Annotated in this window: 49 protein-coding genes and 2 pseudogenes (1 of these 51 only partly in view); 28 read left to right on the top strand and 23 right to left on the bottom strand. The window is 69.7% G+C overall.

Going from position 1 to position 57,528, the window contains the following annotated elements; genetic code table 11:
- Positions 1-258: 258 nt before the first annotated feature.
- From ACTOQ2_RS32130 to ACTOQ2_RS32140, 3 genes are all read right to left on the bottom strand, one after another.
- Positions 259-660 carry a PIN domain nuclease gene (locus ACTOQ2_RS32130; RefSeq protein ID WP_440104580.1) on the bottom strand — a complete coding sequence of 134 codons (402 nt, stop codon included), beginning with the start codon at positions 658-660 and terminating at the stop codon, positions 259-261.
- A complete protein-coding gene (locus ACTOQ2_RS32135) occupies positions 657-881 on the bottom strand; it encodes a type II toxin-antitoxin system VapB family antitoxin (protein ID WP_329087211.1) in 225 nt (74 codons plus the stop codon). The genes ACTOQ2_RS32130 and ACTOQ2_RS32135 overlap by 4 nt, the downstream gene beginning before the upstream one ends.
- Before the next feature lie 358 nt (positions 882-1,239).
- The gene (locus ACTOQ2_RS32140) at positions 1,240-1,977 is read right to left on the bottom strand and encodes an HAD family hydrolase (RefSeq protein ID WP_440104581.1); all 738 of its coding nucleotides are present in this window, start codon (positions 1,975-1,977) and stop codon (positions 1,240-1,242) included.
- 698 nt (positions 1,978-2,675) lie between these two features.
- On the opposite strand from ACTOQ2_RS32140, the gene ACTOQ2_RS32145 reads away from it, so the two are divergent.
- Both ACTOQ2_RS32145 and ACTOQ2_RS32150 read left to right on the top strand, forming a co-directional pair.
- The gene (locus ACTOQ2_RS32145) at positions 2,676-3,596 is read left to right on the top strand and encodes a serine/threonine-protein kinase (protein ID WP_440104582.1); all 921 of its coding nucleotides are present in this window, start codon (positions 2,676-2,678) and stop codon (positions 3,594-3,596) included.
- A 10-nt stretch (positions 3,597-3,606) separates the two neighbouring features.
- Positions 3,607-4,899 carry a hypothetical protein gene (locus tag ACTOQ2_RS32150; RefSeq protein ID WP_440104583.1) on the top strand — a complete coding sequence of 431 codons (1,293 nt, stop codon included), beginning with the start codon at positions 3,607-3,609 and terminating at the stop codon, positions 4,897-4,899.
- A 101-nt stretch (positions 4,900-5,000) separates the two neighbouring features.
- On the opposite strand, the pseudogene ACTOQ2_RS32155 reads toward ACTOQ2_RS32150, so the two are convergent.
- Together ACTOQ2_RS32155 and ACTOQ2_RS32160 are read right to left on the bottom strand one after the other, a co-directional pair.
- A pseudogene (locus ACTOQ2_RS32155) lies at positions 5,001-5,240 on the bottom strand (transposase); the annotation flags it as partial.
- Positions 5,241-5,647: 407 nt separating this feature from the next.
- Entirely contained in the window at positions 5,648-6,550 is a 903-nt protein-coding gene (locus tag ACTOQ2_RS32160; protein WP_440104584.1) for a LysR family transcriptional regulator, read from the bottom strand.
- Between the two features lie 69 nt (positions 6,551-6,619).
- Between ACTOQ2_RS32160 and ACTOQ2_RS32165 the strand changes: the two genes are divergently transcribed.
- Together ACTOQ2_RS32165 and ACTOQ2_RS32170 are read left to right on the top strand one after the other, a co-directional pair.
- On the top strand, positions 6,620-7,375 hold the full coding sequence (locus ACTOQ2_RS32165) for an SDR family oxidoreductase (protein ID WP_440104585.1): 756 nt from the start codon (positions 6,620-6,622) through the stop codon (positions 7,373-7,375).
- Between the two features lie 58 nt (positions 7,376-7,433).
- Positions 7,434-7,850 (top strand): hypothetical protein, encoded by a 417-nt coding sequence (locus tag ACTOQ2_RS32170; protein WP_440104586.1) that lies wholly within the window; start codon positions 7,434-7,436, stop codon positions 7,848-7,850.
- A 953-nt stretch (positions 7,851-8,803) separates the two neighbouring features.
- Here ACTOQ2_RS32170 and ACTOQ2_RS32175 read toward each other — a convergent pair.
- Positions 8,804-9,109: pseudogene (locus ACTOQ2_RS32175) on the bottom strand (helix-turn-helix domain-containing protein); the annotation flags it as partial.
- 371 nt (positions 9,110-9,480) lie between these two features.
- Positions 9,481-10,494, bottom strand: coding sequence for a helix-turn-helix domain-containing protein (locus tag ACTOQ2_RS32180; protein WP_440104587.1), 1,014 nt, complete (start codon positions 10,492-10,494; stop codon positions 9,481-9,483).
- A 295-nt stretch (positions 10,495-10,789) separates the two neighbouring features.
- Between ACTOQ2_RS32180 and ACTOQ2_RS32185 the strand changes: the two genes are divergently transcribed.
- From ACTOQ2_RS32185 to ACTOQ2_RS32225, 9 genes are all read left to right on the top strand, one after another.
- A complete protein-coding gene (locus ACTOQ2_RS32185) occupies positions 10,790-11,221 on the top strand; it encodes a hypothetical protein (RefSeq protein ID WP_440104588.1) in 432 nt (143 codons plus the stop codon).
- Between the two features lie 706 nt (positions 11,222-11,927).
- Positions 11,928-12,737, top strand: a complete 810-nt coding sequence (locus ACTOQ2_RS32190; protein ID WP_440104589.1) for a hypothetical protein — start codon at positions 11,928-11,930, stop codon at positions 12,735-12,737.
- Entirely contained in the window at positions 12,737-13,114 is a 378-nt protein-coding gene (locus ACTOQ2_RS32195; protein WP_440074261.1) for a GntR family transcriptional regulator, read from the top strand. Before ACTOQ2_RS32190 ends, ACTOQ2_RS32195 begins: the two co-directional genes overlap by 1 nt.
- A gap of 188 nt (positions 13,115-13,302) precedes the next feature.
- On the top strand, positions 13,303-14,685 hold the full coding sequence (locus ACTOQ2_RS32200; RefSeq protein WP_440104590.1) for an acyltransferase family protein: 1,383 nt from the start codon (positions 13,303-13,305) through the stop codon (positions 14,683-14,685).
- Positions 14,686-14,988: 303 nt separating this feature from the next.
- Positions 14,989-15,906, top strand: coding sequence for an ABC transporter ATP-binding protein (locus ACTOQ2_RS32205; RefSeq protein WP_440104591.1), 918 nt, complete (start codon positions 14,989-14,991; stop codon positions 15,904-15,906).
- A gap of 51 nt (positions 15,907-15,957) precedes the next feature.
- Entirely contained in the window at positions 15,958-16,743 is a 786-nt protein-coding gene (locus tag ACTOQ2_RS32210) for an ABC transporter permease (RefSeq protein WP_440104592.1), read from the top strand.
- A 39-nt stretch (positions 16,744-16,782) separates the two neighbouring features.
- On the top strand, positions 16,783-18,099 hold the full coding sequence (locus ACTOQ2_RS32215; protein WP_440104593.1) for a sensor histidine kinase: 1,317 nt from the start codon (positions 16,783-16,785) through the stop codon (positions 18,097-18,099).
- Positions 18,096-18,773 (top strand): response regulator, encoded by a 678-nt coding sequence (locus ACTOQ2_RS32220; RefSeq protein WP_440104594.1) that lies wholly within the window; start codon positions 18,096-18,098, stop codon positions 18,771-18,773. The genes ACTOQ2_RS32215 and ACTOQ2_RS32220 overlap by 4 nt, the downstream gene beginning before the upstream one ends.
- A 183-nt stretch (positions 18,774-18,956) precedes the next feature.
- Entirely contained in the window at positions 18,957-20,573 is a 1,617-nt protein-coding gene (locus tag ACTOQ2_RS32225) for a tannase/feruloyl esterase family alpha/beta hydrolase (RefSeq protein ID WP_440104595.1), read from the top strand.
- Positions 20,574-20,741: 168 nt separating this feature from the next.
- On the opposite strand, the gene ACTOQ2_RS32230 is transcribed toward ACTOQ2_RS32225, so the two are convergent.
- Positions 20,742-21,188 carry a VOC family protein gene (locus ACTOQ2_RS32230; protein ID WP_440104596.1) on the bottom strand — a complete coding sequence of 149 codons (447 nt, stop codon included), beginning with the start codon at positions 21,186-21,188 and terminating at the stop codon, positions 20,742-20,744.
- Between the two features lie 110 nt (positions 21,189-21,298).
- On the bottom strand, positions 21,299-24,022 hold the full coding sequence (locus tag ACTOQ2_RS32235) for a helix-turn-helix transcriptional regulator (RefSeq protein WP_440104597.1): 2,724 nt from the start codon (positions 24,020-24,022) through the stop codon (positions 21,299-21,301).
- Between the two features lie 314 nt (positions 24,023-24,336).
- Here ACTOQ2_RS32235 and ACTOQ2_RS32240 point away from each other — a divergent pair, with 314 nt between their 5' ends.
- From ACTOQ2_RS32240 to ACTOQ2_RS32250, 3 genes are all read left to right on the top strand, one after another.
- Positions 24,337-24,882, top strand: a complete 546-nt coding sequence (locus ACTOQ2_RS32240) for a DUF308 domain-containing protein (protein ID WP_440104598.1) — start codon at positions 24,337-24,339, stop codon at positions 24,880-24,882.
- Between the two features lie 549 nt (positions 24,883-25,431).
- The gene (locus tag ACTOQ2_RS32245) at positions 25,432-27,012 is read left to right on the top strand and encodes an MDR family MFS transporter (RefSeq protein ID WP_440104599.1); all 1,581 of its coding nucleotides are present in this window, start codon (positions 25,432-25,434) and stop codon (positions 27,010-27,012) included.
- A gap of 363 nt (positions 27,013-27,375) precedes the next feature.
- Positions 27,376-27,840, top strand: a complete 465-nt coding sequence (locus tag ACTOQ2_RS32250) for a hypothetical protein (protein ID WP_440104600.1) — start codon at positions 27,376-27,378, stop codon at positions 27,838-27,840.
- A 79-nt stretch (positions 27,841-27,919) separates the two neighbouring features.
- Here the strand turns inward: ACTOQ2_RS32250 and ACTOQ2_RS32255 are convergent, their stop codons facing one another.
- Both ACTOQ2_RS32255 and ACTOQ2_RS32260 read right to left on the bottom strand, forming a co-directional pair.
- On the bottom strand, positions 27,920-28,762 hold the full coding sequence (locus tag ACTOQ2_RS32255) for an ABC transporter permease (protein WP_440104601.1): 843 nt from the start codon (positions 28,760-28,762) through the stop codon (positions 27,920-27,922).
- Positions 28,759-29,472 carry an ABC transporter ATP-binding protein gene (locus tag ACTOQ2_RS32260; protein ID WP_440104602.1) on the bottom strand — a complete coding sequence of 238 codons (714 nt, stop codon included), beginning with the start codon at positions 29,470-29,472 and terminating at the stop codon, positions 28,759-28,761. The genes ACTOQ2_RS32255 and ACTOQ2_RS32260 overlap by 4 nt, the downstream gene beginning before the upstream one ends.
- 162 nt (positions 29,473-29,634) lie before the next feature.
- Between ACTOQ2_RS32260 and ACTOQ2_RS32265 the strand changes: the two genes are divergently transcribed.
- Positions 29,635-30,792, top strand: a complete 1,158-nt coding sequence (locus ACTOQ2_RS32265; protein WP_440104603.1) for a sensor histidine kinase — start codon at positions 29,635-29,637, stop codon at positions 30,790-30,792.
- A 4-nt stretch (positions 30,793-30,796) separates the two neighbouring features.
- On the top strand, positions 30,797-31,444 hold the full coding sequence (locus ACTOQ2_RS32270) for a response regulator (protein ID WP_440104604.1): 648 nt from the start codon (positions 30,797-30,799) through the stop codon (positions 31,442-31,444).
- 212 nt (positions 31,445-31,656) lie between these two features.
- Here ACTOQ2_RS32270 and ACTOQ2_RS32275 read toward each other — a convergent pair whose 3' ends face one another.
- The 3 genes from ACTOQ2_RS32275 to ACTOQ2_RS32285 all read right to left on the bottom strand — a co-directional run bounded on the left by ACTOQ2_RS32275 (position 31,657) and on the right by ACTOQ2_RS32285 (position 35,491).
- Positions 31,657-32,124 carry a hypothetical protein gene (locus ACTOQ2_RS32275; protein WP_440072040.1) on the bottom strand — a complete coding sequence of 156 codons (468 nt, stop codon included), beginning with the start codon at positions 32,122-32,124 and terminating at the stop codon, positions 31,657-31,659.
- 210 nt (positions 32,125-32,334) lie between these two features.
- A complete protein-coding gene (locus tag ACTOQ2_RS32280) occupies positions 32,335-34,221 on the bottom strand; it encodes a ricin-type beta-trefoil lectin domain protein (RefSeq protein ID WP_440104605.1) in 1,887 nt (628 codons plus the stop codon).
- 244 nt (positions 34,222-34,465) lie between these two features.
- Complete coding sequence (locus ACTOQ2_RS32285; RefSeq protein ID WP_440104606.1) at positions 34,466-35,491, bottom strand: LacI family DNA-binding transcriptional regulator; 1,026 nt, start codon at positions 35,489-35,491, stop codon at positions 34,466-34,468.
- A 1,206-nt stretch (positions 35,492-36,697) separates the two neighbouring features.
- Here ACTOQ2_RS32285 and recD2 point away from each other — a divergent pair.
- The 7 genes from recD2 (at position 36,698) to ACTOQ2_RS32320 (ending at position 45,371) form a co-directional block, all read left to right on the top strand.
- A complete protein-coding gene (gene recD2 / locus ACTOQ2_RS32290) occupies positions 36,698-38,863 on the top strand; it encodes an SF1B family DNA helicase RecD2 (protein ID WP_440104607.1) in 2,166 nt (721 codons plus the stop codon).
- Between the two features lie 216 nt (positions 38,864-39,079).
- Entirely contained in the window at positions 39,080-40,381 is a 1,302-nt protein-coding gene (locus tag ACTOQ2_RS32295; RefSeq protein ID WP_440104608.1) for a ThuA domain-containing protein, read from the top strand.
- Between the two features lie 259 nt (positions 40,382-40,640).
- On the top strand, positions 40,641-41,621 hold the full coding sequence (locus tag ACTOQ2_RS32300; RefSeq protein WP_440104609.1) for an SMP-30/gluconolactonase/LRE family protein: 981 nt from the start codon (positions 40,641-40,643) through the stop codon (positions 41,619-41,621).
- A gap of 283 nt (positions 41,622-41,904) precedes the next feature.
- Positions 41,905-42,312, top strand: coding sequence for a TOBE domain-containing protein (locus ACTOQ2_RS32305; protein WP_440072045.1), 408 nt, complete (start codon positions 41,905-41,907; stop codon positions 42,310-42,312).
- A gap of 208 nt (positions 42,313-42,520) precedes the next feature.
- Positions 42,521-43,255, top strand: a complete 735-nt coding sequence (locus ACTOQ2_RS32310) for an ABC transporter permease (protein WP_440072105.1) — start codon at positions 42,521-42,523, stop codon at positions 43,253-43,255.
- Positions 43,252-44,283: an ABC transporter ATP-binding protein gene (locus tag ACTOQ2_RS32315; RefSeq protein WP_440104610.1), complete on the top strand. Its 1,032-nt coding sequence runs from the start codon at positions 43,252-43,254 to the stop codon at positions 44,281-44,283. The genes ACTOQ2_RS32310 and ACTOQ2_RS32315 overlap by 4 nt, the downstream gene beginning before the upstream one ends.
- Before the next feature lie 230 nt (positions 44,284-44,513).
- Positions 44,514-45,371, top strand: coding sequence for an NAD(P)-dependent oxidoreductase (locus ACTOQ2_RS32320; protein WP_440104611.1), 858 nt, complete (start codon positions 44,514-44,516; stop codon positions 45,369-45,371).
- A gap of 21 nt (positions 45,372-45,392) precedes the next feature.
- Here the strand turns inward: ACTOQ2_RS32320 and ACTOQ2_RS32325 are convergent, their stop codons facing one another.
- From ACTOQ2_RS32325 to ACTOQ2_RS32340, 4 genes are all read right to left on the bottom strand, one after another.
- A complete protein-coding gene (locus tag ACTOQ2_RS32325) occupies positions 45,393-46,535 on the bottom strand; it encodes a serine hydrolase domain-containing protein (RefSeq protein WP_440104612.1) in 1,143 nt (380 codons plus the stop codon).
- 118 nt (positions 46,536-46,653) lie between these two features.
- Entirely contained in the window at positions 46,654-48,171 is a 1,518-nt protein-coding gene (locus ACTOQ2_RS32330; protein WP_440104613.1) for a sensor histidine kinase, read from the bottom strand.
- Positions 48,168-48,854 (bottom strand): response regulator transcription factor, encoded by a 687-nt coding sequence (locus ACTOQ2_RS32335; RefSeq protein ID WP_440104614.1) that lies wholly within the window; start codon positions 48,852-48,854, stop codon positions 48,168-48,170. Before ACTOQ2_RS32335 ends, ACTOQ2_RS32330 begins: the two co-directional genes overlap by 4 nt.
- Before the next feature lie 54 nt (positions 48,855-48,908).
- The gene (locus ACTOQ2_RS32340) at positions 48,909-49,421 is read right to left on the bottom strand and encodes an anthrone oxygenase family protein (RefSeq protein WP_440104615.1); all 513 of its coding nucleotides are present in this window, start codon (positions 49,419-49,421) and stop codon (positions 48,909-48,911) included.
- A 221-nt stretch (positions 49,422-49,642) separates the two neighbouring features.
- Here ACTOQ2_RS32340 and ACTOQ2_RS32345 point away from each other — a divergent pair, with 221 nt between their 5' ends.
- Complete coding sequence (locus ACTOQ2_RS32345; protein ID WP_440104616.1) at positions 49,643-50,626, top strand: AraC family transcriptional regulator; 984 nt, start codon at positions 49,643-49,645, stop codon at positions 50,624-50,626.
- Positions 50,627-50,839: 213 nt separating this feature from the next.
- On the opposite strand, the gene ACTOQ2_RS32350 is transcribed toward ACTOQ2_RS32345, so the two are convergent.
- Positions 50,840-51,784 (bottom strand): hypothetical protein, encoded by a 945-nt coding sequence (locus tag ACTOQ2_RS32350; RefSeq protein ID WP_440104617.1) that lies wholly within the window; start codon positions 51,782-51,784, stop codon positions 50,840-50,842.
- Positions 51,785-52,199: 415 nt separating this feature from the next.
- Here ACTOQ2_RS32350 and ACTOQ2_RS32355 point away from each other — a divergent pair, with 415 nt between their 5' ends.
- Entirely contained in the window at positions 52,200-54,101 is a 1,902-nt protein-coding gene (locus ACTOQ2_RS32355) for a glycoside hydrolase family 15 protein (protein WP_440104618.1), read from the top strand.
- 541 nt (positions 54,102-54,642) lie between these two features.
- Here ACTOQ2_RS32355 and ACTOQ2_RS32360 read toward each other — a convergent pair.
- From ACTOQ2_RS32360 to ACTOQ2_RS32375, 4 genes are all read right to left on the bottom strand, one after another.
- On the bottom strand, positions 54,643-54,918 hold the full coding sequence (locus ACTOQ2_RS32360; RefSeq protein WP_440072055.1) for a hypothetical protein: 276 nt from the start codon (positions 54,916-54,918) through the stop codon (positions 54,643-54,645).
- Between the two features lie 290 nt (positions 54,919-55,208).
- Complete coding sequence (locus tag ACTOQ2_RS32365; RefSeq protein ID WP_440104619.1) at positions 55,209-55,874, bottom strand: phosphatase PAP2 family protein; 666 nt, start codon at positions 55,872-55,874, stop codon at positions 55,209-55,211.
- 40 nt (positions 55,875-55,914) lie between these two features.
- Positions 55,915-56,619: a phosphatase PAP2 family protein gene (locus ACTOQ2_RS32370; RefSeq protein ID WP_440104620.1), complete on the bottom strand. Its 705-nt coding sequence runs from the start codon at positions 56,617-56,619 to the stop codon at positions 55,915-55,917.
- A 261-nt stretch (positions 56,620-56,880) separates the two neighbouring features.
- Complete coding sequence (locus ACTOQ2_RS32375) at positions 56,881-57,264, bottom strand: hypothetical protein (protein ID WP_440104621.1); 384 nt, start codon at positions 57,262-57,264, stop codon at positions 56,881-56,883.
- Positions 57,265-57,449: 185 nt separating this feature from the next.
- On the opposite strand from ACTOQ2_RS32375, the gene ACTOQ2_RS32380 reads away from it, so the two are divergent.
- On the top strand, positions 57,450-57,528 hold the start of the coding sequence (locus tag ACTOQ2_RS32380) for a GAF domain-containing protein (protein ID WP_440104622.1). 392 nt of this gene lie beyond the right edge of the window; only the first 79 of its 471 coding nucleotides appear in the window; it begins with the start codon at positions 57,450-57,452; the stop codon falls past the right edge of the window.

Consider the following 57,528-nt stretch of genomic DNA (forward strand, 5'->3'; position numbering starts at 1 on the left):
GAGAAGAGACACGCCTCATCGGCCCTGCTGGGGACCGCTGTGGCATAAACCGTCTCCACGATTTCAGGGGATTGACAGACGAACCCGCGAACGTCGAAATCCTGGGTCGCCTTCCCTCGCAGCGGATGCGTACTACCTCGGCGGGTCGAAGCGCCATCGCCGGAGGAATCCGCTCGGCCTGGAGGCGCTCCGGATGCTCGATCCGGCCCGGTTGGACAAGACGTGCTCAATAACCTTTGAAGATCTTCTGCCGGCGCGTCAGCTGATCCAGCGCGCCGGTTGTCCGGTCAGGCGGGAAATGGTGTCGAAGTCGGCGTCGGCATGCAGCACGGTGAGCTTGTGATGCCGAGCCGTCACCGCCATGAGGAGATCGATCGGAGAGGCGCTCTGGTGCCACCCCTTGTCGGCGAGATCGCGCTGCAACCCGCTCGTCTCGTCCCAGGCCGATTCGGGGATGGCATAGTACGGGAAGGTTTCCTGGAGCAGATTGCTGGCTTCGTAGAAGGCTGGTCGGCCGCCGACGGCTCGGAGGTACTCCTGCCTGACCGGCTCGCAGATACCTACGAGCCCGGCAGAGACTGTCTGGTCCCATTCTGTCCCGACCTGGCTGCGGTAGAAGCGGACCAGGGCGCTGGTATCTATGAGATAGAGCTCTGTCACGCCACGGCCTGGTGTGCGCTGTCACCCTTGTCGATGGCTGAGAAGTCGATCTCACCTTCAGCCACCATCTCGCGCATGCGAGCCACGGCCGCGGCCCGCTTGCGTCGATCAATGATCTCTCGCAGAGCGGCGTTGACCGTGTCTTTCTTGGACGAGGTGCCGAGCAACTTCGCGGCCTCCGCTAGAGCCTCGTCATCGAGGTCGATCAGGGTCTTGGTCATGATGCCCCCACCTGTATATACAAATTGAGATTAGTATATCAACGATGTTGATCTGGAGACGCTGTTCGCAACCTTGAACGCGCGAAAAGGAGGATCAGGTTCTTGTCGTGAGGTCGGGGCCGTCGCTTGCCGAGGGGTTGCGTCCACGGAGGTGGTGCACAGCAACACCGCCTTAGGCGATCACACTTCACCAGCGTCCGTATCTACCGCCTGATCGGGTCGGGACATCGCTGACGAGGTATCTGCCCCCACTCGTGATGAAGTGATGCCGTCGTGTTGAGGCGTTCGTTCGGTGGTCCCGTACAGGTGATCTCGTACGGGTAGGTCGCTCCTCATGGTGACGCTGGAGGCGGTTACGTTACGTGGGGGATGTGATGCCCCCACTGATGGGGACTATGGCGAGGGCGTCGGCCAGGTGGGGCAGGGATGGGACGACGACCGAGCCGTTGATGCCGGCCATGTGTTTGCGGCTTTCGCGCAGGCCGGCGACGCCGATCGCCTGGGTGCCGAGGTCCGCCGCGATCATCATCGCCTGGACAGAGGCGCCGACCACGGTGCATTCGGCGGGTTTCATGGCCAGCGCCGTTCTCGCCTGGCGTACGAGGGCATTCCCCATCGGCCTGCTCGACGGACGGTGGTGCCGGTAGCCGATGATCGGTCCCACCAGCTGCCGTAGGTCGTGCCGGTTCAGGTAGGACTCGATGGTGGCGGAGTAGCGGCTGCCCGCCACGGCGACGCTCCTGCCGCTGAGCTGACAGGCCAGCAGAGCCTCGCGTACCCCGGGCGTGGGAACGGCCGTCGTGACCGCGGCCGTCTCGGCCGCGCGCAGGATGTTCTCCGCCTCGTCGCCGTGGGCGGCACTGACCTCGTGGGCGTAGGCCACCATCCACAACGGACTGGTCGCCATGAGGAAGGCGATGCTGTCCAGCAGCGGCGCACGATATGGAGCCGGGAGGCGCGCGCGGATGTCATCGGTGATCGCCGACGTGTCCACACCGGCGAACAGGTCGCAGATCACGCTGTCGAAAACGAACACCATGGCGCGGGTGCGTTCCAGCACTCGCGCGACATGGGGACGTACTCGCGTGCCAGACAAGCGGAAATCTCCTGACCATGATGTCGCAGCCGTCCTGGTGCGGCGCCGTACGAACCAGATTTTCTTCCTGGTGGTGGAAGGTACCAATACGAAGCTGGATGCCTGCCATGCACGTCACGCTTCAGATTGTCGCCGTCGCGGCTGTTCTCTGGAGGGAACATGCCAAGCGGTGATCACGATCGAGGTGACAGCGGCTCTGACAGCAACCTTGATGACGGTTCGCGGGTGCTCCGACAACTCCTTGCCTTCGGCGTCTCGCCGCGCGTCGGGCGGTCGCTGGCCGCGCTGCGGCTCTTTGGCCGGTCGCGACCAGCGCCGCCCACGCGCCTTGGGCGGTCGAAGCTCATCACCAGATCACCTCGCAGGCATCGACCCAGGATCAGACAGGATCCGAGATTCAAGGCACGGTGCCGACCACTCGGGGAGCTGACACACTGAACGTCGTGGCCGGCTGCCCGTCCAATGCCCGATACTCGGCAGGCGCTTGGTTATCGCTTAGGCAACCGTCAGGACCCAACTCCGCGCGTCTTCGCCAAGCTCGACGTGGTGACCGTACCCACGCGGTCGTGATCGCGATGGAATGCGGCCTGTCCCGATGCTTTCTCGCCCGAAAAGGGCGTCCGATTTGCCACATCCATGTCGGAGACCACACAAATGTCTGACATTCCCCTGCTGAGAGAGATCCTTACATCTTCCCTGTGAACCAGCATGTGCTTATCCTTGCTGAAGTAAGACCCAAGGTGATCCTTTCATGGGAGGTCGAGTTGGGATCTGTGCGCGATTCGCTTGAACTGCTATTTCGGTACGAGGGGTTTTCGGATGACCCGATCGGTGGTGGCGGATTTGGCCAGATCTGGAAAGCTCATGATCGCCTTTTCGATCAGCCTGTCGCGATCAAGACGATAAACGAGGCGTTGCCCTGGCGGATGAGTGCTGGCGCGAAGCGTACCTTCATTAAGGAGGCGCAGGCCGGCGCCCGGTTGGGTAGGAAATCGCGGAACATCGTCAAGGTACTAGACATGGGGATGGTCGGCGACATGCCCTATTTCGCCATGGAATGGATCGCGCCGCGCGCCAGCTACCACGGCATAGACATCTCGCAGGATATGGGGTGCTGCACGATGGTGCGGGCAAAGAGCATCATTTTCGATGTCCTGGACGCCCTAGCTACCGCGCACAACAACAAGGTGGTGCATAGCGACATCGCCCCTTGGAATATCGTGTACGACCCGGCGGACCAGGTCTACAAGCTGTCCGATTTCGGCTTGCTAAAGATCATGCAGGGGGCCATCGTCAGCCAGGGAAGCGGCAGTCTCCTAGTGGGTGGGCGGGCGGACTTCTTCCCACGCGACGTGCGCAGCGGCGTGGAAGAGATCTCCTATGCCTCTGACGTCTACGCGCTGGCGGTCACCCTCCGCATCCTCGTGGAGGGGCCAGGATGCCTGACCGCGAACGCGGGCACGGTACTGCCTACGCCTGGAGCGATCCGGGTCCGGCACGAGGGCGGGCGGGACGCTCCGCCGCAGCTCACCAATCTGCTGCTCCGATTCATTGATAGCCACACGCCGAAAGACACGGTGCAGGAGTTCCGGGACATGTTGCAGCGGGTGCCAGGTTAGGACGCGGATCATGACCGTCAAGAGATCGATTTGCTTCATCCCGTCGGGTGAGATGCTGCGGCTGCATCCCGTCGACCATTGGCTACGGCGGTTCGCCGAGTTCACCCAGCGGAACGCGACCGAGATCGTGCTGCCCGCAGTCGGGCTCTCCGGCCCACTCTTCAGCTCGGCCGTCAGTCCTGTCCCCAAGACCTACGACCGATCAAACCTTTTACCGCAATGGATCCAGGCTTCCCGGGAGGTTATGGGCGACGGCGCCGTAATCTGGGGCAACATCATCGTGGAGCTCGGCTTCATGCAGAACGAGGCGCTCTGGCTGATCGATCAGTTCGGGGATCCGCTGTCACAGGTCTGCATGGTGAACCCCGCGGTGCAGGGAATAATTGGTGACCTGGTCACCGAGATGCTCGACTACGGCGTGGACGGGGTCGTGCTCGACATCACTGATGCTTACCCGAATTCCTCCGCGGAGGGTCGGGTGGGGTTCATCATGCACTGCTATTGCGACTACTGCATGGACTCGCTCCGCAATAGAGGTTTCCGAGAGCCGCGAGAGGTATTTTTCACCGAGCCGCTGCTCGGCCAGCTCGTTCTCAACAAGACCGACTCCGGAGTCGGCCATATCGATCCGCCGCAGGAATGGCTGGACAGCCGGGACACTACCAATCTAATGGCACTCGCGGTGGCCCGACAGTTTGTCAACGAAGAAGCCGATGGCCTGCAGGCCGCAGCCTTGCGTCTGCTGTCATACATGCGTGCGCGCGTTGCCGTTACCGCCGACGCCGTGCGTGCGGTACTCTCCCCGGCGCGGGCGGCGAGCAAGAGGACTGCGGTCGTCTTGGGCGACTACAAGGCGGATCTCAGCCAACTGGTGACACTGCCCGCCCTGAATTCGGCCAAAAGTGCCGACGAGTACTGGCTGCCGTTCGTACCTGACCGAAGCAAGGTCCCTGGCGACTGGCGGGCTATCCAGTTCCTCGCGGGCCGGTCGACTTACTACTTCAACGCCTTCTTCGAGGTGGTCGAGGGGGCATCGCTGCGGATGGTCCTGCGGGGACCACAGGATTTCTTGGGCGATCTCCTGCGCACCTCCAAAGCGCTGATGAACAACTATCTCGGAGCGGGCGCCGTCTTTGCGACGGGCAAGTTCGAGCATTTCGAGGGATTCGCTGGCGTGCCGCTTAACCAGGACGACCATATCGAGCTGGTCGATGAGCTGACCAGGACCATCACCGGCGATGTGCTGCCGCCGGAGTTGCTTGAGCGGTTCCGGATCGAAACGGCCGACCGCCCCGGGGACTGAAGCTGTTGCCGACCTCCGTGAGCCCATTGCGGTGATCTCGTGCGCCCAGGAGAGCAGGAGCTGAGGCCATGACATTTGTGTAGATCTCGTAAGAACGTGACTCATTTGGTGAGTCTGCGGTAGCAGATGGGGGCCGCTGCGAGAGCGACGAAGGATGCGAAGTGATCGGCGCGGCGCTCGTAGCGGCGATGCAGTCGGCGGTATCCGTTCAGCCAGGCGATGGTGCGCTCAATGACCCACCGATGCCGGCCCAGGCGCCGACTGGATTCCACACTGCGGCGAGCGATGCGCGGGGTGATGCCGCGCTCGCGCAGGAGACGCCGCACTCCAGGGTAGTCATAGTGTCCCGACGCCTGATCCTGGACACCGGCGTACTGATCGCCGCGACGGCGGCCGCCACCGCCAGAATCGTGATCACTATGGATTCGTCTGCCGCGTTCGACGACCTGCCCGGGGTCCGGGCGCAGGTCGTTCCCCGCTGAACACCGACGGCGATCTTGACGGTAACGTTTACCATGGTCAACCGAACCGCGCCGGGTTTCGTGGAGACCACCATCGACTCCACCGAACTCGGGGTACATCGATCCCGGCGCGGTTCACGTTGGGTCCCGTCGGGCATCCCGGCAGGCTGATGAGCATGTGGTTCCTCCTGCGGCCGGCGGAGACCAGCCGAAAACACGTTCACACGCCGGCCACCGTCGACACTTTCAGGTCTCGGCTGCCGCCGCTTCAAGCCGGGGCGAGATTTCTACGTTGCGAGGGGAAACCCATACCCGGGGTGGGCGGCGTTCGGTTGGTTGCCGGAGGTCGGCCGGCGTGCCGCGGTGATCGCGGCATGGACGAATGCGGCGAGTTTCGGTGATCGGCTGCCCGCCGGCCAGGCGAGCATCAACGTGGCGGTGGGGGCGTCGGGGACCGGTATGCACACCAGGCCGCGGGGCAGGTGGTCACGAACGGATTCGGGTAGCAGCGCCACGACGTGGCCCCAGGTGATGAGCTGGGCGAGTTGACCGGTGTCGCGTATCCGCGGGCCGGCTGTGTCGGCGGGCTGCGCGCCGGGCCAGACGGGCATCGTCTCGCTGGACAGGTCGGCCATGGACAGGCGGTCTCGCCCGGCCAGGCGGTGATGCCGGGGCAGTACCGCGACCTGGTGCTCGACGAGTAGGTCCACGGTGTCGAGTCCGGCGAAGTCCTGCTGCGGGCTGTGCATGAACGCCACGTCGGCGCGGCCGTCGCGCAGTAGGCTCGCCTGTTCTCCGGAGCCGCAGATGTGCACATCGACGTGGACGTCAGCGTGCTGGGCGCGATACGTGGCGAGCAGGTCGGGCAGGAGGCCGCCATCGCCGGCCGCCTTCATCGCCATGACCAGCCGAGGTTCCGGCTCGCAGGCCCGTTGCGCTGACCGCGCGGCACGCGCCATCGCGGCGAGCGCCGTTCGGCCCTCGCTCAGCAGGGTCTCACCGGCCGTTGTGAGCCGGACCGAGCGGCTGCTGCGTTCCAGCAGCGTGACGCCGAGGCGGCGTTCGATCCGTTGGATCGCGCGAGACAACGGCGGTTGGGCGATGCCGATGCGCTCGGCCGCACGGCCGAAGTGAAGCTCTTCGGCCACGGCGATGAAGTAGCGCAGCTCGCGGACTTCCAGCAGATCCATACCGGCAGGGTATCGGTTGAGGTGGAGTTGGTATTGGCCTGATCGCGACCGGATTGGTGAGATCGAGCCATGACCAATGAGATCAGCCGCCATAGCGAGGTCGCCCTGGTGACAGGTGCGAACAAGGGCATCGGGCTGGAGATCGCCCGGCAGCTCGCGGCGGTCGGGATGACGGTGCTTGTGGGGGCGAGGGATCCGCGCCGACGTGACGAGGCCGTCGCCGCCCTGCGACTGGCCGGTGGCGACGTCTGGCCGGTCACGCTGGACGTCACCGACGCTCCATCGGTGGACGCGGCTGCCGCGCACATCGACGACCGGTTCGGCCGCCTCGATATCCTGATCAACAACGCCGGGATCAGCGGCGGAGCAGATCAGGCCCCCGCCGGCACTGACGTGGACGCCGTCCGTGCGGTGTTCGACACCAATGTGCTGGGGGTGATCCGGGTAACCGAGGCAATGTTGCCGTTGCTGGCCCGCTCACCCGCGGCGCGGATCGTCAACCTCTCCAGCAGCGTCGGATCGCTCGCCCTCATGAGCGACCCGGACGGCCCGTTCGCCCAGGTGCCGGCGTTCCTGGGATACGGGCCGTCGAAGACCGCCGTGAACGCGTTGACCGTGCAATACGCCAAAGCCCTGCGCGACACCAAGGTTCTCGTCAACGCCGCGGATCCAGGTCGTTGCGACACCGATCTGACAGGGCAAAGCGGTTTCACCTCCGATCGCACCGCCGCGCACGGGGCCGTGATCGCGGTACGGCTTGCCACGCTCGGACCTGACGGACCCACCGGCGGCCTGTTCAACGACCACGGCCGGGTGCCGTGGTGATCGCTATGGCGCCGCCGACGCGCCCAGGACACCAGACACGATCCCGGGAGGAGATCGCATGACACCGCACTACCGACGGCCGGACTGGCTGCTCGTCCATGTGATCAATCCGCTCGTCCGATGGCTGGGAGCGGCCAGCACCCTGCACGTTCCGAGGCGCACCACGGGCGCCCTCCAACGGGTGCCCGTGAACGTCGTCGAACTCGCTGACGCCCGCTACCTGGTATCGGTGCGGGGTCAAACAGAATGGGTGCGCAACCTTCGTGTCGCCGGCCACTGCACCATCAGCCGGCGCGGCTACCGAGACCGATACCGGGCCGTGGAACTGGCCGGCGGTCCACGCGAAGAGGTTGTCGCCGCCTACCGGGCTCGCTGGGGCACCGGACAGGTGCGCCGCCTCCTCGACCACTTTCCCGACCCCGACGACCACCCCGTCTTCCGCTTGGCCCCTCTCGACCGGGCGTCCCCCGGCTGACCGCCGGAGCGCGTACTACCAGCGCTCAGGTGAGCGCCGGGCTCGGTTGGGGATAGCTCATGGGTGCGGCAACGCCTCGCCACCGCGTCCGATCTCGCCACCGCGAGTTCTAACGCCGTCTCTGAGCTGAAAAGCGGAAGGTCGGCGGTTCGACCCCGCCCCTGACCACATCAGCTGAGCAGCACAAACGCCCCGAGCCACTTATGGCCGGGGCGCTTTTTTGTTGTGCTTGACGACACGTGCTTATCGGTGAGGATTCGTACGTATTGAGCAAGAAAACTGGGGTTATGTCGGGTCGGAGGTCATGAGTCCTGTCTCGGAGATGAAGCCGTTGAGCAGGTCGGGCCGGTACTGCAGGGGTTCGAGCCGGTTCTTGATCAGGGCGGTGAGGTCGTCGATGCTGTGGACGGTGAAGTTGAACAGCTTGGTGCGCAGGTTGGATCACACGCCCTCGGCCGGGTTCAGCTCCGGGACGTAGGCCGGGAGCCGGTAGACCAGCAACCAGTCCTGCCGGGCGGCGATCCACGCGCGCATCTGGGCGCTGAGATGCTCGGGCAGGCTCCCATACCAGCGAGATCGGGCCGTCCAGCTGGGTGTGCGCGGCCTGGAGCAGCGTCTGGAAGTCGGCCACCGTGAAGCCTTTTGGCTCGTTCTTGCGGTGGTGGCAGGTGCGGGTGCGGTAGATCAGCCGCGTCCGCATCCCGGGTTTGACGCAGATCAGTGCGGCGATCGAGACCCGCCCATGGCCGCGGTAGGCCACCGGCAACACCGGGGTCCTGCCCTTGCGGGCCCAGGTCCTGCCCGTGGGCGGCTTCAGGTTCTGGCCGGACTCGTCGGCGAAGACGAGCCAGGAGCCCCAGGCCGCCCAGGTGCTTTAAAGCGGGCACCACCCGCCGCCTCCAACTGGCGATCTGTTCATCGTCGCGCCGGGCCGCCCGGTGCGCCGGCACCTGAGACGACCACCCCAGCCGCTCCATCAGGTAGGCCACCCCGCGTGGGGTGTAGCGGACGTGGAACCTTTCGGCGATCAAAGCGGCGATGTGCGCGCTCGTCCAGCGTTGATCGTCGCACTGCCTTCGTCCAGGAACACCTCCAGCCGTGCCAGCTGCGCCTTGGTGAGCTTGCAGTCGGTTCCGGCGACGCCTTTGGAGAGTTCTGGCGGCGCCTTTGGAGACCAGCGCGGCCTTATCGCCCTTGAGCCAGGCTCGATGCCACTCACAGGCGGATTTGCGGGTTACGCCCAGCAGGGGGCCACCCATGGTGGGGAGATTCCTCCGGAGAACATGTCCGCTGCTTGAAGCCGCAGCGCCTCACGCCGTTCGCGCTCCGTGCCGGCCAGTCCTCCGCTTCTGTCTGAGTACCTCATACCTCCAGGCTGTCACTTGGGCAAACAGCGCTGGTGAGCACCCCGCATCTGATCCGGTGAAAAAGCTGACACGCTCTCCAAGGCGTCATGGAAGGTACGCATTCGGCTGGATGACCAGCTGTTAGAAGTGGACGCCGAGGTTGGTCGAGGAGACGGCGAGGCTGGGTTGGTAGCGATCGGGATCCACCGAGGAAGTCCTCCGATCACGGGAGAGACCGTTCTCCGTTGCCTTTGTGGACAGGTGCTTTCGTTGCCGGCGGCATACTACGACGGCCGGCCGTTGCGGAGGTGGCGCCGGTAACTTGCCGGCGGAACTCCGTAAGCGCTGCGGAACAGCCGGCTGAAGTGGGCTTCGCTGGTGAAGCCCCAGCGGGCGGCGATGAGGTTGACGGGCAGGGTGTCGAGTACGGGATCGGCCAGAGCGCGATGGCAGCGTTCGAGGCGCCGCCGCTGGATCCAGCCGCGGACGGTGTCGCCGTCCTGGGCGAAGAGGCGTTGCATGTGACGCAGGGAGATGTGGTGGGTGGCGGCGATATCAGCCAGTGACAGGTCCAACTCGTCCAGATGATGATCGATGTACGCCCGGATACGAAGGAGTAGCAGGGCGCTAGGATCCGCCACGCTCGGTGCCGGGTCGGCCTCGATCTCGTGTGCCAGTACGGCTGTGAGGAGATCGACTGTTACGCCCGAGAGCCGGTTCACGTCGGCTGGTGACAGGTACTCGGTATGAGTCACGCTATGGAGCAGGTCGCGGAGCAGCGAGCCGAGGCCGTCCCGTCCCGAGATTCTTCTCGCCAGCAGATGACGTAGTTGCCTGTGGGGCAGTGCCAGCATGTCGCGGGGAACGTGCAGGATCAGCCCGTCGGCCATGTCAGCGCCCGAAGAGGGCAGGCCGACAGGTGAATTCCATGCGTCGAAGGGGAGTGAGGCGTCGTAGAGGGTCAGGTCCGTCGGCGCCAGTGTCGTCTCGCGCTCTTCCTGGCAGATGGCCGACTGGCCGTTGATTGTGATCGACAGTTGGTAGGCCTCTAAGTTAGAGCGCCGTATTCTGCTCGCGGTTCTGCGTGCGTGGAATCCGTGGCATTTGACTCTGGACAGCTGCAACCGGCCCAAGTCGATAGTGCGCATCTCCGCCCAGTAGTCTTCGGCGCGGTCGCTGGAAGCGTCCACCGAAACCACGGATTCGGCGACCGCCTGCCACCAGAAATCAAATCTTTCCTTCACAGGCACCGTGTCGAGCCGAATCACCGTCGCATGCGTCTGCCGCTTCGCCGACATCACTGCTCCCTACCACGAAACGGTGCCCACCGCTGCGTCACGAGACAAGTGTCACCATGCATGACGCTCATGGTCAAGCAGGTTGTCGCACGAAGTCAAGGCTGATTACTTTCACCGTGCCATACTCCTGGCTGTATGAAGGAGTAGTGGGGCACCGCTTTGATGTGGTCGATGACCATAGGGGTGATGGTGTTTCGGCCTTCGGATCTGAAGCGAAAGGAGCGGGGAGAGTCGCAGGCATTACGCCCATTCGAGCGGTGTCGAAGGGCGCTCAAAAGTCAACGGGGAGTACTGCATGAGATCAGCGATCCAATGGATCAAGGCGCCCATCGCCTTGGCGCTGGGAATGATCACGTTTTTTGTTATGAGCGGAACAGCGTATGCAGCGAGCGCATCGGTCAGCCGTACGGGGGTCAACGCCTCCGCATCATGGAACTGGAACGGACGGTCGACGATCGACGGCATCAGCTTCAGGGTGGCCGACACCGGCTGTGACAATAATGACGTGTATGTGCGTTTGCGTGTCTACCTCACCTCTCGTCCGAACGGGGTCGACACGACGAAGCACTACGACTCAAACGGTTGCAACAATGGTACGGTATCTGTCTCTGGCCTTCCTCTCAAATACACGGTCGATGTCACCGGAGTTCGGGTTATCGGCTGCGTCGACGATGCCGGATCCGACTCCTGCGTCAACTCCGGTTTCGTTGACAACCCCAATACTTAAATGCTCGTAAGTTGGCAGGTCGGCTAAGGGGAAAAGACTTTCCTAGGTCCGTCGGCCAGCTGGCCCCTGGCAGTGCGTTACAGGAAAGGCCCGTTCCGCGAAATCCAGGACGGGCCTTTCGCGCTGTCCGGCGAGCAATGATCGAAACCTATGGATCTGACGGGAAGGGGTGTACCTTTCCGGGCTCTGGCCCACTTTCGGTGGTGACGGAACGTGATGGTTCGTGTTGGTCCATGGCTATCTCGAGGTGCTGTATCAGCGTGACGCTGGTGTGACGTAAAAGATCTTGCAGGGTTGGTCTTCCCGCACCTGACCGGCCTGGTCGTGGTCACGTCCACCGAAAGTGGGCCAGAGCCGAAGACCGTACAGTCCCGGTCATGGTGAACTCGATGTCGGAGTGTCCGACGATCTCCTTGACGATGTGGGAGGCATGCCCAGGTCGAGGAGCAGGCTGACGCAGATGTGCCGGAGGTCGTGAAGCCGTACGGCTCCAAGTCCGGTCTCCGCCCACCTCCGTCGCAGGTTGTCCGGCTCCATGGGCGTACCGCGGCGAGGGGGGAAGGCGAGCCCGTGGTCCTTCCACGGCGACGGCCGCCGCTGAGCCGGGACTCGCACCACCGGGACGACGAGAGCCCCCCGGGGCGTTGACTTTGTCGCAACCCATGACGCACTATATTGCTACAAAGATTGCGACAAAGGAGGCGCCATGACCCGTGAACCGTCACCGGACACCGGCCCGCCGGCGAGTGCGGCCGATCTGCGACTGGCGAGCGCGTGGCTGGCCCGGCACGGCATGGCCGACGCCCGCCCGACCCCGCTGCTGGCCAGCCGGCTGGAGGTCCGGGAACGCGCCCGCCTGGCCACTTACGTCATCCTGGCCGCGCTGATCGTCGTGAGCGCCCTCGCCGCCACTTCCGCTTTCGGCGGCTTCCCGCCGTATCGCCCGCTGCCGCTGCTGGCCCTGACCGCGTCGGTGGCCGGGCTGCTGCTGGCACAGTCGCTGCTCGCCCGGTGGGTGCGACGTGTCGACCAGCGGGCGGGCGCGACGCTGTCGCGCAGGGCAGCCCATCCGATCCAGCCCGGCTGGCGGACCGTGCTCGGCCAGCCCTACGCCGCCTTCGCGGTCGCCACGTTCGCCGGCGCGATAGTGCTGGCCGCAAGCGCCCTGGCCGTTCCCGACCCCACCGTGCGGCAGCTGGCCGTCGTCGTGCTGATCGGCCTGCTCGGCGCGACGGCCATCACCGCCATACAGCTGCGCCACCTGCTCAGGTTCCCGGTCGTGGCGCAGGACGAGGAGTCGCTGACCGCCGACGTCATCATGCGCGTCGAAGACGCCCGCGAACTCACCACGCCGAGCGTGCAGTGGTCGCTGCCGGTGGTGCTGTTCGGCGCCGCGCCCGGCTGGTGGGGCGCCGCCGCGGTCGCCTACATGGTCCTGGGCCTGGCCGCGTGCGTCGCGCTCCATGCCAGAACGCCGTCGTGCGCGACGGTGGCCCGGCGGGTCATGATGGTCTGATGATCGTCATCGATGCGGCCTCGCCGGTCCCGCCGTTCGAGCAGCTGCGCTCCCAGCTCGCCCGGCAGATCCAGGACCGCACGCTGGCCGTGGGCGCCCGGCTGCCGACCATCCGCCACCTCGCGGCCGACCTCGCCCTGGCCGTCAACACGGTCGGCCGGGCCTACCGGGAGCTGGAGGAGGCGGGGCTGATCGAGACGCGCGGGCGGGCGGGCTCGTTCGTGGCGGCCGCCGGCGAGGAGGGCCGGGAGCGGGCCCGCCGGGCCGCCGCCGACTACGCGGCCGTGATCGCCAGCGTCGGCATCGACACGGGCGAGGCGATCCGCATCGTGCAGGCGGCTCTGACCTCCGGCGCGGCAGCACCGGCCTCGTCATGACCGCGCCCCGGCCGCTAAGTCCGCGATCATGTCTGACGGTGTTCATCGCCGCGGTGACGGTGGCCACCGTGGCGGCAGGCGCGCCCACGCAGGGCCTCGCCCGTGGACTGCCGTGCGCCGGTGGATCGCATCGATCCTCACGGACGAGAAACCGCTTGATATGACGTAGATGGAGGAACGTTCTCATCATGTCGAGCGTCGGTGACCTGGCAGCGCACCTTGTCCGGGTCGTTCAGCGGATGATGCGGCAGGTGCGGCAACTGGCCGAGCGAACACCGCCGCAGCGGGAGCGCCACGTCGACCTGCTGCGCGCCGTCGCGATCACGGCGGTCGTCGTCGGGCACTGGCTGGCGATCTATGTGACCCGCGACGGCGAGGGCTTCCAGGGCGCGAGCATCCTCCAGGTCGCCTCGTGGACCCATCCGCTGACGTGGCTGTTCCAGGTGATGCCCCTGTTCTTCCTGGTGGGCGGCTTCGCGAACGCCACGTCCTTCACCTCCCATCTCGGGCGGGGTGGCAATGCCATGGGCTGGGTGCTGGGCCGGACCGCTCGGCTCCTGCGCCCGACGACGATGCTGCTGGGCGGGCTGGCGGTGGCCGCTCTGACGGCCGGGGTTCTGGGTGCCGAGCCCGACCTGATCGGCGTGGCGGTCTGGCTGGCCTCGATCCCGTTGTGGTTCCTGGTCGCCTACATCGCCGTGATGGTCCTCACCCCGCCGATGTACGCCTTGCACCGGCGTGCGGGTCTGGCCGTGCCGATCATCCTGGCGGTCCTGGTCGGCGGGGGCGACCTGGCCCGTCTGGCGCTGACCGTTCCCTACGTGGGCCAGGCGAATTTCCTGCTCGCCTGGCTGGCCGTGCATCAGCTCGGCTTCGCCTGGCAGGACGGGCACCTGCCGTCCCGGCGGAGCGTGGCTCTACCGATGGCGGCGGGCGGGTTCATCGCCCTCGTGCTGCTCACGGTGGTCGGCCCCTATCCGGTCAGCATGGTGGGGTTCGGGGGGGAGGAGATCCGGAACACCTCTCCACCTACGCTGGCCCTCCTGGCTCTGGCCGTCACGCAGACGGGAATCGCCCTGTGGACGCGTGACAAGGGGAACCGGTGGCTGCGGCGGCAGGGTCCGTGGACCGTCGTCGTGGCGATCAACTTAGTGATCATGACGCTTTTCCTCTGGCACATGACCGCCGTCGTGATCGGCGTCCTGGTGCTCTACGGAACGGCGGTGATGCCCGACGCCACGCCCGGGTCGGCACTCTGGTTGCTCCTGCGCGTTCCCTGGCTCGCCTGTCTGGCGCTGGTTCTCGCCCTTCTCGTCGCGGTGTTCGGGCGTTTCGAGCAGCGTACGGGACCGCGGGCCGATCCCGTGGGGACGGTGAAAGGCGTGTGGCCCACCGCACTGACGATCGCCGGGGTCGGTGCCGTGCTCGCCGGGCTTCTGGCCCTCGCGCTGGCCGGCCTGGGCTACCACGGACCGGTGGGCCTGCCCGTGAGGGTGCTGGTCGCCTACTTCGGCGGTGTCGCCCTCCTGGGTCTCGTCCGCTGGCGGTACGCGCATCCGGCGCAGGAGTGATCAGGGCGGGGCACCCTGGAGCTGCCTGCGGCACGGACTCTGCGCCGTGCGGGTTCGCCGTCGTGAGGTACGCGCACGCGCACCCCGGGCCGCTCTTGGGAAGACCGGTCCCGCCGGTCTCCCCGTTCCGCTCGTCCGGGTCGCGATCCACCGATCGGTGGATCGCGACCACCACCCGGTTGGGCCGATCCCCCCGCCGAACGGCAGCCAGGTCCCGTCCACCGGTCAATGTCGGAACGAGCGCCGCCGTAGAAGGGTGGACATAGCCAGTCGCCACAGGGCCGAGCCCGAGAGGACACGCGCATGCCACCGGTTATCGAGGTACGCAATCTCCACAAGCGCTACGGGAACAATGTCGCGGTCGACGATGTGTCGCTCACCGTTCAGGAGGGCGAGATCCTCGGGATCCTCGGCCCGAACGGCGCCGGCAAGACGACGACCGTGGAGTGCATCGAGGGCCTCCGCGTGCCGGACCGGGGCGAGATCAAGGTGCTCGGGCTCGATCCCCAACGGGATCGCGCCGAGCTGACCCGGCGGCTCGGTGTGCAGTTGCAGGCGGGGCAGATCCAGGAGCGGCTGGAGGTCGCCGAGGCCCTGGAGCTCTACAGCTCCTTCTATCCCAAGCCTGCCGACTGGCGCGGGCTGATGGACGGCCTCGGCCTGGCGGGCAAGGCGAAGACCAGGTACGCCAAGCTGTCCGGTGGCCAGAAGCAGCGGCTTTCCATCGCGCTGGCGCTCGTCGGCAGCCCTCAGGTGGCGATACTCGACGAGCTCACCACCGGCCTCGACCCGCAGGCACGGCGCGACACCTGGGACCTGATCGAGGGCGTGCGCTCCCGCGGGGTGACGATCGTGCTGGTCACCCATTTCATGGAGGAGGCCGAGCGGCTGTGTGACCGGTTGGCCCTGATCGACGCGGGCCGCGTCGTCCTGGTGGACACCCCGGCCGGTGTGGCCGAGCGGGCCCGTATCGAGCAGCGGATCCAGTTCCGCCCGTCCCGGCAGATGGACGACGAGCTGCTGAGGAGCCTGCCCGACGTCTCCAGCGTCACCCGCCGGGGCGAGCTGGTCATCGTCAAGGGCAACAGCGACGCGCTCAACGCCGTCACCGCCGTACTGGCCCGCAATCGGATAGTGGCCGAACGGCTGCGCGTCGAGCAGGCGAGCCTGGAGGACGCGTTCGTCAAGCTGACCGGGAAACGCCCCGATGCCACCTCGTGATCCGCACGATCCGAACCGATACAGCCCGTCCACGGAGAGGAATCCATACTCATGTCAGCCCTGAACACGGCCGCGCCCTTCACCGCCAAGCGCGGTTCCGCAACGTGGAGGCTCACCAAAGCCGAGATCAAACTCTGTGTCCGGGAAAAGACAGGTCCCCTCTGGGGGGTCGGCTTCCCGCTGATCCTGTTGGTCATCCTCGGCAACGTCCCCATCCTGCGGGAGCCCATGGAGGCCGGGGGAGGCCTGACGTACTTCGACCTCTACGTGCCGGTCATCATCTTGTTCAACCTTGCCATCCTGGCACTGACCGCGCTGCCGACGATACTCGCGGGATACCGCGAGAACGGCGTGCTACGGCGCATGCGGACCACGCCGATCGGCCCGGCCCGCGTGCTCGCCGCCCAGCTCGTGGCCAACCTCTCCATCGCGGTCGTCGCGGTGACCCTGTTCCTCACCGTGGCCGGGCTCGGCTTCGGCGTCCGCCTGCCGCAGAATCTCGCCGGCTTCGCTGTCGGCTGGCTGCTCGCGGCCGCCGCGCTGCTCTCGATCGGCCTGCTGATCACCGCGCTGGCGCCCGGGCGTGGCCCGGCCACGGCGATCGGCACGGTGTTGTTCTTCCCGATGATGTTCTTCGCCGGGCTCTGGGTGCCGATCGCGCAGATGCCCCCGCTGCTGCGGAGCATCAGCCACTACACCCCGCTCGGTGCGGGCATGCAGGCGTTCCAGGAGGCTTCTTTCCAGGGCCATTTCCCGTCCGCCCAGCCCTTGGTGACCTTGGCGGGCTACGCGGTCGTGTGCGCGGTCATCGCGGTCCGCTGGTTCCGCTGGGAATAGAGCGGTTCGCTGGTTTCGCCGGGAATAGACTCGGGACGGATGGAGAGGGATGTGAGCGGGCAGATGCCGGAGTCCTGTGACGCGGAGCAGGGACGGCCCCCCTTTCTGCTGGTGACCGTGGTGCCGTACACGTTGCTGGCCGCCCTCGTCATCTTCAAGGTGGTCGTGGAGTGGTCGGCGGGCGACGACTCCCTGCTCATCGATCTCGGCCTGTGCGGGCTGGCCGCGGGGTGGATGCTCGGCATGTTCACCCTGCGTCCCGCCTGGTGGGAGCGCCCACTGATCATGGGGGTGTTCTTCACCGGCCTGGTGGTGATCACCGCGATCCTGGTGGCGCGAGACCCCGTGTTCGGGTTGTTCACCCCCGCCCCCTACATCTACGCCTTCACCATCCTTCGCTGGCCGTGGCGGCTGCTGGGCGTGGCCGTCGTGGCGGTCGTGGCCGGCGTCGCACAGGCATCCGACGTGCCCAAGACGACCGCTCTCGGCCTGACGATCTTCGTGATCATCGTTGTCGTCAACATCGTCATGATGTGCGTCACCGCCTGGTTCCTCCAGATCGCCGAGCAGGAGAGAGAGCAGCGCCTCCAGGCCCTCGCCGAGCTGAGCCGGACGAACCGGTTGCTGGAGGCGACGCTCGCCGAGAACGCCGGCCTGCACACCCAGCTGCTCGCCCAGGCCAGGGAGGCGGGAGTCCTCGACGAGCGCCAGCGGATGGCTCGCGAGATCCATGACACCCTGGCGCAGGGACTCACCGGGATCATCACGCAACTCCAGGCCGCCGAGCAGATGCACGACGTCCCGGAGCGGTGGCACCGCCCCTTCGAGGCGGTGAAGACGCTGGCGAGGGAGAGCCTGGCAGAGGCCCGGCGTTCGGTTGACGCGCTGCGGCCCGAGCCACTGGAAACCGCGCGCCTGAGCGACGCGCTCACCGACGTCGCCGACCGGTGGTCGAGGTTGCACGGGCTCGCCGTCCAGGTCACGACGACCGGCACGGTACGGCCGATGACACCGGAGACCGAGTTCGCGCTGCTGCGCACGGCACAGGAGGCGTTGGCCAACGTGGCCAAGCACGCGCGCGCGACCAGGGTCGGAGTGACGCTGTCCTACCTGGAACACGAGGTGGCGTTGGACGTGCGTGACGACGGCAGGGGCTTCGAACCCGCGGGTCTCGAAGCGGGAACGGTCGGGAACGGCGCGTCGCAGCCGCCGCACCGCGGCGGCGGGTTCGGCCTGACCATCATGCGACAGCGCGTCGAAGGGCTGTCCGGGAGTCTGCGGATCGAGTCCGAGCCCGGCGCCGGCACCGGGATCTCGGCCTGCATCCCCATCCTGCCGGCCGGGAGCCACACATGACCGATCGCACGGCCGAGCCGGCGGCCGAGACCCCGATCCGGCTGCTGATCGCGGACGACCATCCCATCGTCAGGGACGGGCTGAGCAGCATGTTCGCCTCCGCGCCCGGATTCGAGGTGCTGGGCGAGGCCGCGGACGGCGCCGCGGTCGTGCGGCTCGCCCAGGAGCTCCAGCCCGACGTGATCCTGATGGACCTGCGCATGCCGGGCATGGACGGGCTGACCGCGATCACCGAGCTGACCAGGCTCGGCGTCACCGCGCGCGTGCTGGTTCTGACCACCTACGACACCGACACCCACGTACTGCCGGCGATCGAGGCGGGCGCGACCGGCTACCTGCTCAAGGACTCTCCCCGGGAGGACCTGCTGCGCGGTGCGCGGGCCGCCGCCGAGGGCGAGAGCGTCCTCTCTCCCTCGGTGGCCGCCCGGTTGATGAACCGGGTCAGGACACCCGCCCCGCAACTGCTCAGCCGGCGGGAACTCGAGGTCCTCGAACTCGTGGCGGCCGGGAACACCAACCGTGAGGCGGCCGCCCGGCTGTTCATCACCGAGGCCACGGTCAAAAGTCACCTGCTGAACATCTACGCCAAGCTCGGCGTGGGGGACCGCGCCGCCGCCGTCACCGAGGCGTTCAACCGGCGGCTGCTCACCCCAGAAACGCGGGAGCCGCTCTGATTGCTCGCCGCCTCCTTGGCCACGCTCAGCATCCTCGACGCCCATCCGGTGACCGCGGCGCCCAAGAGGGAACGCGTCTCCGGTTGCTACGACGACGGCCGGTTGGTGAACGTCCCGGCCAGGGGGCGCCCCAGGGTGTTTCCCTGGGGCGAGGCCCGCGGGTCTCACGTGAGGGTGTCGGGCATGAAACGACGCTTGATCGTCCTGATGGCGGCGGCGGTATCGGCGGTGGCGGTGGCGGCGCCGGCGCCGACGGCTGCCGACGCCGTCTCCCGCGACAGCGGCCCCGTGGCCGCGACCTGTGCCGCCGTTCCCGTCTCCGCGCCCTCCGGCACCAAGGTGGAGTCGGTGAAGGCGGTCGCCAATACCGGCGGAACCGTCACGTTCCCCGCCGCTCCTCCGCTGCACCCCCAGGAGGAGACGCTCACCGACGTGCCGGCCTGGTGTGACGTCACCGTCACGGTGAGCCACCCGGGCGCGAACGACCACGTCAACATCAAGATCTCGCTGCCCCAGGACAGGGAGAACTGGACCGGAAGGTTCCAGGCGCTCGGCGGCAGCGCCTACCTCGCCGGTGACTTCGGCGGCTCCTCGCTGGTCGGCGCGGTGAAGGCCGGGTACGTCGCCGCGGCCACCGACGCCGGTGTCGGCGCGAACCCGCTCGACGTCAGCGGCTGGGCGCTCACCCCGGCCGGAAAGGTCGACACCCCGCTGCTGGAGAACTTCGCCTCCCGCTCGCTGCACGACATGGCCGTCATCGGCAAGGACGTGGCGAAGAGGTTCTACGACCGGCCCGTGAGCTACGCGTACTGGAACGGCTGCTCGACCGGTGGCCGCCAGGGGTACGCGGAGGCCCAGGACCACCCGACGGACTTCGACGGGATCCTGGCCAAGGCGCCGGCGATCAACTGGGACCGGTTCGCGGTCGCCACGCTCTGGTCGCAGGCCGTCTTCAACGAGGAGAAGGTCGCGCCCACCCCGTGTGAGCTGACGGCGTTCAACACCGCCGCGGTCAAGGCCTGCGACACCCTCGACGGGGTCAAGGACGGCATCATCGACGACCCGCGGAAGTGCCACTGGGACGCCCGGCGGCTGGCCGGCACCAAGATCGACTGTGGTGACAAGAAGATCACGATCTCCCGCGCCACCGCCGACGCGGTGCGCAAGATCTGGGCCGGACCGGTCTCCTCCTCCGGCCGGAAGCTCTGGTACGGGCCGAACAAGGGCGCGAGCCTCGACGCCCTGGCCACTCCCGGCACGCCGTTCACCGTCGCCGACAGCTGGGTCAAGTACTTCGTGAAGCGGAACCCGTCGTTCGACACGACGAAGCTCACCTACACGTCGTTCGCGCAGATCTTCCGCGCGTCGCAGCTGCGGTTCAACGACGTCATCGGCACCGACGGCCCGAACCTGTCGGCGTTCGCGAAGGCCGGCGGCAAGCTGCTGAGCTGGCACGGCCAGAACGACGAGCTGGTCCCCACCCAGGGCACGATCGCCTACCGCGAGCGGGTCAACCGGGTCCTGGGCGGCAACAAGCGGGTCGACGACTTCTACCGCCTGTTCCTGCTGCCCGGCGTGAACCACTGCGCAGGCGGCCCCGGCCCGTACCCGACCGACGACCTGGGCGCGCTGGTCGACTGGGTGGAGAAGGGCCAGGCTCCGGCCACCCTCGCCGCCTCGGCCTCCGGTCCCGGCGGCGAGACCGTCACGCGCGACGTCTGCCGCTACCCGATGGTGGCCCGCTACACCGGCCACGGCGACACGGCCTCGGCCGCGAACTACCGCTGCGTCACCGCCTGACCTCGTCCGAACGACGCGGCGGCCCCGGCACTCTCGCCGGGGCCGCCGCCCCATGCCCGCCCGCCGGACTCGCCCCCGCCCGCGGCGACGCCGCCCGGCCCGGCATGCGAGGGCCCGGCGCGTCGCCTGCCGCCGCCGTCGCCCGGCCGGCGCGCCCATGGCCCGGCCTCAGCGGCCGGGGAAGCGCTCGGTGACCTCCTGCAGCAGGAAGCCGTTGCCGTCGGGATCGCTGAACGAGGCGAACGAGCCGTACGAGGGGCGGCCGGGGTAGAAGCCGGGAACCCGCTTCTCGGTGCCCGCGTGGTGGAAGACGCCGCCCTTGTCGTGGAAGATCTCGCTGACCTCGACACCGCGGCTGACCAGGTCGGCCCGGGCCTCCTCGATGTCACGCACGATCAGGTGAACGTTCTCCGCCGACCCGGGCGCGGCGGTACCGATGCCCTTGCCCACGATGATCGAGCAGTGGGAGCCCGGCGGGGTGAAGTGCACGACCCGGAAGTCCTGATCGGCGACGTAGTCGAGATCCTCGCGGAAACCGATCCGCCTGTAGAACTCCTTGGCCCGGTCGACGTCGGCCACCGGCAGCACGATCACCTCAAGCATGTAGTCCACCATTGTCCCCACTCCTCCACGATCCCGGCGGTGCCGTTCGGCATCCGGCCTTCACAATCATGCGCGGAGCAGGGCGTTCGCCCCAGGGTGACACCCTGGTGGCGGCCCTGGGATCACCTGTCGCGCAGGGCGGAGGCCAGCTCGCGGCGGGAGCCGATGTCGAGCTTGGTGAAGACTTTGCGCAGGTGCCATTCGACGGTACGCGGACTGAGGAACAGCACGGCGCCGATCTCCGGATTGGTACGCCCCGCCACGGCCAGACGCGCGATCTGCGCCTCCTGGGGGGTGAGCTCCTCCCGTGCGCCCGGGGTCCGCTTGCGCACCGTCTCGCCGGTGGCGGCCAGTTCCCGGCCGACCCGCTCGGCGAAACCGTCCGCACCGATCGTGGTGAACGCCTCGTAGGCGATCCGTAGCTGCGTCCGGGCGTCGGCCCGCCGGTTCTCCCTTCGCAGCCACTCACCGTAGAGCAGCCGGGCCCGGGCGGTCTGCAGGCCGAGCCGAGTCGCGGCGAACCGCTCGATCGCCTCTCGGTAGTGCTTCTCGACCGGCCCGGCCGGGCCCGCGAGCGCGTCCGCGAGAGCCTGGGCGCCGCGCGCCCAGTTCGTGTCGACGACACGCGTCCGGGCGACGAGGCGGTCGCGTGCCTCGGCCGCGACGGTGCCCGCCCCGGCGCGTGCGGCGGCTTCGACCAGCTCGCCGAGCGTCCACTGCAGGACGGCGGGGTCCTCGTGCCGAGCCGCGTCGAGGGCCGCCTTCAGCGCCGCCGGGTACCGGCCGAGCCCGTTGAACAGCACCGCCCTGCTGTATCCGGCGACGGCGAGCAACCACCCCAGGCCGCCCGCCTCGGCGTTCCCGACCAGAGCCTCGTTGAGTTCCAGCGCCGGCTCCTCGCGTCCGCGATGCGCGGCCAGGATGACCGCGGTGGCCGGATGCGGGGACGAGCCGGTGGCGTTCCCGAGGGCCTCGGCCTCGTCGACCAGGTTCGACGCGTCGGCGAAGCGGCCGGCGTAGATCAGCGCGGTGGCGCGGAAGGTCAGCGCGCTCGGCAGGAGGGACAGCGCGCCGGTCTCGCGGGCGTGGCGGACGGTCTGCTCGGTCCTGGTGAGAAACGCCACGTCGTCCCACACCTCGTGCATGACCATCCCGTTCAGCCAGACCAGGTCCAGGTCGTTGTCCGGGGGAACCGCGGCCAGGGCGCGGGTGAACAGCGGCACCGCCGCCGCGTGCCCCTCCAGGATCCACGCCGTCAGCCCCGCGAGGAGCAGACCGGCCGGCTCCTCGCCCGCGGGAACGCCGCGGGCGGCCTCGGCCGCCCGGCGCAGGTCGCCGCCGCCGAGCCACCCCGCGTTCACGGCCGCGCCGATCGCCGCCAGGTAGGTCTCCCGGGCCGCGGCGGGATCCAGCGCCTCCAGGCGGCGTGCGGCCGAGAGCAGCGGCGGCACGGCCGCCCGCCCGGCGTTGAGCGCGAACGCGACCTTGGCGCGCAGCCGCTCCACTCCGGCCCGCTGCACCGGGTCCAGCGGACCGAGCTCGGCGGCGGCCAGCAGGTCCGGCACCTCGGCGAGGGCTCCGGCGGTGAACCGGGCCGTCGCGGCGGACAGGATGCGCCCGGCGCGCTTCGCCGGATCGAGGGTGAGCTCCGCCGCGCGCTCCAGGAAGGCCGCGGCCGCCGCCCGGCCGCCACGGGTCATCGCCCGGCCGGCCGATCGCTCCAGTTCGCCGGCGACCTCCTCGTCCGGCCCCGGCGCGGCGTGCGCCCGGTGCCAGGCACGGCGGTCGGGCTCCTGCTCGGGGTCGGTCACCTCGGCGAGCGCCCGGTGCACCGCGCGCAGCCCGGCGGGCTCGGCGGAGCGCCGGCTGGCCGAGCGGACCAGCGGATGCCGGAACCGGACCCGGGTCCCGATCTCGACCAGGCCCGCGGCCGTCGCGGGTGCCGCGGCATCCGTCCCGACATCCAGCCGTTCGAGCGCGCGCCACAGCAGCGGCACGTCGCCGACCGGTTCGACGGCGGCGGTGAGCAGCAGCGTGCGGGTCTCCGGAGGCAACGCGGCGATGCGCCGCTGGAAGCCCTCCTCGACCCGGCTCACCAGCGGCGTCGCGCTGTGTCCGCCGAACCCGAACGCCAGCTCCGCCGGCGTGAGATCGCGCGGCAGCTCGAGCAGGGCCAGCGGGTTGCCGCGGGTCTCGGCGACGATCCGGTCGCGTACGCGGGCGTCGACCGGGCCGGGCAGTACGGAGTCCAGCAGCGCCCGCGCGTCCGCGTCGGGAAGACCCTCGACGCGCAGTTCCGGCAGTCCTCCGAGGATCCGCTCGTCGCCGGGGCTGCGCGCCGCGAAGACGAGGGCGACCGACTCGGAGTCCAGCCGGCGGGCGACGAAGGTGAGGATCACCTCCGACATCCGGTCCATCCACTGCACGTCGTCCACGGCGCAGACCAGCGGCCGCTCCGACGCGGCCTCGGCGAACAGCCCGAGCACGGCGAGCCCGACGAGCAACGTGTCCGGCGGATCACCGGCACTGAGGCCGAATCCGGTGGCGAGCGCGTCCCGCTGCGGCTCGGGCAGCCGGTCGAGATGGCCCAGCAGCGGCGCGCAGAGTTGCTGGAGCGCCGAGTAGGCGATCTCGGTCTCCGGCTCCACCCCTGCCGCGCGGGCCACCTGGCAGGCGGACGCGGCCTCGGCAAGGTAGTCCAGCAGGGCGGTCTTGCCCACTCCGGCCTCACCGCGCAGCACCAGCACCCGGCTCTGCCCGGCGCGGACGTCACGCAGCAGCCGGTCGAGTGCCTCCTGCTCGCGTCGTCGCCCCCGCAGCACGGAAGTCCTGGTGTTGATCGGCACGTAACCCCCCTGCCGGGGAGGTTACAACACTCCTGATTCCCCAACGGACAAGCGTCACCAAACTTCGTGACGTGCCGAAACGCCGGACAGCGTGCCGGAAGACCATGATGATCGCCCTCGCCGACGACGGCCGTCGTCGCTGCCCGAAGCGGCGGACCGGCACCCTGTCGCCCGGGGGTGCCCGGTGAGCCTTGCGACCGGGGACCAGTGTCCCGCCCAGGGTCTCTCCCCGGGGCGACCGGCCGGTACGGGCGGTCAGAGTGACTCCCGTACCCCGGAACGCCGGAAAGCCGGAAAGAAAGCGGAAACCCCCGATGTCGTCACTCCTTCGCATCTACCTCATCCGTGGCCTCATCGCGATCGCCTGGTCGATCGGCTTCGCCGCCGTCCACGACTCGTTGACGGCCACCTCGGTGATCCTGCTCATCGCGTACCCGGTCGTCGACGTCGTCGCCTCGCTGTTCGACGTCCGTGAGGATCCCGGGACTCCGGCCCGCAGGCTGCAGGTGTTCAACACGGCGCTCAGCGCCCTGACCGCCGTCGGTCTCGGCCTCGCCGCCATCGGCGGTGTCGGCGCGGTGCTGTTCGTGTTCGGCCTCTGGGCCATCGTCTCCGGCGCCGCCCAGCTGACCGTGGCCATCCGCCGCCGCGGCCCCGAGCTCGGCCGTCAGTGGCCGATGCTCGTCGCCGGCGCCCTGTCGGTCATCGCCGGTCTCACCTATCTTCCCGCCGCCGTCGGCGACGACCCCGACCTGACCGCGCTGATCATGTACACCGCGGCCGGGGGTGCCTTCTTCGTCATCCAGGCCGCGACCCTGGCCTGGAAGCGGCGCCGCCGGACGCGGGTCACCCAGGCCTGATCGGCACCCTGACGCGGTGGTGGCGGGATCACCCGCCACCACCGCGTCTTCGTTCACACCTCGTCCGGCCGGAACAGGACGCCGGTCTGCTCTCATGGGCGCGAGAGGGCTTCCGCCAGGTGGGGGTGCGCTTCCAGGAGGCTCGGACAGTGACGCGGCGTCTCGGCGATCATGTAGGCGGCGTGCCGAGTCCTGCCGCCGCTCCGCCGAGACGTACGAACCGGGCCGGAACGAGGCGGTCACCCGGGATCGACGACCTTTCCCGATCCGTGGCGCTCGTCACAGTGGTGCCCGGCCCCCGGGGCGGGGTCGCGAGGTGTTCGCCCAGGTCATGGGGGATTTGGAGGTTCCCGTGCGCGATCTGGGGATCATCGTTCGCCGGTGAAAATCGGATGACTTTTCACATCATCTGCAGGAATGCTGAGGACGGGCGATGAGTTTTGTCGGTGGTACAGGTCATTCTTTGCAGACCACGACTTCTCGTGAGACCCAAGGCTGGGACGCCAGCGATGACCACGTGTCATGTCCGACAACCCCGATTGAGGTTCCGTGCACAGCCCACAGCTCGACTCACCCGCCAAGCCCGCGACAGCCGCCCCAGGTCGCACCCCGGCTGTGATCCGGCTGCTGGTGCTCGCCACATTCGTGGTCATCCTCAACGAGACGATCCTGATCAACGGGATCCCGCAGGTGATGAGCGCGCTGCACATCACCGAGCAGACCGCGCAGTGGCTCTCGACCGCCTTCCTGCTGACCATGGCCGTTGTCATCCCGATCACCGGGTGGTTCCTGCAGCGGGTCTCCACCCGCGGCGCTTACACCACCGCGATGGGCCTGTTCCTGCTCGGTACGTTGCTGGCCGCCGTCGCGCCGTCGTTCGGGGTGCTGCTGGGCGCTCGCATCATCCAGGCGGCCGGGACGGCCGTGATGATGCCGCTGCTGATGACCACGCTGATGCAGGTGGTGCCCGAGGGCGACCGAGGGCGGGTGATGGGCAGCGTCTCCCTGGCCATCTCGGTCGCGCCCGCCATGGGCCCGACGGTCTCGGGGGTGATCCTCCAGTTCGGGTCCTGGCGAATGCTGTTCGCCGTGGTGCTCCCCATCGCCGCCCTGATCACCTGGGGCGGCCTGAAGCAGCTCAAGAACGTCGGAGAGCCGCGGTTCAGCACCGTCGACTGGCTGAGCGTGGTGACCGCGGGCGGCGGCTTCGGCGGCCTGGTCTACGGGCTGAGCCGGTTCGAGAGCGGTGACGCCCGCGTCGCCGTCGCGATCGTGGTGGCCGGCCTGGTCGCCATCGCCGTCTTCGTCTTCCGCCAGCTGTCGCTGCAGAAGCGCGGCGTGCCGCTGCTGGATCTGCGCACCCTGCGCTACCGCACCTACACGGTCGCGCTGATCCTGATGGCGGTGGCCTTCATGTCGATGTTCGGCTCGATGATCCTGCTGCCGCTGTACCTGCAGAACGTCCGCGGGCTCAGCGCCCTGCAGACCGGGCTCCTCGTGATGCCGGGCGGCCTCGCGATGGGGCTGCTCAGTCCGACCGTCGGCCGCCTGTTCGACCGGTTCGGTGGCAGGGTTCTGGTCATCCCCGGCTCGATCGGGATCACGCTCGCGCTCGTCGGCTTCACCCAGGTCACGATGACCATGCCGTTCTGGCAGCTTCTCGGTCTGCACGCGTTGCTGATGGTGGGGCTGGCCGCGGTCTTCACCCCGGTGTTCACCCTCGGGCTCGGAGCGGTCCCGCCGCCGCTCTACTCCCACGCCAGCTCGATCCTGAGCACGCTGCAACAGGTCGCCGGGGCCGTCGGTATCGCTCTCGTGATCACCGTGATGAGCGCGCGAACCGACAACCTGAGAGCCGCGGGGGTCACGGAGACGCTCGCCAACCTCGACGGCATGCGGCTGGCCTTCATCATCGGCGCGGTGCTGTCCCTGGCCGTGGTCGTCGCCGCCCTGCTCCTGCCCGCCCGGGCGGACAACGCCGGCGAGACCGAGGAGACCGGCGAGACCGACAAGGTCGAGGAGACCGACAAGGTCGGCGAGACCGGCAAGGTCGGCGAGACCGAAGAGGTCGGTGAGACCAGCGAGACCGGCAAGACCGAGGAGACCCGGCCGGTGGAACAGCCGGCCTGACGACGGTGGGACGACGGGACGCCGTGACCTCCCTCGCCGGGGTGGCGGTCGCCGGATAGCTCTTCGACGCCGCGACCCCGCCGGCGCGCGACCCCGCCCACCTGGCCTTCACCGCGCCCGGCCACCGGTTCTGGGGGTGGTGCGCCGGATGGTGTCCGGTTGTGGCGAGGTGCCCGATCCAGCGGAAAAAACGGGGTTTTGTGTGCCGTAGTGCACGCCCGGCGCTATGTGTGCGTTTGTACGCAGAACGGGACTTTTCTTCTGCCTAATGTCAGTGCTGTCCGGAGCGCGGCACCGAAAAGGCGCACCGGGCGCAGGTCACACGGGTTGTTCCCGAACACCCTCGATCAAAGGAAGTCCCTCATGCGTAAGCTTCGCAGCGTCCTTGCCGGCACGGCCCTGGCCGGCGCCCTGGCGGCCGGTATCGTCGCCGCCCCCGCCCAGGCCGCCACCGCGAGCACGGCGGGTACGGCCTCGGTCGCCCAGGCGCAGTACACCAAGCACTGGTTCTCCGGCTACTCCAGCTTCGGCCGTGGTGAGTCGCGCGGCGAGCGCTCGTACTACAAGGGCTACTGGTACTACTCCAACGGCCGCTACCACTTCGACATCAAGACCTGGGACCGCGACCGCGACCGGGAGAACACCTTCATCGATTTCTACTACCACGACGACCGCGGCTGGCACAATCGCCGCTTCAACACCGGCGGCCACCACGAGTGGAAGTTCAGCTACAGCGCCAAGGGCGGCTTCGACGGCTTCCGCGTCCGCGTCGGCGAAGGCCGCTCCGGCGACTTCGACTGGGGCAACTACCACCGCGACTCCTTCTGAACCACCCGCTGACGTCGTGACGCGCACCGCGTTCGACAGGTGAATCCGCGAAGGCGCCGGCGATCCCGCCGGCGCCTTCTCAGCTCACATCCTTGCGGATCACGCGCGCCACGCCGGCCGCCATCGGGACGGCGATCCAGAGGAGCACGGACACGGCCAGCCGGGCGGTGTCGCCACCGGTCATGTCGCCGGCCGTCAGGGGAGCGGTGGTGGTGTTCAGGTCGAGCCACCCGGCCAGAGCGCGGCCCGTGGTACCGAGCCTGCCGACGGCGCTCCACAGGATCGGGGCCAACAGGTAGATCACGATCGCGGCCGGTGCGTTCAGGAGCAGCGTGCCCAGGGCGAGTGCCGCCGCGACCATGAGGACGTTCGTCCCGGTCCAGCCCAGCAGGGCGAGGGGTGCGACCTCCCAGGTGGCCGGGACGTCCTGAACGCCGGCGACGACGGCCGTAACCGGCACCGCGACCAGCATCGCGAGCAGGGAGGCGGCCACGGCCATGATCAACGGTGGCAGGCACTTGGCCGCCAGCGCCCGCCCGCGCCGGGGTACGAGCGCGAACGTGGTCAGGGCGGTGCGGTGGCTCCATTCGCCGGTCATCGTGAGGATGGCGAGTATGGGGAGCAGGGTTCCGAGTCCGATGCCGGACGTGCCGATCATGGACTGCAGTCGCGGACCGGAGACGACGCCGCGGCCGATGACGGCCGCGAGCACCAGGACGACCAGGCCAGCGGTTATGATCTTGCCGCCGCGGGTGTCGAAGAGCTTGCGGGTCTCGACCGACAGCAGCCGGCGGAACGGGATCGGTGTCCGGGGCCGATGGATGCCCGTGTTCTCCGAGCCCGTGTTCTCCGAGCCGGTGGCCGTGACGGCGCTCGTCGCGGCGGCGTTCGCGGTGCTCCTGGTCACCGGGGTGCCGCTCATGCCGCGCTCCTGGCGGCGTCCGCGGTCAGGTCGAGGAAGGTCTGTTCGAGGCCCCTGCCCCGGTCGAGTTCCTCGACGGTGCCCTGGACGAGGACGCGGCCGTGGCCGATCATCACGATGTGGTCGGCGATCCGCTCCACCTCGTGCAGCAGGTGGGAGCTGAGCAGCACCGCGCACCCCGAGTCGGCGAGGTCGCGGAGCAGCTCGCGCATCCACCGGATGCCCTGGGGGTCCAGCCCGTTGGCGGGCTCGTCCAGGACGAGCACCCTGGGCCGGCCGAGGAGCGCGTGGCCGATGCCGAGACGCTGCCGCATCCCGAGCGAGTAGCCGCCCACGGTCCGCCCGCCCTCGCGGCCGGTCAGCCCGACGAGGTCGAGGACCTCGCCGACCCGCGACCTCGGCAGGCCAAGCGTCATCGCGCCCAGGGTCAGGATCTCCCGCCCGGTACGGCCCGGATGGTGGGCACCGGCGTCGAGCAGCGTGCCGACCTGGGAACCCGGGCAGTCCAGCTCGGCGTACGGCCGGCCCAGCACGGTGGCCGAGCCCGAGGTGGCGCGGGAGAGCCCGACCAGGACGCGCATGGCCGTCGATTTTCCCGCCCCGTTGGGCCCGAGGAACCCGGTGACGCTTCCCGCCCCGACGGTGAAGGACACGTCGTCGAGCGCCCTCACATCTTTGTAGACCTTGCTCACACGGCTGAATTCGATCATTGATCCAGTCCATCGGATGCGGGTCCACAGGGCATCGGTCCCGGGTCGAGAGCCGCCGGACGCGAGTACACGCCCGTCGCCGGAATCATGTAGACCTTCGGCGACCCGGATGCCGACCCTGGTCGCTAAGGCGTCGGCCCGGCGCTCCCTAGGCTGGAGGCCGTGGACGACCGTACGGAGAACCAGCCGCCTCTCGACCGGGCCGGCATCGCACTGCGCTACCTGTGCGCCGTGCTGCCGATGCTGTTCTACGGCGTCATCCTGGCCATGGCCGTCGCCCGGAATCCCGACCGGCTCGCACCGGCACTGGTCGATGTGGGGCTCGGCCTGGTCGGACTGGTCCTGATGCGCCGGCGGCGTCGGCTGCCGTGGCAGATCGCGCTGGCGACGACCCTGCTGACCGCCTTCTCCGTCACGGCGACAGGTCCCGCCCAGGTCGCGTACGTGTCACTGGTGACGCGCCGCCGGTGGCGCGAGCTCGTCCCGGTCGGCGTCGTGTCCTGGCTGTGCCTGGTGGTGAACTCCAGCCGGTACGGCGTCGACCAGGCGGCCTACATCTCCGTGGTGACCGGAACCGCCGTTCTCGGCGGGCTGACCGTCTTCGGCCTCTACCTGCGCGGGCGCCGTGACCTGGCCGTCTCGCGGCGGGAGGCGGCACTGGCCGCGGAGCGTGAGCAGCTGCAGCGGATCGAGCGGGCCAAGCTGGCGGAACGGGCCAAGATCGCCCATGAGATGCACGACGTCCTGGCGCACCGGATCTCCCTGCTGTCGATGCTCGCCGGGGGTCTGGCGTACCGCACCGACCTCACCGCCGAGGAGACCCGCAGGGTCGCGCTGGCGATCCAGGAGAACGCGCACCAGTCGCTGAACGAGCTGCGCACCGTGCTCGGCGCGCTCCGGTCCGGCGGTGTTCTCGAGGCCCCGGAGGCCCCGCAGCCGACCCTGGCCCACGTGGACGCCCTGTTCGACGAGGTGCGTGCCGCCGGGCAGCGGGTCGAGGTGGACGACACCGTCGGCGACCGGGAACTGCTGCCGGCGCAGACCGGCCGGCACGCGTACCGGATCGTGCAGGAGGCCCTGACCAACGCGCGCAAGCACGCGCCGGGCAGCAGGGTGACGGCCGAGCTCGGCGGGCGGCCGGGTGACGGCCTGCGGATCCGGGTGAGCAACCCGGCGCCGTCCGGCACGCCCGCGGGGCCCGGCGGGAGGCTGGGGCTGGTCGGCCTGGCCGAACGGACCCGGATGGTCGGCGGCACCATCAGCCACGCCGTCCGGGACGGACACTTCGTCCTCGACGCCCGGCTGCCGTGGGAGGCTTGACGGCGTGATCCGACTGGTGATCGTGGACGACGACGCGATGGTACGGACCGGGCTGCGCCTCATCCTCGGCGGCGAGCCCGACCTGGACCTCGTCGGCGAGGCCGGGGACGGCAGGCAGGCCATGGGCGTGATCGCCGACCTCAGGCCCGACGTCGTGCTGATGGACATCCGGATGCCCGGCCAGGACGGCCTGACCACCACCGAACTGCTGCTGGCCCGGCCGGACCCGCCCCGGATCCTCGTGCTCACCACCTTCGACGCCGACGACCTGGTGCTCCGGGCCCTGCGGCTCGGCGCCGGCGGTTTCCTGCTGAAGGACACGCCGCCACCGAAGATGATCGAGGCGATCCGCGCCGTCGCGAGGGGTGAGCCGGTGCTGTCGCCGAGCGTCACCCACCAGGTGATCGCCGCGGCCACCGGCGGGTACGAACCGCGAAGCCCGCAGGCGCGGCGGGAGCTGGACAGGCTCACCGAACGCGAGCGTGAGGTCGCGATCGAGGTGGCCAGGGGCAGCTCGAACGCCGAGATCGCCGTACGACTCCACATGAGCGTCGCGACCGTGAAGGCGAACGTCACCCGGATCTTCGCCAAGCTGGGGACCGACAACCGTGTCCACGTCGCCATGAGGGTTCGCGACGCCGGCCTTCTCTGAGCACGTGCCTTCTGAGCGAGTGCTCTTTGAACGCGTGCTCACTGAACGCGTGCTCACTGAACGCGTGCCCCTTGAACGAGCGCCGAGCCGGCCGGGTGGTCGTCGTCGAGCCGCGGTCCTCCGCGCCGGACGCGGCCGGGGTCCCCGATCACCAGGAGGCGTACCGCCCTGGTCGTGGCATCGGGAATTCCGGCCGCGTCACATGTCCAGGGTCAGGAGTGGGCGGTCAGGCACTTCTTGAGCGTGTTCCTGGAGTTCTGCCGCTGCGGTGCGATCTTCAGGAGAGCCGCGTCGCGCACCTGCACGTACCTGGCTCCGGCGGCGTTGTAGGCCTCCACCATCTTCTTCGCGGCGGGGTCCAGGCCCGGTGCCTTGACACCGAGCTGCTGCAGAGCCGCCTTCTGGGAGAGCTGGTCGACGTTGGCGGCGGCGCCGGCCTTCATCAGGGCGGCGTGGGCGGCCTTGACCTCGGGGAGGGCTTCGACGTTGGTGAGGGCGTCCTCGGCGTTCATCAGCGCGAGATATTCCCGCGCGCAGGGGGCCGGGGCGGAGGTGGCGGCGGAGGCGGTGCTCGCGCCGACGGTGGTGAGGGCGGCGAGAAGGCCGAGGGCGGCCAGCGCCGTTGCGGTGGTGCGGGTGTGCATGGGGTGCTCCCGTTGGTGCTGAGGGTTGATTGGCATGTGACCTCATGCACCGTAATCACTGTGGGTAATCACCCCGATGCTTAAAGTTGACGTCAAGGGTCGTGAGCCACCGGCGGAGGCCGAGAGGGCGGCGTCGACGGATCGCGGCGAGAACGCCGCCACCTGGGCGTCCGGAGCTCGGAGGACCCGAGAAGGCCACGGGCGCGAACCCCCTTTCGGAGGGTCCGCGCCCGTGTTCCGCTCAGGTCAGGACATCGTCCACTTCTGGTTCGCGCCACCGGTGCATTCCCACAGCTGGAGGCGGGTGCCGTCGGCGCTGGTGTTACCCGTCACGTCCACGCACTTGTTCGCGGCGGGGTTCACCAGGTCCCTGGTGGTGGGGTTGTAGGTCCACTGCTGGTTAGGGCTGCCGAAGCACGACCACAGCTGGAGCCGGCTGCCGTTGGCCGTGCCGTTGTCGACGACGTCCAGACACTTGCCGAGCACGCGGAGCGTGCCGTCGCCGGGGCGGGTCCACTGCTGGGCGGCGGTGCCGTTGCAGGAGTAGAGCTGGACGGCGGTGCCGTCGGCGCTGCTCGCGCCCGCGACGTCCATGCACTTGCCGGCCAGGCCGGTGATGGCGCCGCCACCGGGGTCGCCGGGGTTGCCGCTCGGCGTGCCGGACCAGGTGAAGGTGGCGGTGGTGCGGGCCGGGAGCGAGTAGACGAACGACTGGCCGCCCCAGTTGACCCGGACGGACTGGGCCGAGGTGCCGCGGTTGTGCGCGATCAGGGCCTTGGAGCCGTCGGAGTTGCGCCAGGCGACGTTCTGGATCGTGGCGTTGGCGGTGGAGTCGATCCGGAACGCCCCGGGCCTGACGAACTTCGTGAGGTGGCCGGTCGTGTAGTACTCGATGGTGTTGTCGACCTGGCCGGCGCGGGGGCCGCCCTCCTGGACGGTGACCAGGCCGGTGCAGACGTCACAGCCGCCGTTGTGCGGGCCCATGTTCTGGTTGAGGGCGAGGCTCCACTTGACGAGGCTGCCGCTCCAGTTGCGGGCGTAGTTGACGATGTCGGCGAGGTCCTCGTTGTGCTGGTTGCCGATCCAGGTGCCGCCCGAGTGCTCGGTGCTGAACTGGCGTACGGCCGGATACTGGTTGTGCACCTGGGTGCCGACCGCCGGGTCGCCGAAGTAGCCGTGCCAGGCGATGCCGCCGAACAGGGGGTCGTTGCGCACGCCCGCGTCGTTCAGCACGCCGGCGCCCATGGTGGCGTAGTCGCCGTAGTTCCAGTCGTGGACGAGGACCTTGGTGGTGATGCCGGCGGCGCGGAAGGCCGGGTAGACGTGGTTCTTGGTGAACTCGGCCAGTCCGGAGGAGTTCCAGCTCATGCCGGGATAGTTCATCGCGGTCGGGTTGCCCGCCTGGCAGCAGTTGGGCTCGTTCTGCACTGAGATGTAGTCGACCGGGATGCCGGCGTTCTGGTAGCTCTGGACGTACTTCACCAGGTACTGGGCGTACGTGGGGTAATGCTCCCACTTGAGCCAGCCCATCTGGTCCATCCGGCCGTTGTCCTTCATCCAGCCGGGCGCGCTCCACGGCACGCCCTTGACGCGCAGGGCCGGGTTGAGCGACTTGGCCTGCTGGGTGAGCAGGCGCACGTTGGTGTCGTACCCTCCTGCGCCGAAGTCGTTGAGGTCGCAGCAGGTGTCGTCGAGCGAGACGTTGCCGGGCCGTGAGAGGTCGGAGGCGCCGATCGGGTTGCGCACGAACGACAGGCCGATGCCGTCGGTGGGGTGGAAGAGCCTGCGCATCACGGCGTCGCGGGTGGCCGCGCTGATCGGGCCGCCGCGCAGCAGGTAGGCGGTGGTGTCGGTGATCGAGGCTCCACCGCCTTCGAACTGCTGGTAGGTGGTGCCCTCGTTCACGGTGATGGTGTGGTTGGCGCTGCCTCCGGCGGGGCCGAAGGCGATGGGGGACTGCTGCTGAAGACCCCGCGTGACGGTCCGGCCGCCCGCGTCGGACGTGGTGGTGAGCCAGATGTTCACGGGCTCGTTGGCGGCCAGGGCGGGCGTGGCGGCGACAGGTCCCGTCGCCCACAGGGCGGCGGCGCAGGCCAGGGCGAGGGTGAGGGCCCGGCGAGGTGGTCGGAACACGGCAGGGGGTCCTTTCGGGGGGTGCGATTGGGCCCGCGACGCCCCGGGCCGTCCGCGTCAAGGGCACACGCGGCGCCCCGGGAACCGTCGCTGTAACCGATGTAACAGATAAGAAACTTTTCTGTTGCAGGACAGGACAACACACGCGGAAATCGGTTGTCAAGGTCTGGAAATACGAGGATTGGCGCATTCCACGCGATATTCAGGGCGTCCAGCGTTGGTGAAACAAATGAAACAAACGTCCTCAGCGGGGAGCAGGACCGGTGGAGCCGCGGACGATCACATCGGTTCCCAGGGAGACGTGCAGGGCCTCCAGCGTGTGCCGGCTGAGCAGCCGCATCAGCAGCGTGACCGCCATCCGGCCCATCTCCTGCAGGGGCTGGCGCACCGTGGTCAGCGTCGGCAGGGTCGCCCGGCCGAGGTCGAGGTCGTCGAAACCCGCGACCGACAGGTCGCCGGGGACGTTCAGGCCGCGCTCGGCCGCCGCCCACAGCGCGCCGACCGCCATCTTGTCGTTGAACGCGACCAGCGCCGTCGGCCGCTCGGGCAGGTCCAGCAGCTCGCAGGCCGCGCGGTAGCCGTTCTCCGCGTTGGGTTCCCGCACGCTGCGCAGCAGCTCGGCCGACGGCAGGACGCCGACGTCGGCCAGCGACGCGGTGTATCCCGCCAGCCGGGCCTCGCTGGGCAGCCACTTCACCGGACCGCCGACGATGCCGACCCGGCGGTGACCGAGCTCGACCACGTGCGCCATCAGCTTGCGCGCGCCGGCGAAGTGCGCGGCCGACACCGCCACGATGTCCTTGGGAGGGGGTGTCCTGGGGTCGATCACCACAAAGGGGAACCGCCGGTCGCGAAGCCGTACGAGCTCCTCGCCCGGCTCCGGGGGAAGGATCAGGATCGCGCCCGCGATGCCGGGGCGGTCGGGCAGGCCTGCGATCGCCGGGGTGTGCTGGGCGGACTCCCCGGTGCTCAGGATCATCTGACCGCCGTGCAGCTCGATGGTCTCGCCGACCGAGGAGACGATGAGCCCGAAGTAGTCGGTCAGCAGGTAGGGGCAGCGCACGTAGATCGTGCCGCCGGCGATCGACTCCTGTCCGGCGCGCGGCCGGGGCGCCTGGTCCCCGAGGCGGCCGATGGCCCGCAACACCAGCTCCCGGGTGCGCGGGGCGACATTGGCCTGCCCGTTCAGGACCCGCGAGACGGTGGCGATCGACAGGCCCGTCTCCGCCGCGACGTCGCGCACGGTCGCGCGCGTCCCGGGCCGAGCCATGTGCGCCCCCTGGTAGCCGTGTCCCTGCCGTCAGCATAACCAGCGCTGGCAGGAGGCGGCGGTGAGGAGTCTTCACCCCTGACCGGCGACCGCGGAAAGGGCGAAACCGGTCGATTCCATCGATGCGGAAGTGTCGTCACCCGACTCTCGACAAGCCATCCGACTTGCTGGGATCCAGTTTGCCGTTAGCAGGTAAGGCCGGTGCAAGCATCGTCGGAGAGTCAGAACCGATCATGACATCTGGGGGAAAAATGCTTCGAAAACTGGCCCCGGTCCTGGCCGCGGTCGTGGTGGCGGGGTCACCGGCCATCGCGAACACGGCCTGGGCGGACAGGGCGCCGGCCGCTCCGGCGGCCCAGCCGGCCACCGCCGCGCAGGCGGCCGGTACGTGCAGCCCGGGATCGCCGTGCGCGGCGGTCAACTGCGGTCCGGGCCGCGTCTGCGTCCCCTCGCCCAAGCAGTGCTTCACCATGCCGTGCCCGCAGTACGACTGCGTGCCCGCGTCGGGTTACCCGGGCGGCTACCCCGGCTACCCCGGCGGCTATCCGGGCGGTTACCCGGGCGGCTACCCGGGCGCGTACCCCCCGGGCTGGCATCCTCCGTACCCGGGCTGGCGCCCACCATATCCGGGCTGGCGTCCCCCTTACCCGGGCTGGCGCCCTCCGTACCCGGGCGGCTACCCGGGCTGGCGCCCTCCGTATCCGGGCGTGCGTCCCCCGTATCCGGGCGTGCGTCCCCCGTATCCGGGCGTGCGTCCCCCGTATCCGGGCGTGCGTCCCCCGTATCCGGGCGTGCGTCCCCCGTATCCGGGCGTGCGTCCCCCGTATCCGGGCGTGCGTCCCCCGTATCCGGGCGTGCGGCCTCCGTACCCGGGTCCGCGGCCTCCCGGCCCGGGACCCAGGCCGCCCTGGCCGATGGCGGGTCAGGTGGGAAGCACCTCCGCCGGCGGGATCTGAGCCTCGACGGCGGCAGGCACCTCGGGTCGGGCGTGTAGCGACCCGGCCATCACCCCGGGCGGCGGTTCGCCCGCGCCGCCGGCCGTACGTCACATCCGTCGACCCCGATGTGCCCGGCACCGCCCATCGCCCCCGGAACGCCACGACGGCGGCCCGGGGGCGAGCCGCGACGGCTTGTGGGGACACCGGGTGAGCTGGTCTGATGTGCGAAGGATGAGGTGAGGCCAGTACGGAGGGGTTGCTTTCTGCCGTGGAGGCATCTGTCGAGCAGCTGGTGTACGTCCGCGAGGACGAGTACACGATCGCGCGGATGAGCGCCGAGGGCGTGCCCGGCTTCGTCGCCTCCGGCCGGGCCCTGGGCGGGGTCCAGCCGGGGGAGACGCTCAGGCTCGTCGGTGAGTGGGGCGAGCATCCGCGTCACGGCAGGCGCTTCGAGGTCGTCGCGTGCGAACGGCTGGTACCGGCCACGGTCCGGGCCATCCGCATCTATCTGGGCTCCGGTCTGATCCGCGGCATCGGGCCGAGACTCGCCCACGCCATCGTGAGCCACTTCGGCGAGGCGACGCTGACGGTCATCGACACCGACCCCGGGCGGCTCACCGAGGTCGTCAACATCGGCCCCGCGCGGCAGGCCCAGATCGCCGACGCGTGGGAGGAGCAGAAGGCGATCGCCGAGCTCATGGTGGTCCTGCAGGGCTTCGGGATCAGCCCGCTGCTCGCGGCGAAGATCTACCAGGTCTTCGGGGCCGACTCCGGGGACGTCCTCACCTCCGACCCGTACCGGCTCATCGGCAAGGTCAGGGGCATCGCGTTCGCCACGGCCGACAGGATCGCGCTGCGGTCGGGGGTCGCCGAGAACAGCCCGCAGCGGGTCAAGGCGGCGATCCTGGACAGGCTGGAGACGGCGGCGAGCCGTGACGGGCACTGCTACGTGCGGCTGGTCGCGCTGGTCGCCCAGTCCGCGGAGCTGGTCGAGCAGGACCACGAGCTCGTCGGTCAGATGGTCGACGCGCTCGTCGCCGACCGCCGCGTGGTCGTCGAGGCGTCACCGGACGGCCGGGGAACGGCCGTGGTCTACCTGAAGGAGACGCACAGCCGGGAGGTCACGCTCACCGCCCAGCTGACCAGGCTCTGGGAGGCCGCCTCGACGCTGCCCATGCGCTCCTTCCAGGAGGACCCCGGGCTGGACGAAGACCAGCGGGCGGCGGTGAACATGGCGCTGACCAGCACCGTGTCCATCCTCACCGGCGGTCCCGGCTGCGGGAAGAGCCACACCGTCAAGACCGTCGCGGCGACGGTGCGGGCGATGGGCGGCACGGTGACCCTCACGGCGCCGACCGGCAAGGCGGCCAAGCGCCTGTCGGAGCTCACCGGCCTGCCCGCGATGACCGTGCACCGGATGCTGGCCCACCAGCCCGATCCCGACAGCGGCACGCTGTTTGAGCAGACGCCCGCGCAGGCCGATCTGATCGTGGTCGACGAGGCGTCCATGCTGGACCTGAGCCTGGCCACCCGGCTCACCGCGGCCATCCCGCCCGGCAGCCACCTGCTGATCGTGGGCGACAGCGACCAGCTTCCCAGCATCGCCCCCGGCAGCGTGCTGGCCGACCTGCTGCGCGTCGAGGCGATCGCGCGGATGCGCCTGACCAAGGTCTTTCGCCAGGCGGAGGGCAGCGGCATCATCCGGGCCGCCCGCCGGGTCAGGGCGGGCGAGGTGCCCGCGCTCCCCGGCGGCGGAGGCTTCTGGTTCGAGGAGGTCGACGACCCCGAGCGGGTCGCCGAGCGGGTGATGCACCTGGCGACGGTGGCGATCCCGCGCAAGCAGGGGGTGAGCCCGGACCAGGTCCAGGTCCTGTGCCCGATGCGCAAGGGCCTGACGGGGACCGCCGAGCTCGGCCGCATGATCCAGGAGCGGCTCAACCCGGCGCGAGAAGGAGTCGCCGAGCACTGGTCGGGTGCCTCCGCCTTCCGGGTCGGCGACCGTGTCATGCCGATCCGCAACAACTACGACAAGGGCGTCTTCAACGGCGACACCGGTACGGTCACCGCCATCACCCCGGAGGAGCGGGTCGTCGAGATCCGCACCGACGACGGGCAGACCGTGAAGTACGGCTTCGGCGAGCTCGACGAGCTCACCCACACGTACGCCATCAGCGTCCACCGCTCCCAGGGCAGCGAGTATCCCTTCGTGGTCGCGCCGCTCGTCACCGAGTCCGGGGGCGTCATGCTGCGCCGCAAGCTGCTCTACACCCTGCTCACCCGGGCCCGGTCGTGGGTGGTCGTCGTCGGCGAGCGCAAGGCGCTGGAGATGGCCGTCGGACGGCTGGACCACCGCCGCAACACCGGGCTCGCCCGCAGGCTCGCGCTGAGCCTCGGCACGGACCTCCACTATGAGGCCGCCCCCGCCGCCGACTGACCACCGGAAGATGACACCGGCCGACGTGGGCGCCGCCCGTACGGGCGTTTCCCGGCTCCGCGATCTTCTTGACATTCTTTCTTCACATAACTTGAATTAAGTTAGACAAGAACCGTCCTCGGCTTGCCGAAGTTGTTGGTAACGCCGGTCTCCGTTATGCCCGTGGGCGGGGCGGGCTTCGCCTTTGTCGTTCGTCGCGAGACAGAGGAAATGTAGATGACCAGGAAAAACGTGGTCAGCACGGCGAGGACGTGGGTGCGGCTGTTCGCCGTGCTCGCCCTCGCACTCGGCCTCACCACCCTTCCGGCCGGTGGAAGCGCGGGGGCGTCGGCCGCCCCGAGCTTCAAAGTGATCGCCTTCTACAACGGGGCGTACGACGCGGCCCACGTCAACTTCGTGCAGGAGGCCAACCGCTGGTTCCCGCAGATAGCCGCGCAGAACAACTTCACCTACACCGCGACCAACAACTGGAGCCAGCTGAACGCGAGCAACCTCCAGCAGTATCAAGTGGTCATCTTCCTGGACGACCTGCCGCAGAACGCCGCCCAGCGCTCGGCGTTCGAGCAGTACATGCGCAACGGCGGGGCGTGGATGGGCTTCCACGTGAGCGCGTTCAACACCGACGCCCAGAGCTGGTCGTGGTACCACAACGAACTCCTCGGCACCGGCGCGTTCAGGTCCAACACCTGGGGTCCCACCTCGGTGACCATGCGCACGGAAGGCGGGGCGCACCCCTCCACGGCGCGGCTGCCCGCCACCTTCACCTCGTCGGTCAGCGAGTGGTACAGCTGGGCCAACGACCTGAGGAACAACGCGAACATCAGGATCCTCGGCTCCATCGACCCGTCGAGCTTCCCGGTCGGCACGGACCCCAACCAGACCTGGTACAGCGGCTACTACCCGCTCATGTGGACCAACCGTAACTACAAGATGCTGTACGCGAACTTCGGCCACAACGCCATGAACTACACCAACAACACCCCGCTGTCGTCCACGTTCGCCAGCGAGGTGCAGAACCGGTTCGTCATCGACGGCCTGCTGTGGCTGGGCGGCGGGAGCACCCCGCCCCCGCCGGACACCATCTCGCCGACCGCGTGGTACAGCCTCGCCAACCGCGCCAACGGCAAGTGCGTGGACGCGCGCGCGGCCGCCTCGGCGAACGGCACCGTGATCCAGCAGTACACCTGCAACGGCACCCTCGCCCAGCAGTTTCAGGTCCAGCCGACCAGCGGCGGCTTCGCGCGGCTCAACAACCGCAACAACAGCGCCCAGGTCATCGACGTGAAGGACGTCTCCAGCGCCGACGGCGCCCTCCTGCAGCTGTGGGCGTACGGCGGCGGCAACAACCAGCAGTGGCAGGCGGTGTCGGAGGGCGGCGGCTACTTCCACTTCGTCAGCCGCCTCAGCGCCAAGTGCCTGAGCGTGCCGGGCTCCTCGACGGCCGACAGCGTCCAGCTGGTGCAGAGCACCTGCAACGGAGGCGCCGCCCAGTCGTTCCGGATCTCCCAGCAGCCGTAGTCGCCACGAGGTTCCGCGCGCCCGCCCTTCCCGCCGACCGGGAAGGGCGGGCGCCCCGCGGGCACCCGGCGAGTACGCGGTGAGCCCGTGACCGGTGGCCGGCGAGGTGGACGTATCCGGAGGAACCCGTCATCTGGAACACTGTGGGTTTCATGCGACCCCAAGCATCCGTGAGACCCGGGAACGGCGGCCGTCCGGCCGTGTCCGTCCACCCCGCCGCGAACGTGACCGCCGTGCGGAAGACCGGCGGAGGCGCGTCGTGAGGCGGGAGATCCGGCGCTTCGAGGCGCGGGTCGCGAGCGCGGACGCGTACCTGCTGGGCGAGGGGCCCGTGTGGGACGCCGCGAGGGAGCGCCTCCTGTGGGTGGACATCGACGCCGGCCACGTCTTCGAGGGACGGCTCGTCGGTGACTCCGTTCGCGTGGACCGCAGGCACGAGTTCGGCGAGACCGTCGGCGCCGTCGTGTGCGACCGGGACGGCAGGCTGCTCGTCGCCGGGCGGAAGGGACTGCTCACCGTGGCGGGCGGGGCCGAGCAGGGACGGCCGTCGGCCGCGTGGGACGGGGGGCCGCCCGCCTCAGAGGGCGGGCGGGGCGAGCGCGCGTACCTCGTCGACCTGATTCCCGAGGAGAAGGACAGCCGCCTCAACGACGGGGCGTGCGATCCCGGGGGACGCTTTCTCGTGGGGAGCCTCGCCCTCGACGACCGGCACGGCCAGGAGTGCCTGTACCGGTACGAGGCAGACGGAACCGTCACTACCCTCGACACCGACCTCGCGCTCTCCAACGGTCTCGCCTGGTCTCCGGACCTGTCGACGATGTACAGCGTCGACAGCGTCCCGGGAACGATCTGGGCGAGGGCCTACGACGCCGTCACCGGCGCGTACGGTGAGCGCCGCGTGCTGCTGGAGATCTCCGACGGTACGCCGGACGGGCTGTGCGTCGACGTCGACGGCAACCTGTGGCTCGCGCTCTGGGGTGCCGGCCAGGTGCGCGGCTACTCGCCCCGGGGCGAGCGTCTCGCGACCGTGGAGGTCGCGGCGCCCAACGTGACGAGCGTCGCCTTCGTGGGCCCGCGGCTCGACACGCTGCTCATCACGTCGGCCCGCGTGGGGATGACGCCGGCGGACGCCGCGCGCCATCCGGACGCCGGGCGCGTCTTCCTCTCGGACGTCGGCACGCGGGGGCTCGCCACCCCCTACTGGTCAGGTCCCGCCCCCGCCCGCCGGATTCCTGAGTAGGACGATCCCGTCCCGGGCGCTCACCGGCGGGAGGCGCGTCCCGCCGGAGCGAGTCGGTCTCGCCGCGACGGCGTTCCTCGCGCGGGTGTGCCGGTATGCCGGCGTTCCTCGCGCGGGCGTGCCGGTGTTTCGGCGCGCCGGTGTGAGCGGGTCCCCGGCGCGGGGAAAGGGTCCTCCAGGTCGTTCGAGCTCGCAGGAGCGGCGACGGAGTGGCGGATCGCGGCGCGACTGCCATGGAGGAGGGGCATAAGGGCGTGAATACGCGAAGGTATGGTGATTGTTCGTGACGACGTTTCGGATCAGCGAGGCCGCCGCGCTGCTCGGGGTGAGCTCCGACACGGTCCGCCGGTGGGTGGACGCCGGGCGGCTCGCGGCCCGGCGGGACGAGCACGGCCACCGGATGGTGGAGGGTACCGATCTGGCGGCGTTCGCGCGTGCCCAGATCGAGTCTGAGAACGGTACGGGGCACTCGTCGGCCCGCAATCGCCTTCGCGGGATCGTGACCGAAGTGATCAGGGACGCGGTGATGGCCCAGGTGGAGATCGCCGCGGGACCGTACAGGGTGGTGTCGCTGATGAGCCGCCAGGCCGCCGACGAACTGGGCCTGGAGGTGGGGGTGAGGGCGGTCGCCGTGATCAAGTCCACCAACGTGGTCGTGGAGATCGCCGACCACGCCCGCGCGACGGGTTGACGGCGCCGTGAGCGGTCCGTCCGGTGACGTCACGGGTGGTCCGTCCGGTGGCGTGTCACGCGGTCCGTCCGGCGGCGTGCCGGGGGAGCTGGCCGGTGGTGTGCCGCGCGACGCGGCGGGCGGTCCGTCCGGTGGTTCCTTCGGAGGTCCGTCCGGCGGGGTGGCGGGCCGCCTGCCCTGGGTGCTGGTGCTGCCCGCCGTGGCGGGCATGGTCTTCCTGACGCTGCCGCTGGCCGGGCTGCTGGTGCGCGCGCCCTGGTCCACCCTGGCGGAAAGGCTCGGCGAGCCGCAGGTGCTGGAGGCGCTGCGTCTGTCGCTGGTGACCGCGACCGTGGCCACGGTGGTGTGCCTGCTGCTCGGCGTACCGCTGGCGTGGTTGCTGGCCCGTGTCGCCTTTCCCGGCCGCCGCCTGGTGCGGGCGCTGGTCACCGTTCCCCTCGTGCTGCCCCCGGTGGTCGGCGGGGTCGCCCTGCTGCTCGTCCTGGGGCGGCGCGGCCTGGTCGGCCAGTGGCTCGACACCACCTTCGGCATCACCCTGCCGTTCACCACGGCCGGAGTCGTCGTCGCCGAGACGTTCGTCGCCATGCCGTTCCTGGTCATCAGCGTCGAGGGCGCGCTGCGCGCCGCCGACCTGCGCTTCGAGGAGGCCGCCGCGACGCTGGGCGCCTCCCGCTGGACCATCTTCCGCCGCGTCACCCTGCCGCTGATCGCCCCCGGCATCGTCGCGGGCGCCGTGCTGTGCTGGGCCCGTGCGCTGGGCGAGTTCGGGGCCACGATCACCTTCGCCGGCAACTTTCCCGGCCGGACCCAGACGATGCCGCTGGCCGTGTACCTCGCCCTGGAGACCGAACCCGAGGCCGCGATCGTGCTCAGCCTCGTCCTGCTCGCCGTCTCGGTGATCATCCTGGCCAGCCTGCGCGACCGGTGGGTGAGTGCCCCGTGACCCTGAACGCCCACCTTGTCGTCACCCGGCCCCGCTTCCACCTGGACATCGAACTGGAGGTCGCCGCCGGCCAGGTCGTCGCTCTCCTCGGCCCCAACGGCGCGGGCAAGACCACCGCGCTGCGCGCGCTGGCCGGGCTCACCGCCCTGTCCGGAGGGGAGATCACCCTGGACGGCGAGGCGCTGCACACCCTGGCGCCCGAACGTCGCCCGATCGGCATGGTTTTCCAGGACTACCTGCTCTTCCCGCACCTGTCGGCTCTGGACAACGTCGCCTTCGGGCCCCGCTGCCGAGGTGCCTCCAGAGCGGAGGCGCGGCGCGGTGCCGCCGCCTGGCTGGAGCGCGTCGGCCTGGCCGGGCACGCCGCGGCGAAACCCCGGCAGCTGTCGGGCGGTCAGGCCCAGCGCGTCGCCCTGGCCCGCGCCCTCGCCGTGGGGCCCCGCCTGCTGCTGCTGGACGAGCCGCTGGCCGCCCTCGACGCCCACACCCGCCTGGAGATCCGTTCCGGGCTCCGCCGCCACCTGGCCGACTTCGGCGGCGCGACCGTCCTGGTCACCCACGATCCGCTGGACGCCATGGTGCTCGCCGACCAGCTGGTCGTCATCGAGAACGGAGCCGTCGTGCAGCGCGGCACCCCCGCCGAGGTCGCCCGGCGCCCGCGCACCGACTACGTCGCCCGCCTGGTCGGCCTCAACCTCTACCGGGGGCTCGCCGCAGGACGACAGGTCACCGTCGGCGAGGTGAGCTTCAGCGTCGCCGAGCATCTGGACGGCCCCGCGTTCGTCGCCTTCGGCCCCGGAGCGGTCGCGCTCTACCGGACCCGCCCGGACGGCACCCCGCGCAACCTCTGGGAGGCCACGATCGAGGGCATCGAGCGGCACGGCGACAACGTCCGCATCCACCTGGAGGGGCCGATCACCGCCTCGGCCGACGTCACCCCCGCCGCCGTCGCGGACCTCGACCTGACCTCGGGGCAGCGGATCTGGGCGGCCGTCAAGGCCACCGAGACCCACGCCTACCCGGCCTGAGCTCTCCTGGCCCCTGCGATCACCCGGCGTGAGCTCTCGCGATGCCCGCGTTCACCCGGCCTGAGCTCTCGGACCCACGCCCATCCGGCCTGAACCCCTGTGGCACCGCCCGCCCGTACGGCCCCCTGATGTTCCCGCCCGTACGAGCGCCGAGATGCCGCAGGTCACCCGCGTGGCGGCTCAGGCCGCCCGGACCCGCGGGGGCACAATGGCGTGAGGGGGGATGATCTATGCGCGTCGCTGTACTCGGGATGGGCATGATGGGGCAGGCACTGGCCCGGCGGCTGCTGGTGCGCGGCTTCCCGGTCACGGTGTGGAACCGCACACCGGGGCGGGCGGAGGAGCTGGTCGGCCTCGGCGCCGTCGAGGCGGCCTCGCCCGCCGAGGCCGTGCGGGAGGCCGAAGGGGTGCTGATGTCGCTCGCCGACGACCAGGCGGTTCGCGATGTGATGTCCCAGCTGACCGGGATCGGCGCCGACGGGCCCGTGGTGGCCGACACGAGCACCGTCGCCCCGGACACGGCCCGCGCGCTGCGGGACATGGCGCCCGGGGGCCGGTTCGTGGCCGCGCCCGTCATCGGCTGGCCGCCGGCCGTCGCCGAGGGGCGGGCCTCGGTCCTGATGGGTGGCGAGCGTGACGTCGCCGACGTGCTGAAGCCGGTGTGGTCGGAGGTGTTCGCCTCCTACTCCTACTGCGGCCGGGATCCCGGCGCGGCGCTCGCCTTCAAGCTGCTGAACAACTACCTGCTGATGGCCGGGATCGCCGCGCTCTCCGAGGCGGCCGCCACGGGTCTGGCGGCGGATCTCGACGAGACGCTGCTGCACGACTTCCTCCTCACCTGGCCCACCGTCGCGCCGGCCCTGCACAACCGGGTCGACGACATCCTGAGCGGTGACCACCAGGGGTGGTTCACGACCAGGCTCGCCGCCAAGGACGTGCGGCTCGCCATCGACATGGCGGAGTCGGGCGGCCTCGACCTGCCGATCGCCCGGCTGGTCGAGCGGCGCTACGAGGAGGCGGCCGGGCGCGGCTGGGGCGACGCGGACATCGGCGCCGTCGTCGAGTTGCTGCGCGGGAAACCGCGCTAGCGTCGCCCGTCGCCGCGCCCGTCAGCGGGTTCTCGCCACCTCGGCGGCTACGGCGCGGAACGCGGTCAGCGCCTCGCGCTGGTCGTTGGCCGAGGTGGAGACGGTCGACTTGACGACGACCACCCCGTGCCTGGGAGAGACGTAGATGTACTGCCCGCCGAACCCGGCGGCCATGAAGTCGCCCTGGTCGCCGTCGCCGAGCCACCAGTGCAGTCCGTAGCCGGTGTTGAAGGAGGCGGAGGGCGTGGTCGACTTCTTGACCCAGGAACGCGGCACGACCTGGCGTCCCGCGGCCTTCCCGTCACGGAGGTAGAGCAGGCCGAACCGGGCGAAGTCGCGGTCGGTGGCGTGGTAGCAGCAGTAGCCAAGGCTGTCGCCGGCGGAGTCCTTGTCGATGCGCGCCGTGGACTCCATGCCGGCGGGCTGCCAGATCTTCTTCTCCACGTACTTGTGGTACGGCGTGCCCGTGGCGCGGCTGACGATCTCGGCGAGCACGAAGGAGTTCATGCTGGTGTACTCGAACCTGCTGCCGGGCTCCCAGCCGCGCACCTGCCGCGCCGCCATCTTCCCGACCGGCTGACCCCGGTTCGCGGCCATCTGCACCTTCGGTATGTCGGAGCGCTCGTCCCAGGCGATTCCCGACGACATTCGCAACAGGTTCCGGATGGACACCCCGTCGTAGCCAGAGCCGCGCAGTTCGGGCAGGTAGCGGGTCACCGGGTCGTCGATCGAGCGGATGCGGCGCTCGTGCAGGGCTATGCCGATCGCGGTCGACGTGAAGGACTTCGCCATCGACCAGGACTGGAACCGGGTGTTGCGGTTGGCTTCGACGTAGCGCTCATCCACGATCTTCTGGCCGTCCAGGACGACGAAGCCGTTGGTCTTCGTGCGCGTGAGGAAGTCCTCGAGGGTGCGCTCGTTCCCCTCGTAGGTGTAGGTCACCGAGAGCTTCCTCGGGTCGCTCCGCAGTTTGACCGGACTCTTCGACGGCCGTACGAGGTCGAAGGCGCCCGCCTCGGCGACGTCCGGTGCGGCCTGAGCGAGGGGGATCGGCGCCGCCCGGGGCAGGGCGTGGGCCGGGACCGCCCAGCCGGCCAGCGTGAGCGCGGCGATCGTCGCGACGGCGGGTCCTCGCAGGCGATGGGTGATGTCGATCGTTCTCATGTTCTCCCCGTGGGTTCGGCGGCGGGTGGGCCGCTCGCGTACGGCAGGGAGCATGGCGCACTTTCCTGGCAGATCTCTGGCAGATCCACGACGAGGACCGGGGCCCGGCGGGTGCCCGCTACCGGCGAGGCCCGGCCAGCCAGGACCGGACTCCGGAGGGACACTCGCCGGGCCGCCCCGGGGAGCGGGCGGGGAAAGGAGGGGACGTGGGCAGCCGCACCTCGACGCGCGTCCCACGGCCCTGCCCCGCGTCGGCCACCGCGACCGTGCCGCCGTGCAGCGCCGCCTGCTGGCGGATGAGGGTGAGACCGAGGCCGGAGCCGGGGCTGCCGGCCCGGCGGTGGAACCTGGTGAAGACGGAGTCGCGTTCGGCGGGCGGTATCCCCGCTCCCGCGTCCTGGACGGCGAGCACGGCGACCTCACCGTCGACGGACAGCGTCACCGTGATCGTGGCACGCCCCCCGTCGTCCGCGCCGTCCGCGTCGTCCGCGTCGTCCGCGTCGTCCGCGTCGTCCGCGCCGTGGATCGCGGCGTTGTCGAGAAGGTTGTCCATGATCATCCGGAGTCCCTCCGCCCACCCTCGCACCACCGGGCCGGCCGCGGGGGAGAAGGCGATCGCGGCCTTCGGGTGGCGGCGTCGTGCCTCCTCGACCGCGACGGCGGTGATCTCGGCCAGGTCGGTGTCGGCGAAGGACTCGGGCCCGACCAGCTCGCCGCGCGCCAGCCGGCGCAGCATCGTGATCAGTCGCTGTGCCCGGCCGTGCTCGGCGCCCAGGTCGGCCACGATCTCGGCGCGCTCCACCGGATCCAGGCCGGGGTGGCCGAGCAGCTCCAGGTTGGTGCCCATGCTGGTCAGCGGGGTCCGCAGCTCGTGCGCCACGGTGGCGGCGAAGGCGCGAGCCGTCTCCAGCGCTTCGCCGGTGCGCGTCACCGCCGCGTCCCGCCGGTCCAGCAGGTCATTGAGCAGAGCGGCCAGCTCGTCGATCTCGGTGACCCCCGAGGCGGTCGCCAGCCGTGTTCCCCGCGCGGAGGACGCGCCGATTCCCCGTGCCTGGCCGCGGAGCACCGCCAGGGGGCGTACCGCGAACCTGCCGAGGGCGAGACCGGCCACGACGCCCACCCCCGCCGAGACCAGGGTGACCAGCGCCAGCCGGTTGCGGAGCACCCCGAGTTGCCGGTCGAGGTGCTCTTCGGCCTCGAACACCCACAGGCGGCCCGCGCTCCCTCGCAGGCCCAGATCGGATGCCACGAATCTCCATCTCCGCGTGCCGTCGGCGAAGGTGGCCGGTCCGTTTCCGGCCGGGACGGCGGGCGTCGCGGCCGGCACCTCTCCCATGTCGAGCGGTTCGGTCCCCGGTACCTCGACGCGCATCCCACCGGGGCTGCCGGCCCCTGCGACAGCGGCCCCGGCGAGTCTCCGGGTGAGGAAGTCCGGCGGGAAGCCGGGTGTCAGGCGGACGCGCCAGGAGTACGAGGCGGCCAGCGGCGCCAGCGCCCGCGCCCGCGTCTCCAACTGCCCGTCCCGCTCGGCACGCAGGTCGTGGGAGACCAGGTTCAGCACGAGCAGGCCGCCCAGCAGCACCAGCAGCGGGACGAGCGCGGCCAGGCAGGCCGCGAACCGGGTGGACAGCCTCACCGCCGCCCGTCCCGCACCACGAACCCGACCCCGCGCACCGTGTGCACCACGCGCGGCTCGCCCCCGGCCTCCAGCTTGCGCCGCAGGTAGCCCACGAAGGTGTCCACGGCGTTGCCGGTCACCTCGAAGTCGTATCCCCAGACCCGCTCCAGCAGCACCGGCCTGGACAGCACGACACCCGCGTTGCGCGCGAGGACCTCCAGCAGGTCGAACTCGCGCCGGGTCAGCTCGACCTCCCTGCCGCTCACGGTGACCCGGCGGGCGGCCGGGTCGACCGTCAGCGGGCCCACCCGGACCGTGTCGCCGGCCGCCCGGCCGGCCCGGCGCAGCAGGGCACGCAGCCGCAGGACCAGCTCACCCAGGTCGAACGGCTTGACGACGTAGTCATCGGCGCCCGCAGCCAGTCCCGCCACCCGATCGGCGACCTCGTCCATCGCCGACAGCATCAGCACCGGTACCTCCGTTCCGCGTGCTCGCAGGCGGGCGCACACCTCGATCCCCGACAGCCCCGGCATCGACACGTCGAGGACGATCGCGTCGGGCACGGCGCTGCCGGCCAGTTCCAGCGCCCGCTCGCCGGAGTCCGCGGTCTCCACGCCGAAGCCCTCCAGCCGCAGGCCGCGGCGTAACGAGCGCAGGATCGCGGGGTCGTCGTCGACGGCGAGAATCCGGTACCCGGTCATCGGAGGGCTCCCGTGCGTGTCGGTGGTCAGGACGCGTGGTCAGGGTCTCCGCGGTCATGACCCGTTCGGCAGGCCGCTACGCCCGTACACGACAAGGGCCCAGGTTATGCAGCCGAAGGCGGCTACGCACGCCAGCGTGCGGACGAGGTTCCAGCGGACCCACGCCGCCTCGAACCGCTCGCGCACCGCCGCGAGGTCGGCGACGCGGTCGGGGTCCCCGGCGGCGTCGAGCGCGTTGTTGAGCGGCACGTTGATCCCCATCGTGATGGAGAGCATCACCACGTACAGGACGAGCGCGGCCACGATCCAGGGCAGCACGGGCCGCCCGTCCGTCTGGAGGTGGAGTACCGCGGACAGGACGGTCAGCACCAGCGCGCCGCCGAAGCAGAGGGCGAACCAGCCGTTGAGGATCGCCACGTTGATCCGCTGCATTGTGCTGACGAAGGTCCGGTCGTCCGCCCGGGCCAGACCGGGCATGACGGAGCAGGCGTAGGCGTAGAAGAGACCTGCCACGAGTCCCGTGGTGATGGCCGCCGCGACCAGCGCGACGCCTCGGAACACCAACATCACATTCTCCTTGGCTGTTGGGGGAATCCTGCCGTCAGTCCCAGAGCGCGCGCGGTGAGCCGCTCCACCACGCGGCGGCCGGTCCTGCCCGTGCCACCGAGGACCGGCGTCGCGTTCTTCTCATGGGCGTTTTCTGTCACAGGACCAGTGAACTGGCCAGAGGTGAGACGGACCATGGTCGAGAAGCGCAATTCCATATTTCAGCGTCTACAGTGAAAGTCGTGGACGCACTCACCGACTTCCTGGACGGTCCGAGGGCCAGGGGAGCGTTCCTGCTCCGCTCGATCCTGAACCCACCCTGGTCCCTGCGGATCCAGGACCGGGCGCCGCTCGCCCTGACGGCCATGGTGCGGGGTGAGGCGTGGGTGGTCCTCGACGACGCCGCCCCGGTGCGCCTGGGGCCGGGGGACGTCGCGATCATCCTCGGTCCCGATCCCTACACGGTCGCCGACGATCCGGCCACACCGCCCGACGTGGTGATCCATCCGGGCCAGCACTGCACCACCCCCGACGGGCGAAGCCTGGCCCAGGAGATGGACCTGGGCGTCCGCACCTGGGGTAACGACCCCGACGGGTCGACGATGCTCCTCACCGGCACCTACCAGATGCGCGGGGAGATCAGCCGCCGTCTGCTGGAGGCGCTGCCGCCGCTGCTGGTCCTTTCTGAGGACGCCTGGAACTGCCCCATCATCCCGCTGCTCGGCGACGAGATCGTCAAGGACGAGCCGGGCCAGGAGGCCGTGCTCGACCGGCTGCTCGACCTGCTGCTCATCGCCGTCCTGCGGGCCTGGTTCTCCCGCCCGGAGGCCGGCGCCCCCGCCTGGTACCGCGCCCACAGCGACCCCGTGGTGGGCAAGGCCCTGCGCATGCTGCACGGCAACCCGGCGCACCCCTGGACGGTGGCCACGCTGGCCTCGGGCTCCGGTGTCTCCCGCGCAGCCCTGGCCCGCCGCTTCACCGAGCTGGTGGGCGAGCCGCCCATGACGTTCCTCACCGGCTGGCGGCTGGCCATGGCCGCCGACCTGCTGCGCGAGACCGACGCCACCGTCGGCGCGGTGGCCACGCAGGTCGGCTACGGCAGCGCGTTCGCGCTCAGCGCCGCCTTCAAACGCGAACGCGGCGTCAGCCCCCAGGAGCACCGCGCCGGGGTCCGGCGTTCCCAGCGTCCCCGGAGTGACCACGCCGCCGGCACGCCCGCGCGGTAGGTCCCGGCGGGCACGCCGGTGCGAGCCCCGGCCCGCCGGTCGACGCGCCCGGAGACCCGCCGAGCCGGCGGCGCTCCCCGGAGCCCTCTGAAAGCCCTCTGAATCCCTCAGATTCCCTCAGAGGCCCGCCGGAGTCCACCGGAGGCGCGGGCCGCCGGAGCCGCCGAGCCACGCTCACGGTACGTCCGCGCTGTGACGGTCAGAACAGCCAGGTCAGAACAGCCAGTCGAGCAGGCCGCCCCGGCCGCCGCCCGAGTTGCCGTTGCCCGAGTTGCCGTTCGTCCCGGTGTCCTGCGGCGGCGGCGGTGCCGTCGTCGGCTGCTGGCTCGGTGTGGCGTCCTCCGTGGGGGCCTGGCTCGTCGGCGAGGGCGCGGGCTCGGAGGTGATCCGCGAGCTCGGGCCCGGGTCCTGCCGTGAGGTCTCCTCCTGCTCGGCGTCCTCGGAGGACGCCGTCGGACGGGTCTCCTTCGGCGAGGTGCTGCGGGTCGGCGACGGCCGGCCGGAGGGCTCCTGGGTCCGGGGAGCCCTGGTGGGAGCGGTGGTCGGGGGCTCGTCGGCCGTGGACGGCTCGTCGGACGGCTCCGCCGTCTCCTCCTCGGGTCGGGGCGTCGGTGTCTCCGAAGGCGCCTTCGGCAGGTCGGCCACCGAGCACCGCACGCCGGGCGAGCACGTGGTGCCGGTCTCCCCGTCCAGGGAGGCGGAGAGCAGCCAGCCGCCCGCGACCCCGGCGATCACGACGCCCCCCACGACCGCCAGCAGGATCCTGCTCCTGCTCCTGCCCCTGCGGCGGCGCTCCTCGTAGGGATCGGGGTCCTCGCGCCAGCCCGACCCCAGGAAACCGCGCGACGGCGTCGCCTCGTCCTCCTCGCGGTAGAGGGGACCGTCGGACGTGATGTCGGTGTCCCCTATCTCGCGACGCTCGTCGAGGTAGACCATCTCCCGGGACCCGTCGGCCCGGACGATCTCCCGGGACCCGTCGACGTGGACGATCACCTGTGACCCGTCGCCCGGCGTGAGCTCCGGAAAGTCGATCTCGTTCCAGCCGTCCGACAACACGTCGCCGGCGGGACGTTCGGGTTCGTACTGCGCCGGTCCGAGGGGACCGGTCTGCTCGCGAGGGTCTTCCTCGTACGGTCCTTGGATATCGTCGCGCCCCACGATGACCCTCTCTGATGTGAACCTTGGTCGGGCATCTTGATAGCAGATCCGACAGCTACTTGTCCGAAAAGTTCACGTACAGCTGGGAATAATGTGACTTATGGGGTCAAGCGGTGGATCGGTGATGGACCGCGCCATTCTTCGCTGAGCGGCGGGTATCCGGGCGGGGAGCCGAGAAGGGGAGTCGACTCCCGTACCGACGGCGGACGCGGACGGACAGGCACGTCAAGGGAGTCCGCTCGCACCGTGGCGGAGTACGGTTTCCTCGTGAGAGGAAGAGAGCGCGAAGGCGCGCCCGATCAGCGGAAAGACGTGCCTGACCCCGGTAGCCGGGGTAGGAAGGGCGCCTAACGTTCTTCTCCGTTCGAGGGCATCTCCGTTCGAGGGCGGAGGTCTCCACGCTCAAGGAGAGCCGATGACACCGAATTCGACGGCGGATGCGCTGCCCGGCCCCTCCCCCTTCCCGCCCATCGCCGACTACGGCTTCCTGTCCGACTGCGAGGTCACCGCCCTGGTCGCCCCGAGCGGGAACGTCGAGTGGCTCTGCCTGCCGCGAATGGACTCTCCCAGCGTCTTCGCCGCCATCCTCGACCGGGGCGCGGGGAGCTTCCGGCTCGGTCCCGCCGACCTGAGGGTGCCCGCCGCGCGCCGCTACCTGCCCGGCACCATGATCCTGGAGACGAGCTGGGGCACCCCCACCGGCTGGATCATCGTGCGCGACCTGCTGCTCATGGGGCCCTGGCACCACCACGACGAGCTCTCCCACACGCACAGGAGGGCGCCGACCGACTACGACGCCTCCCACGTGCTGCTCCGCACGGTGCGCTGCGTCAGCGGGGAGGTGCAGATCACGCTCGACTGCGAGCCGATCTTCGACTACGGCCGGAGGCCCGCGCGCTGGTCGTACACCGACAGGGGCTACCACCAGGGCGCCGCGACGGCCGAGGGAGAGCCCCTGGAACTGCGGCTCACCACCGACATGCGGATGGGGTTCGAGGCCGGGCGCGCGACGGCGCGCACCCTCCTCAAGGAGGGCGACACGCGCTTCTGCGCGCTGTCGTGGACCCCGCACGAGCCGCCGTACACCTTCCAGGACGCCTACGAGCGGCTCGTGTGGACCGCCCACCACTGGCAGCACTGGCTCGCCAGAGGCGTCTTCCCCGACCACCCCTGGCGGAGGTACCTGGAGCGCAGCGCGCTCACCCTCAAGGGCCTGACCTTCGCCCCCACGGGTGCCCTCATCGCGGCCTCGACCACCTCACTGCCCGAGGCCCCGGGCGGCGACCGCAACTGGGACTACCGCTACGCCTGGATCAGGGACTCGACCTTCGCCCTCTGGGGCCTGTACACGCTGGGCTTCGACTGGGAGGCCGACGACTTCTTCTGGTTCATCGCCGACGTGGCGGAGCGGGACGAGGAACTCCAGGTCATGTACGGCATCGACGGCGAGTGCGAGCTGGACGAGCACATCCTCGACCACCTCCACGGGTACGAGGGCGCCAGGCCCGTCAGGGTCGGCAACGCCGCGTACCGGCACCGCCAGAACGACGTCTGGGGATCCGTCCTCGACTCCTTCTACATCCACACCCGGTCGCGGGACCGCCTGGACGAGCGGATCTGGCCCATCCTGAAGCGGCAGGTCGAGTCCGCCATCAGGCACTGGCGAGAGCCTGACCGTGGCATATGGGAGGTACGCGGAGAGCCACAGCACTTCACCTCCTCGAAGGTCATGTGCTGGGTGGCGACCGACAGGGGCGCCAGGCTCGCCCGGCTCAGGGAGGAGCCGGAACTGGCCGCGCGCTGGCAGGCGGTCGCCGACGACATCCACGCCGACGTGTGCGCCCACGGCGTCAGCGAGCACGGGGTCTTCAGGCAGCACTACGGCACCGACGCCCTCGACGCGTCGCTCCTGCTCATCCCGCTGGTGCGTTTCCTGCCGCCCGACGACCCCAGGGTCCGCGCCACCGTGCTGGCCGTCGCCGACGAGCTGACCGCCGACGACCTGGTCCTGCGCTACGAGACGAAGAGCACGGACGACGGCCTGACCGGGGAGGAGGGCACCTTCGCGATCTGCTCGTTCTGGCTCGTCTCGGCACTGACGGAGATCGGGGAGCACACCCGCGCCCGCAGGCTCTGCGAGAGGGTCCTCTCCTTCGCCAGCGCCCTCGGTCTCTACGCCGAGGAGATCGATCCGGTGACCGGACGCCACCTCGGCAACTTCCCCCAGGCCTTCACCCACCTGGCGCTCATCAACGCGGTCATCCACATCATCCGCGCCGAGAGCGTGCAGGTCCCCTCGACGGGCTGGCCGTCGTGATCTCGTACTCCCCTCCGGACCCCGGCGTGATCCCCGCGTGGATCTCCGCGTGCGCCGGCGTGCGAGACCACCCGGATGCCTGGCTAGGCTTTCGGGCATGAACCGTCGGGTGATTGCCATAGTGGTGCTCGTCGGCCTGCTCGCGACGAGCGGTCTGTCCGTGGTGCTGGCCTGGGGGCTGAGCGGCTGAGCGCCGCCGCGTGATGTCGCCGGGGACTCGGCGGCCGGTTCCGGGAGTGCGCCGGGATCTGGAGGGTGGACGACCGGAGAGGTGCGCCGGGATCCGGGAGGGCGACCGATCGGCGAGTGCGTCCGGACTCGTGGGGCGACCGGAGAGAGGCGTCCGGATCGAGAGACCCGAGAAGGCGGACGATCGGAGGATCGGAGAGGTGTCCGGATCCGTGACAGCGGCTGATCGGCGAATATGACCAGATCAGTCAGAGGGGACGGCCTGCGAGGTCGCGGTGGCGGCGCGCGGTCGTCGAGGAGCCGAGCCGTCGCGTGCGCCCTTGCGACGCCGCGACCGCTCCCCGAGGGGACGCTAGGCGACGACCATCGAGTTCTGGCCCGCGGGCGCGCTCTGCTGCTGGGGATGCTGCTGGGGGTGGGTGGGCTGCCGGTGCGAGGTGGGCTGCTCCACGGCGGGCTGGGGCTGCTGCTGCCGCTGGGCGGCCTGCTCCACGGGAGCCTGCTCGGCGGGGCAGGTGCAGTAGCCGTTGGTCACGATCAGGCGGCCTCGCTGCGCCGTGTAGGTGCGAGAGTCGGTGGCGAGGAGAACGCCCGTGCATTTATGGCAGACGACGGACTGGCGATCCATGGCCGGCTTCCTTCCTTGAGGGTAGCCGTCGAACGTCTCTCGGTCCGGCCGGCTGGCTGCTCGTGCCCCGACGGGAGGACTTGAATCTCCCGGCGAGGTTTCCATCTTACTTCGTAGCACATTGTGATCTTTGGGCCACACGAGGTGACAGGTTGAACCTTGGTGGTGTTGCTTCACAACGGTCTCATGTGAAGCGACCCGGCGGGTGGTGAATGTCCCTCTCTCACCCCCGCCGATCCTCGCCCCAGCGATCTTCGCCGCGCCCGGATCCCCGGCGCGGCCGGGGATCGTTACGTGCTCAGAACTTTTTTCTTTTTTTCCTGGATCACCGACCGGAACAGCAGCGCGTTGGCCGCCACCGCGATGCAGACCACGCCGAGCAGGAAGCCCCAGCTCACGTCGCTCAGGTGATGCATGCCGCGATACATGCGCGAGTAGGCGATGCCCAGGGGAATGCCGAGGCCGACCACCCACCACAGCACGTTCAGGATCTTGTAGCGGTGGGTGTGGATGGTCAGCACCAGGGCGATGCCGCAGTAGAAGGCGACCGCAGCGCTGGTGTGCCCCGAGGGGAAGCTGGAGGTGGGCGGGGCGGGGTCGAGGTGCTGGACGGCGGGACGCTTGCGCTCGGCGAAGACGGTCGCCAGCAGGAAGATCGCCGACTGCGAGAAGACCGCCAGCGCCAGGAAGATCGACTCGTTCCAGCGCTTGAAGGCCAGCCGGAAGACGATGGCCAGCAGCGCGGTGCCGGCGATGATCACCGGGGTGTCGGACATGCTCGACACCACATCGGTGATCGAACTCCAGTAGGCCGTACGGTCTCCGGCCAGCTGCGCGTTGACTCCCTGGTCGTTCGCGATGAGGGTCGTCTTCTGCAGGACCTTGGTGATGAGGAGTCCGACGCCGATCGTCAGTACGGCCATGATGGCCAGTGGCGCCAGGATGAGGCGCGTCACGCCCTTGAAATCCACCGACATTTTCGACATGGCGCGCCAGCTACCCCGAACGACCTCCTCGGAACGCCTCGGGCTCGACGCCTTCCACGTGCGGTTCGGCGGGCCTGCGGCCCTCTCCCCGGCGCCAGGCCTCGAAGCCCGCCGCCGCCCCCACCACGACCGCCACGCCCAGCGCGACCCCCGCGATCACGTCACTGGTCCAGTGCACGCCGAGCGCCACCCGGGTGTACGCCACGAACACCATGATGACCGCCGCGACGGCCCAGACGGTGATCCGCGAGGCCGTGCCGCGCAGGAAGGGCAGCAGGATGAGCACGAGGATGCACGCGCCCAGCGCCGCTCCCATCGCGTGCCCGGAGGGGAAGGAGGCGCCGGGTGCCCAGGCCACGGGATCCGGCAGCTCGGGCCTGGCGCGGTCGACGATCATCTTGAGGGCGAGGTTCAGCAGGCCGCCGAAGGTGATCGTGGCGACCGCCCAGATCGCCAGGCGCGGCGCGCCCCTGCGCCAGAGCCAGACGGCGGTCAGCACCACCAGCACGCGCCACGTCCAGGGACCGAACACCTCGGTCCCCACGCTGAGGAAGGTGGTGTAACCGGGGTTCTCCAGCGCGTGGGCGTGCAGGCTCAGGGCGATGCTCTCGTCGAGCTCCGTGAGCGGGGAGAAAGAGGTCCTCACGAGCACGAGCAGGATCACGAACGGCACCGTGAAGACCGCCACCGCCGCCAGCGCCATCGTCAGGCGCACCCCCAGGCGCAGGTCAGCAGCATGATCATCGGAATTTCTGTGAGGTTGGGGTTTACCCTCGGCAAATCTGACCATCGTTCATGGCTACCCGATTCCTCGCGAATATTCCCCGCACGACAGGTGGGGGATCGGGCCGACGGGGTCCCGGGCGCGCGGAATCCAGGGAAATCCAGGGGTGCGGAGGCTGCGAATCGCCGGGATCCCGGGCCGCCGAGGCGGGGACCCCGGGCTCCGGGTCCTCCCATGCCCTGTGTCAGCGTGTCAGGCCGCGTGCCGGGGTTCGCGGCGGGTCGTCCAGCGCAGGACGTCGCAGTGCCGCCGCTCGGCCTCGGCGAGCGCCGCGTCGTCCGTGTAGGCGTCGAGGACGGCCCGCAGCCACGGCATCTGCTCGGTGACGTCGTCCCACGCCTGGGAGGGGTCGTCGAGACCCAGCTCGATCAGCGCGTCCAGGTGCGCGGCGTAGGCCGTCCACCACTGGCGGCTCAGCTCGGCGAGGAAACCGCCCAGCCCGCCGAACTCCCGCTGGATCTCCTCGTCCCACCAGACGGGGACGGTGACGTCACCGGTGTCGGCGAGGTCGCGGAGCACGAGGTTGGCCAGGGTGCGCCGTCGCCGGGCGATGGCCGAACGTGACAGGATGGTCATAACGCCTACCCTGCCAATCGTCGTTTGCCGAATGCTTAACGATGTATTGACGGTGATGTCCGGCCTCGGCCGCCCGGCCGAGGCCGGACAGCTTGGCCGGAGTCGCCGGGCAGCACTAGGCTCTGATTCGCAGATCATTCCGCCTTGTGTCCGCGGAGCTACCTCGACATGGAGGAAGCCCGCCCATGACCCAGGTCCTTGAATTCTCCCGGCTCGTCGACCGTACCCTGAGCGCTCTCGCCGATGTCCTCGGTTCCGACGGGG

This window comes from Streptosporangium sp. H16, assembly GCF_051918855.1.
In the GTDB taxonomy this organism is placed as follows: domain Bacteria; phylum Actinomycetota; class Actinomycetes; order Streptosporangiales; family Streptosporangiaceae; genus Streptosporangium.

Coding starts and splice junctions, on each gene's coding strand:
- ACTOQ2_RS32360 (WP_440072055.1), bottom strand. CDS start 54,918: ATGGATCGCCAGTCCGTCGTCTGCCATAAATGCACGGGCGTTCTCCTC.
- ACTOQ2_RS32310 (WP_440072105.1), top strand. CDS start 42,521: ATGGTCTTCCTGACGCTGCCGCTGGCCGGGCTGCTGGTGCGCGCGCCC.
- ACTOQ2_RS32250 (WP_440104600.1), top strand. CDS start 27,376: ATGCGTAAGCTTCGCAGCGTCCTTGCCGGCACGGCCCTGGCCGGCGCC.
- ACTOQ2_RS32200 (WP_440104590.1), top strand. CDS start 13,303: ATGTCGAGCGTCGGTGACCTGGCAGCGCACCTTGTCCGGGTCGTTCAG.
- ACTOQ2_RS32150 (WP_440104583.1), top strand. CDS start 3,607: ATGACCGTCAAGAGATCGATTTGCTTCATCCCGTCGGGTGAGATGCTG.
- ACTOQ2_RS32340 (WP_440104615.1), bottom strand. CDS start 49,421: ATGTTGGTGTTCCGAGGCGTCGCGCTGGTCGCGGCGGCCATCACCACG.
- ACTOQ2_RS32320 (WP_440104611.1), top strand. CDS start 44,514: ATGCGCGTCGCTGTACTCGGGATGGGCATGATGGGGCAGGCACTGGCC.
- ACTOQ2_RS32170 (WP_440104586.1), top strand. CDS start 7,434: ATGACACCGCACTACCGACGGCCGGACTGGCTGCTCGTCCATGTGATC.
- ACTOQ2_RS32190 (WP_440104589.1), top strand. CDS start 11,928: ATGACCCGTGAACCGTCACCGGACACCGGCCCGCCGGCGAGTGCGGCC.
- ACTOQ2_RS32135 (WP_329087211.1), bottom strand. CDS start 881: ATGACCAAGACCCTGATCGACCTCGATGACGAGGCTCTAGCGGAGGCC.
- ACTOQ2_RS32180 (WP_440104587.1), bottom strand. CDS start 10,494: ATGTCGGCGAAGCGGCAGACGCATGCGACGGTGATTCGGCTCGACACG.
- ACTOQ2_RS32210 (WP_440104592.1), top strand. CDS start 15,958: ATGTCAGCCCTGAACACGGCCGCGCCCTTCACCGCCAAGCGCGGTTCC.
- ACTOQ2_RS32215 (WP_440104593.1), top strand. CDS start 16,783: ATGGAGAGGGATGTGAGCGGGCAGATGCCGGAGTCCTGTGACGCGGAG.
- ACTOQ2_RS32295 (WP_440104608.1), top strand. CDS start 39,080: ATGACCAGGAAAAACGTGGTCAGCACGGCGAGGACGTGGGTGCGGCTG.
- ACTOQ2_RS32325 (WP_440104612.1), bottom strand. CDS start 46,535: ATGAGAACGATCGACATCACCCATCGCCTGCGAGGACCCGCCGTCGCG.
- ACTOQ2_RS32355 (WP_440104618.1), top strand. CDS start 52,200: ATGACACCGAATTCGACGGCGGATGCGCTGCCCGGCCCCTCCCCCTTC.
- ACTOQ2_RS32230 (WP_440104596.1), bottom strand. CDS start 21,188: ATGGTGGACTACATGCTTGAGGTGATCGTGCTGCCGGTGGCCGACGTC.
- ACTOQ2_RS32255 (WP_440104601.1), bottom strand. CDS start 28,762: ATGAGCGGCACCCCGGTGACCAGGAGCACCGCGAACGCCGCCGCGACG.
- ACTOQ2_RS32260 (WP_440104602.1), bottom strand. CDS start 29,472: ATGATCGAATTCAGCCGTGTGAGCAAGGTCTACAAAGATGTGAGGGCG.
- ACTOQ2_RS32165 (WP_440104585.1), top strand. CDS start 6,620: ATGACCAATGAGATCAGCCGCCATAGCGAGGTCGCCCTGGTGACAGGT.
- ACTOQ2_RS32205 (WP_440104591.1), top strand. CDS start 14,989: ATGCCACCGGTTATCGAGGTACGCAATCTCCACAAGCGCTACGGGAAC.
- ACTOQ2_RS32375 (WP_440104621.1), bottom strand. CDS start 57,264: ATGACCATCCTGTCACGTTCGGCCATCGCCCGGCGACGGCGCACCCTG.
- ACTOQ2_RS32160 (WP_440104584.1), bottom strand. CDS start 6,550: ATGGATCTGCTGGAAGTCCGCGAGCTGCGCTACTTCATCGCCGTGGCC.
- ACTOQ2_RS32285 (WP_440104606.1), bottom strand. CDS start 35,491: ATGGCTCGGCCCGGGACGCGCGCGACCGTGCGCGACGTCGCGGCGGAG.
- ACTOQ2_RS32185 (WP_440104588.1), top strand. CDS start 10,790: ATGAGATCAGCGATCCAATGGATCAAGGCGCCCATCGCCTTGGCGCTG.
- ACTOQ2_RS32335 (WP_440104614.1), bottom strand. CDS start 48,854: ATGACCGGGTACCGGATTCTCGCCGTCGACGACGACCCCGCGATCCTG.
- ACTOQ2_RS32275 (WP_440072040.1), bottom strand. CDS start 32,124: ATGCCAATCAACCCTCAGCACCAACGGGAGCACCCCATGCACACCCGC.
- ACTOQ2_RS32195 (WP_440074261.1), top strand. CDS start 12,737: ATGATCGTCATCGATGCGGCCTCGCCGGTCCCGCCGTTCGAGCAGCTG.
- ACTOQ2_RS32240 (WP_440104598.1), top strand. CDS start 24,337: ATGTCGTCACTCCTTCGCATCTACCTCATCCGTGGCCTCATCGCGATC.
- ACTOQ2_RS32220 (WP_440104594.1), top strand. CDS start 18,096: ATGACCGATCGCACGGCCGAGCCGGCGGCCGAGACCCCGATCCGGCTG.
- ACTOQ2_RS32225 (WP_440104595.1), top strand. CDS start 18,957: ATGAAACGACGCTTGATCGTCCTGATGGCGGCGGCGGTATCGGCGGTG.